Raw genomic sequence first — 57,671 nt, forward strand, 5'->3', positions numbered from 1 at the left:
GGTCAGACGGTAAACGTGACCGCAGACGGAACGGTCATTCAGGGGCTGTATGGCACCCTGACCATGAACCTCAACGGCACTTATACCTACAACCTGACCAACACCAGCGCAGCGGTCATTGGGCGCACGGAAAGCTTCACCTATACCATTGGCCATAACGGGGCCACCGCCTCCGCTAACCTGGTCATTTCTCTGGGTGAAAATACCACCACCAATAACCTGGTGGCAGTCGATGACACAGGATCTCTGACCTTTGATACCACCGTAAGCGCCATCAATAACGGGACCTCCTCGCAGGGTGGCTTCACCGTTGTCGGGATCAACCTGGGCAGTACGCTGGGGCTGAACCTGCTGGACGATCTGAGCAACCCTATCGTCTACAACGTGCAGGAAGGCACCACCCGAACCATGACAATTCAGGCCTCGGTGGGCGGTGTCGCGCTGGCATCGGTCTTCGACCTGTACGTCTATAAGTTCAACGAAGCCACGCAAACCTTCGAGCAGATGCGCGTCGTCTCTAACTGGCTGCGTGCCCCGCTGCTTGGCGGTACCTCGGCGGCACTGACGCTTAACCTGCCTGCGGGCGAATATCTGTTCCTGTTGAACACGGCTGCAGGTATCACCGCCCTCACCGCCTATACCCTCAACGTGCTGGAGGATCATGTTTACAGCGTCGCCAGCGTGGGGGCGAGCACCACCGGGGACGTGCTGGCGGATGATATTGCACCATCAGGCACGCTGGTTACCGAGGTCAACGGCGTCGCGGTTAATGGGACTGGCGTTACGACGATTCAGGGAGAATACGGTACGCTGACCATCAATGCGCAGGGTGGATATACCTATACCCTGAAGAGCGGTATTGGCGTCGATAGCATCAGCACACCGGATACCTTCGTCTATACCATAACGGCACCAAATGGCGCGAAAGATACCGCTTCACTGAACATTACGCCGACCGCCAGAGCAATGGATGCGGTAAACGATATCAGCGCCGTGATGGATGTCACCTCCGTTCACCACACGTCGGCCTACTCCGATACTACCGTCGGCACCGCCAGCTGGTCGGCGGCGCTGCTGGCACCGACAAGCGGTAACGGTAGCGGGACCTTTGTCGTGGATCCTAACACCGCCCTGCATGACGTGGTGCTGCACTTTAACGTGGCGTCACTGTTGACGCTGGGCGGTCTGACGGTGAACTGGACGCTGTCGCAGGGGGGCACCACGGTACGTTCTGGCTCCTTTGGCGGCGGCCTGCTGTTGGGCGGTACTGCGAACATCAGTCTGACCGGTCTTGATCTTAACGCGGGAACCTACACGCTGAGCTATACCGGCAGCATGCCTGCACTGGGTCTGGGTAACGTGACCATCACCCCGAGCGTGACAGGGACGAGCTACTCTCTGACCCAGTTCGACGCCACCAGCGGCCATACCGTCAACGGCAATATCTTTGACGGCACCGATTCCGCAGGGGCGATGGATCAGCTGCACTCCGTAGACACTCGTCTGAGCATCACCGGCTATACGGGGATCACCACCACGCTTGACCCGTACACCACCAGCGCCGCGACGGTGAATGTTCAGGGCCATTACGGCACGCTCTCCATTGGCGCAGACGGACATTATACCTATGCGCTGAATGCGGGTGTCTCACTCTCAAGCATCACATCGAAAGAGGTCTTTAACTACACGCTAACCGATCCAACGGGCAAAACTGATAACGCCTCGCTGACCATCAACATGGCACCGCAGTTCATCAGCTCCGAGCATAACGACGTCATCACTGGCACCGCGTATGCCGACACGCTGATTTACCAGGTGCTGAACAATACGGCCGGGAACGCCACGGCGGGCAACAGTACCGGGGATCACTGGACCAACTTCTCATTGGCCCAGGGCGATAAAATCGACATCGGCGATCTGCTGGTTGGCTGGAACGGAAGCGCCTCAACGCTTGGGAACTATGTCCATGTTAATCAGAGCGGTAGCAATACTGTGATCTCCATCGACCGTGATGGCGCAGGGAGTGCCTACACTAATACTGCGCTTGTCACTCTGGATAACGTTCAGACGACCTACGACGAACTGGTTAACCAGAACCACATTATTACCTGATAGCACGTGCACCAAATGACCCGGGCGTTTATCGCCCGGGCATAAACAATAAAGCAGTACGTTTTTAATAGGGATATGACATGGGAAAGAAGATGCCTTACTGGTGGCTTTCGTGCTGCCTGATATCTGTGCCCGTTCTCGCGGCGAATCCTGCTTCCGTCATAAACACCGGACAGCTCAGTGAAACCCAGGAACTCCCCTCGCTTAACGGTCGCGTGGCCCCTAACGCCAGCAAAGCGGCCCCCGGTACGCTGCAACTCGGCGAAGCGGTGAATCGGGCCGTCACCTGGCATCCTGCCATTAGCGAAGCCGTAGGCAAACTTTACGAACAAACCGAGCAGGTCGACGTCGCCAAATCCAAATATTACCCCCAGATCAACGCCGGCATGGATAATGGCTATACGCGTAACGGCGGAGACGATGGCTTTACGCCATCGCTGGTGCTGTCGCTGTCACAAATGCTGTATGACTTCGGCAAAGTGGCAAGTCAGGTCCGCGCTGAAAGCGCAGGGGTGGCCCAGCAGCAGGCCAATGTGCTGGTCAGCATTGATACCATCGCCCACGATACGGCTGTCGCCATGGTGCAGGTGCAAACCTGGCAACAACTGGTGGATACCGCCAAAGAACAGCTCGATGCCCTCTCGCAAATCGGCAGCCTCACCCGCCAGCGTAACGATGAAGGCGCGACTTCCTTATCAGACGTGGTCCAGACCGATGCGCGTATCGAAGGCGCACGCGCCCAGCTTATGCAGTACCAGGCCAGCCTGGACAGCGCCCGCGCCACGTTAATGAGCTTTCTTGGCTGGAATAACCTCAATAGCGTCAGTAACGACTTCCCGGAAAGCCTGAATCGCAGCTGTGATATCGCCGAGCCAGACGATCGGCTGGTGCCTGCCGTGCTCTCCGCATGGGCACAGGCCAACGTGGCGCAGGCCAACCTCGATTATGCCAATGCGCAAATGACGCCTACCGTCTCGCTCGAACCGGAAGTGCGCCACTATTTAAACGACAAATATGCCGGTCATGATTCGCTGGACCGCACGCAATATTCCGCGTGGGTTAAAGTGCAGATGCCTTTATACCAGGGGGGAGGTCTTACCGCCCGGCGCAACGCTGCCGGACACGCGGTCGAAGCGGCGCAATCCACCATACAACGTACCCGCCTCGACGTTCGGCAAAAACTGCTGGAAGCCCGCAGCCAGATCCTGAGCCTGATGAGCACCCTGCAAATCCAGGCGCGCCAGGAATCCCTGAGCGCCCGCACGCGTGAGCTTTATCAGCAACAGTATCTCGATCTGGGCACGCGCCCGCTGCTCGACGTGCTCAATGCTGAACAGGAGGTTTATCAGGCCCGCTTCACCCAGCAGCAGACCGCAGGACAGCTGCATCAACTCCAGCTCAACTGCCTTTACAACACCGGCCGGTTGCGTCATTCGTTCGATCTTGAAAATCGCACCATCCAGACTGTGGAGATCCAGCCATGAAGCGAACCGATATTCCGCAGGGCGAACCGATCGCCGATGATGAACTGGAACACTGGGCGCAGGCCTTTGGTTACGTAGCCAGCCGCTACCGCGTCTCATGCTCGCCCGGCGCGTTAATTGCCGGTGCGCCATGGCTTAAAGGCAAAGCGATGGTGCCCGCCCTCACCCAACTGGCGCGTGAAGCCGGGCTCTCTTTTCAGTTATTGACCGCCGATCAGCACGCCATTAACAGCTGGCGTCTGCCGGTGGTCGTGGCCCTGAGCGACGGTAAAGTCGGCGTCATCGAGCACTTTGACGGTGAAGATACGCTGGAGATCTGTTTTTTTGACAGCCACGTGCACACCAACCGCGTGTCGATGAGTGCCCTGCTGCCTGATATCCGGCACGTGGTGGCGCTGCGACCGCTGGCGGCATTGAAGGACAGCCGCGTAGATGCGTATATCTCAAAATACCGTCCGGACTGGCTTTACCGGCTGGTGATGCGCGATCTGCGTCCCTATAGCTGGGTCATGCTGGCCGCGCTATTTATCAACCTGCTTTCGCTTGCCGGGATCATTTTCTCAATGCAGGTCTACGACCGGGTGATCCCTGCTCAGTCCTACCCCACGCTCTATGTCCTCACCATAGGCGTGCTGATCGCCACGCTGTTCGGTTTTGTACTGCGCGTGGCGCGTGGGCATATTATGGACCTGCTGGGAAAACGCTCCGATCTGCGCGTTTCCGATCGGGTCTTCGGCCACGCGCTGCGCCTGCGTCATAGCGCAATCCCCCGCTCCACCGGCAGCTTTATTTCGCAGTTGCGAGAACTGGAGCAGATCCGCGAGATGGTGACCTCCTCGACCATTTCCACCATCGTCGATCTGCCGTTCTTTTTACTCTTCGTGGTGGTGCTTGCCATCATTGCCCCGCAGCTGGCGTGGATTGCGCCCGTCGCGGCGGTACTGATGGTGTTGCCCGGTTTACTGCTGCAAAAGAAACTCGCCGCGCTGGCAAAACAGTCGGCCCATGAGTCAACGCTGCGTAACGCCATCCTGGTGGAAAGCGTACAAGGGCTGGAAGATATCAAGCTGATGCAGGCGGAAAATCGCTTTTTGCAGCAATGGAACAGCTATATCCAGATCACCGCCGAATCGGGGCTGAAGACCCGCGAACTGACGCAAAACCTGATCAGCTGGGGCATCACTATCCAGAGCCTGGTCTACGCAGGCGTGATCGTCGTCGGTGCGCCCATGGTGATTGAAGGCACGCTGACCACCGGTTCCGTGGTGGCCGCCTCAATGCTGGCCTCGCGCATGATTGCCCCGATGGCCACGCTCTGCGGCGTGCTGGCGCGCTGGCAGCAGGTCAAAGCGGCGAAAGAGGGTCTGGACAGCATTATGCAGTTACCCACGGAGAACCAGCGGGAAGAGACGCCGATCCGTCAGGACGTGCTGCGTGGGCATTATCTTTTCGATCAGGCTCAGTTCCGTTATCACCCGGAAGATCCCCGCATGGCGCTGCGCATTAATCGTCTGGAGATTAAACCAGGCGAGAGAGTGGCGATCCTCGGGCGTAACGGTGCCGGCAAATCGACGCTGTTACAGGCGATGGCAGGCGGGATGGACGTTGCCAGCGGCGAACTGAGGCTGGACGATCTCAGTTTGCCCCACCTTGACGTGGCGGATCTGCGCCGCAATGTCGGCCTGATGACCCAGAACGCGCGGCTGTTTTACGGAACGTTGCGCGAAAACATCACCCTTGGCATGCCGCGCGCCACCGACGAAGAGATCTTCGCCGTGCTGGAGATGTGCGGTGCGGCCAGTTTTGTGCAGAAGCTGCCGAAAGGGCTCGACTATCCCATCATGGAAAACGGTGTCGGGCTGTCCGGCGGGCAGCGGCAGTCCATCCTGCTGGCCCGCATGTTCCTGCGCGACCCCAATATCGTTTTACTCGATGAACCCACCGCCTCGCTGGATGAGCACACCGAACGCGAGTTTATCCAGCGCCTTGGCGAATGGCTGGGCAATCGCACGCTGGTGGTCGCCACCCACCGCGTGCCCGTCCTGGAGCTGGTAGAACGCGTGGTCGTGCTGAAAGAGGGCATGCTGGTCATGGACGCGCCTAAAGCGCAGGCGCTAAACAACAGCCGTATGCAACAGCAACAGCAGGCAACCGGACGGGAGTGGAAAAATGAAAATCAGTCAGCGTGACGTCGCCGCAATGGACGATCTGGATAATGCGCTTGATTCGGAAAGCGGCTATACCGGCGCGCGAAACATTGTCATTTTTACGCTTTTGCTGTTTATCGTGGCCGGCGTCTGGGCGTGGTATGGCATTCTGGACGAGGTCTCCACCGGCACGGGCAAAGTAATTCCGAGCTCACGCGAGCAGGTTTTACAGTCACTCGACGGCGGTATACTGGCGGAGCTGAACGTCCGCGAAGGGGCACAGGTTCAGGCAGGTCAGGTGCTGGCGCGCCTCGACCCTACCCGTTCGGAGTCCAACGTGGGCGAAAGCGCAGCTCGCTATCGCGCCTCGCTCGCCTCCAGTATTCGCCTGACGGCGGAAGTAAACGACCAGCCGCTGAAGTTCCCCCCCTCTCTGCAAAAGTGGCCGGATCTGATTGCCGCCGAAACCCGGCTTTATACCTCGCGTCGGGCACAGCTTGAAGATACCCAAAGAGAGTTAAAAACGGCGCTGGCGCTGGCGAACAAAGAGCTGGCGATCACGCAACGGCTGATTAAAACCGGCGCGGCAAGCCATGTTGAAGAGCTGCGTCTACAGCGTCAGAAAAGCGATCTCGAACTGAAACTCACCGACGTGCGTTCACAATATTATGTGCAGGCGCGCGAGGCGCTGTCGAAGGCGAACGCCGACGTCGATATGGTGAGCGCCGTTCTGAAAGGCCGGGAAGATTCCGTTACGCGGCTGACGGTACGGTCCCCCGTTCGTGGGATCGTGAAGAATATCAAAGTCACCACCATTGGCGGCGTCATCCCTCCCAACGGCGAACTGATGGAGATCGTGCCGGTAGACGATCATTTGCTGATCGAGACCCGCCTGTCACCGCGTGACATTGCCTTTATCCATCCTAATCAGAAAGCGCTGGTGAAGATCACCGCTTACGATTACGCCATTTACGGCGGTTTGCATGGCATCGTCGAGACGATCTCGCCGGATACCATTCAGGATGAAGCCAAGCCGGAAGTGTTCTATTACCGCGTCTTTATTCGGACCAGCCAGGATTACCTGGTGAATAAAGCCGGGCGCCATTTTTCAATCGTCCCGGGGATGATCGCCACGGTCGATATCAAAACCGGCGAGAAATCGGTGATGGATTATCTGATTAAGCCGTTTAATCGGGCCAAGGAGGCGCTGAGGGAGCGATAAGCAGCGTGACGCTCAGGTAAGGCGCATGACGGGCTGGCAGCCGTCATGCGCAATCTGGATTACAGGGATGCTTTCAGACGTTTCACCGCCTCTTTGAGCTGATCGTCGGTGGCCGTCACGAACGACATGCGCAGCGTGGCGTAGTCCGGATCGTTGCAGTAGAAGAATTCACCGGGCACGTAAACCACGCCGTTGCTCAACGTTTTCTCCAGCCAGCGGGTGGTATTCAGGCCATTATTCATTTTCGCCCACAGGAACATCCCACCTTTCGGCTTATGGAAAGAGAGTACATCCCCTAATTCAGCTTCAAGCTCACTGGCAAAAAGCTGATATTTGTGACGATATGCATCGCGGATCATCGCTATTTGCCCCGGCAGTCGCCCGGTTTTTAAATACTCATACGTCATTAATTGCGACAGCGTGCTGGTGTGTAAATCGGTGGTCTGTTTCAGATTGACCACGGCTCTTTTTAACCACTCCGGCACAATGACCCAGCCGACACGGGTGCCCGGGGATAATATTTTTGAGAAGGTTGAGGTATAAACGATATTGTCTTGATTACCAATGGCTTTTGCGTGTGCCATTAAAGGACGAAAAACCTCGTCAGTATAATTTATTTCGCTATAAGGATCGTCTTCGATAATAACGAAATCATAACGTTTAGACAGCTCAACCAGCTTTTTACGACGCGCTTCCGATAATGTCACGCCGCCCGGATTGCCGAAGGTCGGCACGATATAGACCGCTTTCACCGGTTTATTCGCCACGCGCGCTTCAAGCTCGTCGACAATCATTCCTTCGCCGTCGGTGCCTACCGATTTAATATTCGCCTGAGCAAGGCTAAATACCTGCAACGCCGCAAGATAGGTGGGCCGTTCAACAATAACCGTATCACCGGGATTAATTAACGCACGCGCTAAAATATCCAGCGATTGTTGCGACCCGGACGTAATAACCACATCATCAGCGGCGCACTGAATGCCGCGGTCTGCGGATAATTGCTGGATCGCTTCCCGAAGCGCGGGATAACCCTCGCTTAATCCGTACTGAAATGCTTCACCAAAGTGGGTCGAGAGCACCGCGTCGGCGGCCATCTTGAGTCCCTCGTGGTCAAACAGCTCAGGATTAGGGATGCCGCCGCCCAGCGAGATAACGCCAGGCATTTTACTGTGTTTGAGGAGTTCACGGATGGCAGATGATTGCAGACCTTGCACGCTGCTGGCGAGTTTTTGAGTTGTCACGCGGTAGGTACCCTGTATTTTCTGTTTTTATGGTGTTCTCATTCTTAGTATCACATGTCTCCGGCTTTGATAACCCCTTTTGCAACTTCCCGCATTCGGGCGAGCGTAAACGGCACAAGAAGGACAAAATCGGCCCCCTTATAACGTAAAGTTATGTAAATACAGCCGCTTCGTTTAGGGATAAATAAAGGGCAAAAAGCGTCAGGTTTTTATCGTGTGCAGTTGACTAATTTCAATGGAATATATTCCGCTTAAGCGAAGCGATATATCCACGCACTTTATCGACAGAATCGATGCTGCGCCGGAAATTATTACCAAACCGTTTGCGAAATAAACGCTAACCTTAATTCCTGAACGACAACAGATACGCCTTTGTATCGAAATGAAGTCAACACAACATGATGAGGATTCATTTATGGCAGAGCAACGTGGTGGTTCCGGTAATTTCGCACAAGATCGTGAAAAAGCATCTGACGCTGGTAAAAAAGGTGGTCAGCACAGCGGTGGTAATTTCAAGAACGATCCGCAGCGTGCCTCTGAAGCAGGCAAAAAAGGTGGTCAAAACAGCCACAGCGGAAACAATAAGTCAGATAAATCTTAATTTATCCTGACAAATTGCTTCTCAATAAAATGTTATCTGCGAGTCATATGGCTCGCAGTATTTTTCTGACTTTAAGGATTACGTATGAATATGAAAACCATCGAAGATGTTTTTATTCATTTACTCTCAGATACCTATAGTGCAGAAAAACAGCTTACCCGTGCGCTGGCAAAACTGGCTCGCGAAGCCTCAAGCGAACAGCTAAGCGCCGCCTTTAAAGCGCACCTGGAAGAGACGCAGGGTCAAATAGAGCGTATTGACCAGATTGTCGAACAGGAGCAGGGCCTCAAAATCAAGCGTATGAAATGCGTGGCGATGGAAGGCCTGATTGAAGAAGCCAACGAAGTGATCGAAAGTACCCAGAAAGACGAGGTGCGCGATGCGGCCCTGATTGCGGCGGCACAAAAAGTCGAACACTACGAAATTGCCAGCTACGGCACCCTCGCGACACTGGCTCAGCAGTTAGGCTACAAAAACGCGGTGAAACTTTTAACCGCAACGCTGGAAGAAGAGAAAAGCACCGATCTGAAATTAACCGACCTGGCGGTAAGCAGCATTAACCAGAAAGCAAAAGCCTGATTCGACGAGACAGACAACATAAGAGGAATATGATGATGAATCCCGTAGAACATTACCATGACTGGCTACGCGATGCGCATGCGATGGAAAAGCAAGCCGAGTCCATGCTCGAATCGATGTCCAGCCGTATTGATAATTACCCGGATCTCCGCAGCCGTATTGAACTCCATCTGACTGAAACGAAAGGGCAGATTGCAGTGCTGGAGGAGATTCTTGACCGTAACGATATTTCGCGTTCGGTGATTAAAGACTCCATGAGCAAGATGGCAGCACTGGGGCAATCCATCGGCGGTATGTTCCCGTCCGATGAAATTGTGAAAGGCGCGATCAGCGGCTACGTCTTTGAACAGTTTGAAATCGCCTGCTACACCAGCCTGCTGGCTGCGGCCAAACGGGCCGGCGACACGGCGTCAGTTCCCGCGCTGGAGGGCATCCTTGCCGAGGAGCGCGAAATGGCAGACTGGCTGCTTCGTCATATTCCGCAAACAACGGAAGAGTTTCTCGTTCGCTCTGAAACCTCGGGCGTTGAAGCGAAAAAATAGCCCGTCACGTGACACTCTCCGCCTCAGCCCCGACGATTTCGGGGCTTTTGCTTTTTTAGAATCAATTATGCTGACTGGCTTTTTTTCCATTTTGAAAGTCTGTCCACCAGCCCTGCCAGAGCAAAGCTCACCGCTTTCGTCACCACATCCTGACAATCGCCGGTGAAGTGTTCGCGCTGCGCCTCCGCTTTGCCACGAAAATTCCAGGCAAACCACACGGTGCCCGCCGGCGTGCCGTCGTCTCCCCCATCGGGGCCGGCATAGCCGCTAATGGCAATGCTGATATCTGCACCGGCGCGCGCCAGAGCGCCTTCTGACATCTCTATCACCGTTTGCTCGCTGACGGCCGTGTATTTCTCAAGCGTTGAGGCTTTGACGCCGAGAAGCTTCTCTTTTGCGCTGTCGCTAAATACCACCAACCCGACGTCATAAAAAGCGGCCGTGTTCTCCTCGGCACAGAGCACAGTGGCAAGATTACCGCCAGTGCAGGACTCCGCGGTGGTCAGAAAGAGTGATTGCTCGATCAGCACGTTTGCGACCTGTTTCGTGAGCTCCCCTGGCGTTTTAGCTTCGTTATACGGATTTCGGCTCATGATGACCTCTTCTTAATTTTCAACGGGAATAATAGAAATATGCCCGTTACGTTCCAGAATGGCATATTTGATTTTGCTGAGTTCAGTGATGCCCTGATTTTGCCGGGCAGCGACTAAAATATCGTCACAGGAGACGTCCACTTTTTCCATTTTGTCCGCAAGCGGAATGCCGTTCTCCACCAGAATGACCGGAGAGCCATCGAGAACCGACTCCGCACCTGAGATGAATTTCTTCATATAGCCAAACAGCATATCGACCACCACCAGCGTAATGATGGTCAGCATGGCACCGGTCACGGAAAAGTCGTCACCCAGCAGGGCCTGCTGGGTCGCTTCACTGATTATTAATAATAATATCAGGTCAAAGCTGGTCATTTGTAATAATGCACGGCGTCCGGCGACCTTAAACACCACCAGCAAAATGAGGTAGATCGCTATTGCCCGTAAGACCATTTCCATATTTGCCCCTTAAGGATAAATAAATTGCCAGAAAGAGAGCGCAGGTTCGCCATTGACGCCCGCAGTAATGGTGGTTTTTCCAGGCACCGTCGGCGTAACATACATCCACACGGAAAAATCGCCTTCCGTTTTTACATTGTTATAGACCAGATAAAGGGTATTTCCCCGGCTGTACATGCTGTCCGGCTGTGGAGAAATGACGCCAGGCTGGAAATGATCGGTAAAATCCCCGCCCAGGCTGAATACATATTTATCTGCCACGTTATTTTTCACGGTGAAATGAAGCGGAAATTCCGTTTGCAGACGGCCGAAACGATCGTAATTAACGCTCAGCGCGCGGGTATGATTTAATTTCTCTGTCGAACTGAAATAACCATTAGAGAAAATACCCGCAAGCGCACCTGATAAAATGGCCAATAAAACAAAAAAGCCGATCTTTTGAAAGCCGGCTTCAAAATTTAGCGCAAAATGATCCTCTTTAACGCCGGGTAAGGGTTCATCTTTTTCTGTCAACTTTGCCATTTTCCACCTCAACCGCCTCGCTTGTCTGCATCACAGCCAGCTGATTTGTAAGAACAAAATGCTTTAGGAGTGTTCCAGTTTGTCAGAATAAGGAATAGCAACCAGGCTTAATAAGTCAAGTTGTTAACTCATGGAGGTCAGTATGAAATTACCGATTGCCGCGCTGGTGTGCAGTTTAATGATTCCCGCCGCCTGGGCCGACGATAACGGTGGACTGCAAAAAGGCGAAGCCCCTCCGCCGCCACATGCCCTGGATGACGGCTATCGTGGCACCGACGACGCAAGAATTATGACCGTTGAGCAGGCGAAAGGCATGCATGATGGTGCGACCATCTCGCTGCGCGGAAATCTGATTGATGGGTCGGGCGGGGATAAATTTACCTTCCGGGATAAAACGGGAAATATTGCGGTGATTATACCGCAGGCAGTATTTGATGGGCGTACGGTTAAACCCGATCACATGATCAGTATTAACGGTAGCCTGGACAAGAAAATGACGCCCCCGGTGGTGCGGGTCAATCACATTCAGAAATAACCATTCAAATTTAGCTTAAGTATAACGCGGATATTCTCGCTTTATCCGCGTTAACAACGCTTATATCCCCTTCTCATTGCGCACCTACCAGAATTAAGGAGTACCGAACTCGGAATTCTCTTAGCTTTAGGATTAATCCCCCTTTTATTCCCCCTCTGATATTTAAACAATCTTACACAAATTCACACTGCACTCTTTTTGCTTACACAGCACGGAACGTCTGATGATAGCCCGACACCCTTTTGCGATATTTATATCGACAGCCGCAGGCATGTCTTTGATGCTGCCTGCGCATGCCGCTGAGCCTGATAATCAATTTATTATTCAACAACAACGCCAGCGCGCCATTGAGCAACAGCTGACCCCACCGGTGCCAGACGTGCGCCTTTCTGAGCCGTCTTCCGGCTCCGGGCGCATTGATTTTCCTGCTGAAACACCCTGCTTTCCCCTTCAACGCGTTGAGTTAAGCGGCCAGGACGCCCTGCCCCATTGGCTTCCCTTGCAGCGGATTGCACAGCAGGCTGAAGGACGCTGCCTGGGTGGCAAAGGGATTAACCTGCTGATGAGCACCCTGCAAAACCGCATTGTCGATCACGGCTGGGTGACGACCCGCGTCCTGGCCCCCTCCCAGGATTTGAAAAGCGGCACGCTGAAACTCACGATTTTGCCCGGCACGCTGCGCCACGTCATGCTGACGAAAGAGAGCGACGACTATATCCAGCTTTACAGCGCTTTTCCGGCACATGAGGGCAATCTGCTGGACCTGCGGGATATTGAACAGGGGCTGGAAAATTTACAGCGGCTGCCCACGGTGGAAGCCAGCATGGAAATTGTACCCGGGGAAAAGCCTGGCGAGAGCGATGTGGTGATTACCCGTAAACAGCGCAAGATGTGGCGTCTTGGCCTGTCGCTGGATGATGCCGGTACCGAAACAACCGGCCGTTATCAGGGCGGCGTCACCTTCTCGCTGGATAATCCCTTCTCTCTGAGCGATCTGCTCTATTTTTCTGCCAGCCACGACCTGAATGACAAAAATGGCAAAGGCAGCAAAAACTACACCGCCCATTACTCCGTGCCGTTTGGCTACTGGATGCTGGGCATGACCGGCAGTGATTACGACTATCACCAGACCGTGGCAGGGCTGAACGGGGATTACCGCTACAGCGGCAAGAGCAAGAATCTCAGCATTCAGTTAAGTCGCGTACTGCACCGCAGCGGCACGCAAAAAACCGCCTTCACCTACGATGTGCTGGCGCGCGAAACACGTAACTATATCGACGACACCGAAGTAGGTGTGCAGCGACGTCAAACCGCAGCCTGGCGCGTGGGCCTGCAGCATACGCACTACATTGGTCAGGCCACGCTGGACGCGGGCGTTAGCTATCAGCGCGGTACCCGCTGGTTTGGCGCGCAACCGGCCCCGGAGGAATATACCGGCTATGCGACCGCGCTCAGCAAAATCACCCAGCTGAATGCACAACTCGATCTGCCGTTTGAGATTGGCACGCAAAACTTCCGCTACAACGTGCAGTACCTTCGCCAGATCAGCAATACCCCTTTGACCCCTCAGGATCAGTTTGCCATTGGCAACCGCTGGACCGTGCGCGGTTTTGATGGCGAGCGCACCCTGAATGCCAGCCATGGCTGGTTCGTGCGGAACGATATCGCGTGGCGTACCCCGCTGCCGAATCAGGAGCTTTACCTGGGCGCCGACTACGGCGAAGTGGGTGGCTACAGTTCCGACTATCTGATAGGCAAGCACCTGGCGGGCGGCGTGGTGGGCCTGCGCGGAAGCGCCTTCAACACCGCATACGACCTGTTCGCCGGTACGCCGTTCTCTAAACCAGACGGATTTGAGACCAGTTCTCTGACCCTGGGCTTTAACCTGAACTGGAGCTGGTAATGCGCGTGGGAAACTGGGATATCAAGGCCCCGCTGATCCTTGGCGGCGACGAGAGCGAAGCGGAAATTCTGGGGGCCACGGTCTGGCTCTGGATGCACTCCCCGCTGCATCGCGATGCACCACTTCACGCCCTGCCGACGCTGCTGCTGCCCATTATCAAATGCCAGCAGTACGTTCTGGTGTCAGAAAACAGCCGTCCGGTCTTTTTCCTGAGCTGGGCGTGGCTTAACGACGCCGCAGAAGCGCGCTTTCTGACCCGGCCGTCCATTGAGATGAAAGAGGAAGACTGGACCTGCGGCGATCGCATGTGGTTGTGCGACTGGATTGCCCCCTTCGGCCATACGGCCGCGATGAGTACGCTGATTCGCCAGGATATCTTCCCCGACCAGTGCTGGCGTGCCCTCCACCACCGGGGCGCTGAACGCGGCAAGCGTGTCGTCAATTTCCACGGCAAACACGTCAGCCGAAATGAAGCACATGCATGGCAACTGAAACACCCGCTCGCCGTCAACCTTCCGGAAGCGCTGAAAGGAACGCACCATGAATAAGAACCTGTATCGAATTGTCTTCAACAAAGCGCGCGGCATGCTGATGGTGGTCGCCGATATTGCCCGTTCAGGCCGCGCCGGTTCGTCTCGTTCTTCCGGCATCGGTCATACCCACAGCCGCCTTATTGGTAAAATCAGCGCCCTGAGCTTCAGCCTGTGGCTGGCGACCGGCGTGATACAGACCGCGCAGGCGAACATTGTCGCTGATGCCGGCGCGCCTAAAAATCAGCAGCCGACGGTGCTGAAAAGCGCCAACGGCACGCCGCAGGTCAATATTCAGACGCCGTCCGGCGCGGGAGTTTCGCGCAATAATTACACCCAGTTCGACGTGGACAATAAAGGGGTCATTCTTAATAACTCCGCTAAGAATGTGCAAACGCATCTCGGCGGGATGGTTGCGGGAAATCCGTGGCTTGCCAGAGGGGAAGCCAAAGTTATCCTGAACGAAGTGAGCTCCCGCGATCCCAGCAAGCTGAACGGCATGATCGAAGTGGGCGGGAAAAAGGCGCAGGTGGTGATCGCCAACCCGGCGGGTATTACCTGTAGCGGCTGCGGCTTTATTAACGCTAACCGCGCCACGCTCACGACCGGACAGGCGCAGATGAAAGACGGCCAGCTGACCGGCTATAAAGTCGATCGCGGCGAAGTGGTGGTAGACGGTGCCGGAATGGATACGTCCGGCGCGGACTACACCGATATCATCGCCCGTTCCGTAAAGGTCAACGCGGGCCTGTGGGCCAGGGATCTTAAGGTCACCACCGGCCAGAATACGGTCGATGCGGCGCATGAACAGATCGCCAAAGAGGGAGAAGATGCCACCACACGTCCTCAGCTTGCTGTGGATGTTTCCAGCCTTGGCGGCATGTACGCGGGTAAAATTCGCATGGTGGGCACCGAGCAAGGCGTCGGCGTGCGAAACGCCGGAGCGATCGGGGCTCAGGCGGGCAACGTCACGATTTCGGCCGACGGACGCATTGAAAACAGCGGCACGGTGCGCGCCAGTGAAAATGTCCACCTGCAGACCGCTGGCGCGATGAACCATAGCGGGGCGATCACTGCGGGTCAAAATGTGCAGGTTAGCGCCGCCACCCTGACAAGCGACAAAAACAGCGTGCTGGCGGCCGGGGTAAAAAATGATGGAAAATTCGCCGATGCAGGGGATTTGCAGCTCACGACCCGTGGGCAGTTAAACGCTCACGGCCAGACGCTGGCCGCCGGGGATCTTGATCTCAACGGCCAGGGTGTTGATCTGAGCGACAGTCAGACGCAGGGCAAAACGGTCACCCTGGAGGCCGGTGCTGGCTCTCTCTCCACCGCCAACGCACGGGTGAGCGCCACCACGCTGAACGCGCGCACCGGACAACAGCTCAATAACAACGGTGGGGCGCTGAACGCGGACGCCCTTTCCCTGCAGGCGAACACCCTGTCGAATCAGAAAGGGTCGATTATTCAGACCGGCAATACGGCGCTGACGGTGGATCTGCCGGGGGCGATTGATAATCAGCAGGGGCAAATTGCGGCGACCCACGGCGTGCAGCTAAAAGCCGATTCGCTGAATAACGATCGGGGCCAGGTCCTGGCCCTTGAGGGCAGTAACCGCCTGCAGGCGAACGCGATAACAAATAGCCAGGGGCTGATTTCATCCGCTGCGGGTGACGGGGATATCCAGAGCACTCAGGCGATCAATAATGCCAAAGGCCGTATTGAAGCAGCGAAAACGCAGCGCATCACCGCTGGCGGTATGGATAACCAGCAAGGGGTGATCCTGGCCGACGGCGCAACGCTGGCCCTGAATGACGGCGCGCTTAACAACCAGTCCGGCTCGGTGCTTTCTCATGGCACGCTGACTCTCGACAGCGCTTCGCTTAATAACCAGAAGGGTTTCCTGGCAAGCACGGGGGCGCTTACCCTCAACAGCGGCGATGTGGATAACCGCAGCGGTCAATTGGGTTCTGAGGGGGCCCTTAACGCCAGCGTCGACACGCTGTTAAACCAGGGCGGCGCGCTAAAATCTGCCGGGCCTATGACTCTGAACGGCGGCCTGCTGGATAACACCGACGGGGTGACCTTCTCCGGTAAAAGTCTGAGCATTCACGGCGACACCCTGAACAACAGCCGTGGACAACTGGTGGCTGGCGACAGCCTGGCGCTCTCACCGGTGAATCAGATCAACAACCAGGCGGGCCTGATGCAGGGCGACGGCATCGCCGTGACCACCGAACAGCTCATCAACACCTCCGGTACGCTGAACAGTCTGGGGGCGCTTCGCCTCTCAGCCGACACCGTCGACAATCAGGCGGGCACGCTCGCGGCCATAGCGGACGCCGACCTGGCGGCGCGGGACATGGATAACCGCGAGGGCGGCCGCATCATTGGCGCGTCCACCACCGCGCTGCATACCGATTCTTTGCAAAACAGCGGCGGTCAGATTCAGTCCGTCGGCGATCTGCTGCTCGACAGCGCCCAGGGCGTCGTGAATAACGTCTCCGGGCTTATCCGCGGCGGCCAGGCGGTGACGCTGAATGCCGTGGCGTTCGTGAACCAGAATACGCTCGGTGAGAACCAGGGGCTGGAAGGCCAGCGCGTCGCGATGACCACCCTTTCACTGGATAATCAGAACGGCAGTCTGCTCGCCAGTGATGCCCTTACGCTGCATAACAGCGGCACGCTGAACAATAGCGGCGGTGCGCTGGCCTCTTCGGGTCTGCTGGAGATTGACGGCGCCGGCCTGAATGTCATCAACCAGAACGGGACGCTCAAGGCCGGCGAAAAGCTGCATGTCAATGCGGACAGGCTCGACGGCAGCGGTCAGATTTTATCTCTGGGCGATATGGATCTGCACAGCGCGCAAAGCCTGATCAACAGCGGGGCCATGATCGCCAACGGTGATTTCACCCTTTCCACCCCGGCAGACATCACCAACAGCGGTAAACTGCTGGCCGGGTCCGCACTCGCCGTGCAGAGCGCTAATCTGACCAACGTGGCAAGCGGCGAAATTAACGCCGGAAGCAATACGCTGAACACCACCGGCACACTGCTGAACACCGGCCTGATTGACGGAATTCGCACCCGCATCAATGCCGGTACGCTAAACAACGTCGGCACCGGGCGCATTTACGGTGACGCGGTGGGCATTAACGCGATGACGTTTAACAACCTGGAAGAAAACGGCACCGCCGCCACGGTCGCCGGACGCGAACGGGTGGACCTGGGCGTTCAGACGCTGAACAACGTCGGGCATGGGCTGATCTCCAGCGCGGGCGATATGCTGATTGGCGGCGCGCTTGACGACAACGGCAGCGCCACCGGTCGCGCCGGGGCGATCAACAACCACAGCTCGACGATTGAATCGGCTGGCAATATGGCCATCAACGCCGCGCAAATCAACAATATCAACGATCGTTTCTCGACTGAAATTGTCACCGTTTCACAAGATCCGTTGACCGAATACCAGCATTCCGGTTCAACCAATCGCTGGAAAGCAGGCGATGAAGGCGTCTGGGTTGACGGTAACTCCTCCGATGGCCTGCGTAACCTGAGTACGCCGGAGCTGCCCGGCGGCGGACATGACGATTTTAACCAGTACAACTACACGCGTACGGTTGAAGAGACGCGCATCAAAGAGAGCGATCCGGCGAAGATCCTCGCCGGCGGTAACCTGAGCATCTCGGGTGACAGGCTGTTCAATGACAAGAGTCAGATCGTGGCGGGCGGCACGCTCTCCACAGAGGCGATGGGGACAGTACTGAACGAGGATGTACCCGGCGAACGTCACACTACCGACGTGGGCACCGTGACGCATTACTATCGAATTCGCCACAAAGGAGACGATGAACAGGGAAGGAGGACCACGGCCTACACGCCGCCTACCGCGATCCAGAGTATCGCCCTGAAGCCAGGCCAGCTGGTGAGTCACGGCAGCGTGGAGGGCAGTAATCTGAGCATCAGCCCGCGGGTCGTGCAGGGAACGGACGTCACCATCGGCCAGTCATCCGGCGTGACGGCGCCGTGGCAGCAAACCGTGGACCCCAACCAGCCGGTAACGCCGCCTGCCGGTCAACAGTTTGAAGTGACGCCAACGGACGGTGCGATTCGCATTATCGGGCCCAATACGACCCTGCCCGATAACAGCCTGTTTACGGTGAACCCGTCGGCGGACGTGCCGTATCTGGTGGAAACCGATCCCCGCTTTACCAATGAACGGCAGTGGCTCGGCAGCGACTACATGCAAAAAGCCTTCACTGAGGATGGCGATAACACCCTCAAACGTCTGGGCGATGGCTATTACGAGCAACGTCTGGTGCGTGAGCAGGTGATCGGGATTACCGGTCAGCGTTATCTTGACGGCTACAGCAACGACGAAGATCAGTTTAAATCGCTGATGGACAAAGGCATCACCTTCGGCAAGCAGTACAACCTGAAGCTCGGCGTGGCGCTCACGCCGGAACAGATGGCGCTGCTGACGGGCGATATCGTCTGGCTGGTGAATACTCGAGTGAAAATGCAGGACGGCTCAACGCAGTCGGTGCTCGTCCCGCAGGTGTACGCCAAAGTGAAAGCGGGAGACATTGATGGGTCCGGCGCACTGATCGCCGGGAATAACGTGTCGATGAAGCTCAACGGCGATCTGTTCAATACCGGCACCATCGCCGGTCGTCGGGTGTTGCAGCTGGATGCGAATAACATCACCAACCAGACGGGTATTATCCAGGGGGCAGATGTCCGCCTGAACGCGAAAAATGATATCAATAACATCGGCGGCGCCCTCGTCGGCAACGAGAGCCTGCTGGCGAACGCCGGACGCGATATCAACGTCACCAGTACGGTCACCCACGCAGAAAGCGTCAACGGGGAAAATAGCTTTAGCCGGACCACGATCGACAGCGTCTCGGGCATCTACGTTCAGGGTACCGATGGCAAACTGGCGCTGCAGTCCGGTCGTGACATCACCCTCACCGGGGCGCAGGTCATTGCCAGCGGGGAAAACGGTAAAGCGCAACTGGTGGCCGGACGGGATGTGAATCTCAACACCGTCACCACTGCACAAGGCGATAACCTGATCTGGGATGCGGACAACACGCTCAAACAAAGCCGCCAGGATCAGATGGGCAGCACCGTCAGCGGGACGGGCAGCGTCACCTTAGCCGCAGGACATGATATCCAGGCGCGCGGCGCGCAGATGAACTCCGACGGGGCGCTGACGCTGGGGGCCAATCATGATGTCAATATTGAAGGGGTACTGAACGAAAGCCAGCTCGACGAACGTCATAAGGTGGTCGGCGGCAACGGCTGGCTGTCGAAAACCACCCGCACCACGCGCGATACGGTAGACAGGCAAACCGTTCAGGGCAGTGAACTGAGTGCCGGTTCAGTGAAAATTGTCGCTGGCAATGACCTGACCGTGGCGGGCAGTAGCGTCGTGGGCACGGGCAACGTGGCGCTGAAAGCAGGAAACGATCTGACGCTCACCAGCATGGGCGGGCGCAACGACGAATCGCACCTCAAACAGGAGAAAAAGTCTGGCCTGCTCAGTTCCGGCGGCATTGGCTTTACCGTGGGGTCCCGGAATGAAACCACCGAGCGGGCCAGTCAGGCGCTCGCCGGGCAAGGCGCCCTGGTGGGCAGCCTTCAGGGAGATGCGCTGCTGATGGCCGGCAATGATTACCGCCAAACCGGCAGCACCGTCTCCTCACCTAATGGCAATGTGGGCATTCAGGGGAAAAACGTCACGATTGACGCAGCTGAAAACACCTACGCTTCACAGTATAAGCACACCGTTGAGCAGAAAGGCTTTACCCTGGCGGTGAACGTCCCGGTGGTGCAGGCTCTGCAAAGCGCGCTTAACGCCACGCAAAAGGTAGGCCAGAGCAACGACGATCGTATCAACATGCTGGCCACCGCGAACGCCGCGTGGGACAGCGCGCGCGCAGCAAGCGCCATGATGAATACGGCGCAAGGCTTGATGGCGAACGGCGCGCAGGCGGTTGCCCAGAACGTCAGCGTCTCTTTAACCTATGGTCAAAGCCGACAAACCAACAGTGAAACCACCGAGAGCACCAGCGCGCTCGCCAGCAAAGTTAACGCCGGTAAGCAGGCGGTGGTGGTCGCAACGGGCGGCGAGCGCTCAGACATCAATATCATCGGCTCTGACGTTAGCGGAAAACAAGGCACCACGCTGTTTGCCGATAACGACGTCAATATCGTTGCCGCCGAGCAGCAGCGTCACGAGCGCAGCGATAACCACTCCAGCGGCTGGAACGCGGGTGTGGCGGTGAGCTACGGCCAGGGCGGTGCTTCCTTTGGCGTGACCGCTGGCGCGAACACGGGCAAAGGATATGGCAACGGCGATGAGGTCTCCTGGCGTAACAGCCATGTCGGCGACATGGACAGCCAGACCCGCATCACCAGCGGCGGGACCACTACGCTCCGTGGCGGCCAGCTTTTAGGCCAGGGGGTTGATATCACCGCCGACAATCTGAACATCGAAAGCCTGCAGGACACCATGAAGTATAAAGGCAAGCAGATGAATGTTGGCGGACAGGTCACCGTGGGCTTTGGTTTTGCCGCGTCGGGAAATTATGGCCAGTCTAAGGTCGATGCCGACTACGCCTCCGTACAGGAGCAGTCCGGCGTATTTGCCGGTGCTGATGGCTATCATATTAACGTGAAAGACCATACTGATTTGAAGGGCGGGCTTATCACCTCCAGCGAAAGCGCGGAACAGGCGGGCAACAACCAGTTCAGCACAGGCACGCTAAGCTGGCGCGATCTGAATAACCATTCGGATTACGAAGGCAACGGGTTTGGTATTGGCGGCTCCATGAGCATGAACACCGACATGGGGCTGGGGGACAACGCCACGCCGCAGAGCAGTAAAACCGTCACCGATAACGATGGAAACACCCACCTTGCCACCGGCTACGCCTCGCTGGATAAAAACGTGACCTTTGGACTGGGCCATGACAGCGGCAGCGATAGCTCAACCACGCGCAGCGGGATCAACACCGGTAATATCACCCTCACCCGTCCTGACGCGCAGCAGCAGGCAATCGAAGGGGTGAAGACGGATATCACCACGGAAACCGCGGCCGCGCATTCGGGCCGCCTGGACAACAACTTTGATAAAGACGAGGTGTTCAAAGAGCTCAATCTTCAGGTGCAGGTGACGCGCGATTTCAAACAGAATGCCAATCGTCAGATTGATACGTTGCTGGATGACAAACAGGCGAAAGCGCGGGCGGCACTGAAGCAAGCGATCGATTCCGGGGATAAGGCCAAACGTGAAGAGGCGCTGGCGGAAGTCTATAAGTTGCAATATCAGCGTCGATTCTTGCAAACGCTGGTCGGCGTCGTCGCGGGATCGCCGGATGCCGCCGTTACGCAAGGCACGCTGGCGCTGGCTGCCACCAAACTGCGTGAAGAGACCATTAAAAACTCGCTTATTTTTGATGGTATCAAAGATTCCCAAACCTCTTACAGCAACGTCTCCGGCGACAGCAACGGCTTGTACGACGGGATTAAAGCAGGCGGAGTCAGGGTCGGACTGGATGTGATTTGCGGCGGAAATAATGAGCGTTGCTACACCGTGGATGATGCCGGAAAAGTGCTTAAACGCGACGAAAACGGCATGGTTATCTATAAAGGAACCGACATATACCCAACCATTGATGATTTCCTGAAAAAAAGCCCGGATGCTGCAAGCCTGTATGGGCCTACCGGCGGTTTCCAGGGGACCGGTGGATTACTGGTGCCGTTCGGAGAGTATAAACCGGGTACCTTCTGGGGGGATATTGGCGACACCATCGTTGAATCCTACGCGGGGACGCACGATTATATCGGCGGACAGCTGCCGGGCTTCTATGACAGTGAAGGGAATACCTCCCGCAACCGCGGACCGTTCACCGAAGCGGCAGCAAATACCTGGACCGTCGTCGCCATTCCGCTGGCCACACCGTTTGCAATGAGCGAAATGGTATCGCCTGAATTACTCGACTTTATCTTTACTACGTCCAAATAAGGCAAAAATATGACGTTACGAAAAAGCATGGTTCTTCTTTGTGCGCTGAATTTAACGGGCTGCGTAGTAGCAGATATGGATTCAACAAACTATGAATTCGTCCCCTATGTGCAGACGATTCAAAAAGAGGGGCAGTTTGGGCAGACCAATACGGCGCAGCGTAAACAGGATCTCTATCAGTGCGGGCTGGATAAAAATATCGATCCAGACCATCAGCCCTTTAATCGTAACCAGCTGGTGGGCGGTGAAAGTATGGCGCAACACGACAAACGGATCGCCCATCTTGAAAGCTGTATGAAAAGTAAAGGCTATGTGCTGCTGGATTTCAGCCAGTGCGGTCCGCTTAAAGCCCCCACGGGCATGTGTAACTGACGCTAAATACCCTATTTTACGTTAATCTCGCCTTCCCCTACCAATATAGGGGAGGCGTTTACCAGGACAATTCCGACCTTTAGGATTATTCCCCATTTTTTCCACAGATAAAAAAACCAACAATTCCATCCGATTATTCGCAGTGACTTTTAAGGCATAAATAAAACAAAGGACGACGGAAAATGAAAAAAATCTCTCTGGCGGTATTCGTGGCGGCAAGCCTCGCGAGCGGCGCGGCTCTGGCAGATAATCAGACAGTTTCTGTGGGTTATGCGCAGAGCAAAGTTGAGAACTTCAAAAATATTCGCGGCGTGAACGTTCAATATCGCTATGAGTGGGATTCTCCGCTTAGCGTCATCGGTTCTTTTACCTATATGAGCGGCGATGAAGATCAGCACTATTATGTTGCGTCGGATTCGGTAAAAAACAGCATCGACGTGAAATATTATTCACTGATGGCCGGTCCGGCTTACCGTATCAATGACTATGTTTCTCTGTATGCGCTGGGCGGCGTGGCTCACACCAAAGCGGATGTGGACACAAAATGGGTTAATGCGGGCGATAACTATACCCAGAAAGACAGCCTTTCTGAGAAATCGACCTCCTTTGCCTACGGTGCCGGCGTGCAGTTCAACCCAACCGCCGATCTGGCATTTAACGTCGGTTACGAAGGCACGAATGCCGATCTGGATGGCAACCACTCCATTAACGGCTGGAACGTCAGCGTCGGTTACCGTTTCTGATAACAATTCCCCCTCTCCCGCTGAAGGGAGAGGGGGAAATTCTCGCGCATCCCTTAGTGCTGAGCGGCAACGAGATGGGCGATAAACTGCGTCAGTTTAGGCAACGGGCGTAAATCTTGTCGCCACAGAAGATGTATTGGTCGCGGTCTCGGCGTGTGCTGCTCCAGGACGCGAATCAACCTGCCGTTCACCAGTTCTTCGACCACCAGCACTTCAGGCTGTAACAAGAGTCCCGCCCCGGCGATTGCCGCCATACGTAACCCATATCCATCGTTACAGCGCAGGATCGCATCGCGTTTCCAGCGAACCTCCCCTTCCATTCCCGGTAACCGCCACTCGTTGCGCGCGGTCCAGACCGTATGGGATAAACATAAATGGTCAATCAAATCGGCGGGCGTTTGCGGCGTCCCGTGGCGCGCCAGATATTCCGGCGAGGCGCAGATGACCATCCGGTAAGGACAGAGATACTTCGCCACCAGATCGTCCTGGTGGATATCGCCGATCCGAATCGCCAGATCGACCCCTTCGTCCACCAGATCGACGCGCCGGTTGGTGAGATCCAGCTCGACGCGCACGTCGGGAAAGCGCTGTAAAAATGTGGCGGTCAGCGGGGCAATGACACACCCGCCAAAGGACGTGGGCGCGCTGACGCGCAAGGTGCCTGCGGGTGCAGCACGCAATCGCTCCACCGCGTTTTCTGCAATCGCCACCTGTTCCAGCACGCGCTTCGCCTCGTCGTAATAGACGCGGCCTGCGTCGGTCAGGCTTTGTCGACGCGTGTTTCGCTCCAGTAAACGCGTGCCCAGCTGAGCCTCCAGTGTGGCAATGTATTTGCCCACCATCACCGCGGACATCTCCAGTCGCGAGGCAGCAACGGTAAAACTGCCCCCTTCCACGACGGCCATAAAGGTTTCCATGCTGCGAAGCTTATCCATATTACAAACCCCTGGTTAGTAATCTTCTAACTTTAGCCCAGTTTATCTTACTTTCACTTCGATAAAGAATGGAGGCTCACAACATAAGGAGTTGGCTATGAAAATCGTTATTATTGGTGCGAGCGGCACGGTAGGTCAGGCAGTGACGGCAGAATTGAGTCGTCGCCATGAGGTCATTCGCGTGGGGCGTACGCGGGGGGATGAGCAGGTCGATATCACCTCGCAGGCCAGCGTCCAGGCGCTGTTTGAAAAAACAGGCCCTGTGGATGCCATCGTCTCTGCCAGCGGCAGCCTGCATTTCGGCCCGCTGGAGACGATGAAAGACAGCGATTTTAACCAGGGCCTGCAGGATAAATTGCTGGGTCAGGTGCGTCTTGCGCTGACCGGGCAGCACTATCTGAATGAGGGCGGTTCGATAACCTTAATCAGCGGCATTGTGGCCCATGAGCCTATTGCGCAGGGGGTAAACGCCACCACGGTAAACCTTGCGCTGGAAGGTTTTGTTCGCGCCGCGGCGTGTGAACTGCCGCGGGGCATTCGCATCAACCTGGTTAGCCCAACGGTGCTGACGGAATCCGCCGAAGCCTATGACGGTTTCTTCCCGGGCTTTATCAGCGTACCCGCAGCAACGGTGGCCCAGGCGTATCGCCGCAGCGTGGAAGGCGTGCAGAGTGGACGCGTCTATAAAGTGGGTTACTAAGGCTTACGGGCCGAGATCAGCACCAGCATCGGGCGCTCGGCCTCTTCCGCCAGCGCGGGCCAGGCAGCGATTTGCGCCCGCGTGGGTCCCCACTCGTTAACCTCGCCTACCGTCAGCCCGGCGTTAATAATGGCGTTGAGGGTTGTGCCGAGGGTGCGGTGATATTTGATGACGCCGTCCGCCAGCCAGCTGCTGACGCGCTTGCCTTCATCCTGATAATGATTGACGCCCCAGAACCGCTCGCCGTTGTCATCGGTGAGCCAGCCCTGACGCGTGGCGCAGGTGTAAATCGGGTGTTCCATTGAAAACACCAGACTGCCGCCGGGCTTCAGCGCCTTTTGCACCTTGCCGAAGAGCGTGTTTAGCTCAGGCAGATAGTGCAGTGCCAGTGAGCTGTAGACCAGATCGAGGCTATTTTCTTCAAGCGCAATGGACTCCAGATCGCTGCGCTGATAGCAAATATGCGCGTCGTTGGTCAGCTCTGCCGCCCGGGCGAGCATCTTCTCAGAGAGATCAATACCGGTAACCTCTAACGCCCCCAGCTCGCGCGCCGCGCGGCAGAACCAGCCATAGCCACACCCCAGATCGATAACCGATTTACCGGATAAATCCGGCAGCATGCCCTTCAGCGCGGGCCACTCCGGCGCACCGTCCAGCCCCTGCACCGAGCGCGGAAGCTGGGCGTAGCCTTCGAAAAACGCCGGGTTATCGTAAATGTTTTGCGCCATGGCAGATCCCTCTTTGAGAATAAGGCGACCAGTATAAAGCATTCCCTGTGGCCTGATGCACTCACCCCAGCCCTCTCCCACTGGGAGAGGGAGAAATGCACGTCACCCCACCGTACCCCAGACGAGATTACCCTTGTGGAAGGTGGCGGTGCGGGGTGAAATGCGCGCCACGGCCTCGGCGGAACAGGAAGCGTCCACCAGGACGAAGCTGGCTGCATCCTGCGCTTTAGGCCACACGCGTTCGCCTTTATCGTTCAGGGGCAGAACGTCGCCGGTCGCAATGCCCAGCGCGCGGGAGAGCGTCTGCTCGTTGGGGCGGATATAGAGCTGGGCATAGAGATTGGCCTTTTCCAGCATGTCGCCCAGCCCATACGGCGACCAGTGGTCAATCACGCTGTCGGTCCCCGTCATCACAAACACGCCTTTCTCACGAAGCTGCTTTAGCGGCATCTGCAGGGTGCCAATCGGCACGGTAGAGGCAATGGTCACCTGCTGCGCCGCCATGCGGGTGGCGATTTCATCGACCTGCTGTTCGTTGAGCGTGGCCAGCGCAAAGGCGTGGCTGATGGTCAGCTTACCCTTCAGCGCGGGCGTTTTTTCCACGGTCTCGACCATGTAGTTGACCGCCGCTACGCCCGCCGGGCTGGTTTCATGCAGGTGGATGTCCACGCCTTTGTCATAATCAAGCGCAATCTGGAACATGGTGTCGAGTGATTTTTCCATCGCGCCGTCCACGTTCGTCGGATCCAGCCCGCCCACGTAGTGCGCGCCCGCCTGCATCGCCTCGCGCATCAGTTTTTCTGATTTCGATAACAGCAGGCCGTGCTGCGGGAAGGCCACAATTTCACAGTCAAACCCCGGCTTGCGACGCGCTAAGACTGCCTGAAGATTTTCCAGATTCTTCAGGCCGGAGGTCGGCTCAATATTGCAATGGCTGCGGGCGATAGTGGAGCCTTTCGACTGGATCAGATCGATAAGCTTTTCCGCACGCGCCTGGGTATAGGGCTGTAACTCGGGCAGCAGTTTTTGCTCAAGGCGGATCATATCCTGAATGGTCGTGCCTGCCGGACGGTTCAGCGAACGCCAGGGGCCGCCATAAAAGGTCTTATCCAGGTGAATATGCATGTCGCGCATGGCAGGAAGCATGAGCTTGCCGCCCGCATCGTAATGGGGCAGTGCAGGGTCGGCGTGACGGTTGTTCTCATGCAGGGCGACGATGTTGCCACCGTTAATTTCCAGGGTTTTCAGCTCGGTGCGGGTGCTTATTGCCACCCCGCCCTCAAATTCGAAACCTGCTTCCAGCAGAACGTTGTCCAGGTAGTAGTGTTTTGCGTTGATGTTCATTGGCTTGCCGACCTCACCCGTTTGTGGCGCTGAGTCGGCAGCATACGCGACGGAACCGGTCGCGCCAAATAGCGCGCAGGCGGTGACCATTTTGCCGCTCTGGCTGATAAATTCACGGCGGCTTTTATTCTCGTTCATGCTCTTTTTCCTTTTTACGTAATGACAATATGGGTGCCGGTTTCACCGCGCAGCGCCGCAGGCAGGCAGTCCGGTGAGGTGATGATCACGCGCTTGCCGCCGTGGTGTAAGAACGCCAGCGAGGCGACGATTTTGGGCAGCATACTGCCCGCCGGGAAGTGGCCCTCCTCCATGTAGCGCGTCATCTGCGCCACGTTCACCGTTTCCAGCGCCTGCTGGTTCGGCTGACCAAAATTGATGCAGACTTTCTCCACTCCGGTGGTGATCACCAGCACGTCGGCATGGATCTCGCGGGCCAGCAGCGCGGTCGAGAGATCTTTATCAATCACCGCATCGACGCTCTGGTAATCCCCCTGTTCTGTACGTACGACCGGAATACCGCCCCCGCCCGCACCTATCACCACAAAGCCTTTCTGGGTGAGCGTTTTGATCGCGTCCGCTTCAACGATGCGCAGCGGCTGCGGTGAGGCCACGACCCGGCGATAGCCGCGTCCGGCATCCTCCACAAAATGCCAGTCAGGATGGGCACGCTGAAGTTCATCCCGCTGCGTCTCGCTGAAAAACGCGCCGATAGGTTTGGTGGGATGGGTAAAGCCCGGATCGTCTTTATCCACTTCCACCTGAGTGACGACGGTGACCGCTTTTTGCACACCGCGCGCGGCAAGGCGATTATTTAGCGCCTGCTGGATCAGATAGCCGATGCCGCCCTGGGTATCCGCCACGCAGTTTGCCAGCGGCGTCAGGGGGAGCCCTTCGCGCTCGTGGGCAATTTCTGCCCGGCGCAGATCCAGCCCCACCTGCGGGCCGTTGCCGTGTGTCAGCACAATGTCGTAGTCGGATGCCAGCATCTCCAGTACGGACTCTGCGACCGCTTTGACCGCCTGAGACTGATGTTCAATGGACTGGCTGGCGTTATCTTTGATAATGCTGTTGCCGCCGATAGCGACGACCATGAGCTCTTTCATCTTTTTTCCTTTAAAAAAGTGCGTTCTGGTGCCCTCACCCCGGCCCTCTCCCACAGGGAGAGGGGGAATAACGTTCCTTCTCTCACACGGGGAGGAGTCACGTTCCCTCTCAAGCATGGGGAGGAATAACGCTCTCTCTCCCCGTGGGAGGAATTCACGTTCCCTCTCTCACACGGGGAGGAGTCACGTTCCCTCTCAAGCATGGGGAGGAATAACGCTCTCTCTTCCCGTGGGAGGAATTCACGTTCCCTCTCTCACATGGGGAGGAGTTACGTTCCCTCTCCCTGTGGGAGAGGGTTAGGGTGAGGGCAACAGGCATTATCAGGACTCAGAAACCGGTGCCGCCGCGCTTGCCGCTTCCCGGCTATCCAGCACATGCTTCACTACAAACATGCCGCCCATCATCAGATAGGCCGTGACAAACATCAGCGAACTGCCTTCGGCAAAGCCAACCACGGGGGCGTGGATCACGCCGAACAGCGCCAGCAGCGCCCCCACGGCGGCGGCCACGGCTCCGCGCAGCGGTTTGTTGATGATGGCGAAGATAGCGATGCAGCCCCACAGCATGCTGGCGAGCGGTGCGCCGTTACCCAGATGCACCAGCCCTTCGTAGTAAATGCCTTTGCTGTGCAGCACGTCGGTGCCAATTTTCGCCGCGCTGGTTCCCGCCGCGCCCATCACGCTGTTCATCATGGTCAGCGCCCAGTTGGCAATCCACGGGAACAGGCAGATGAAGATGACGGGGACCTCCACTTTGGGCGTTTCCCTGACAACCTGGTTGGCGGTCACCACCCCGATAAACACCAGAATCGGCACGATAGCGGTCATCGGTATGATGGCGAGCATAAACGCCCCCAGCCCGAACAGCGGCACGATAAACATGGTCACCCCGGAGGCCAGCGTATAGCCAATGCTGGCCCCCATCGCTTTCCAGCCCGCGTGGCCGACGTAAACCGTCACCGGGAACGGGTTACCCATCAGACACCCGAGCATGGAGGCCAGCCCGTTTGCCAGCATCACCTTGCGGGTGGGGTACTCATCCCCCGCCGCGTGGGCGCTTTCGATATTTTCCAGGTCAAAAATGTAGTTCGCCAGACCCAGCGGGACGGCAGAAGCCAGGTACGGTAATGCGTGCGGCAGCCCCTGCATAAAGCTGTCGATGTGTACGGATGGCGGGTTAAAGCCAAACGACGACATCGAGGTTTTAATGGCCTCCGGGCTTTGCAGGCCGGAGATCCACGCCAGTGCAGTACCAGCAATCAGCAGCAACAGGCCGGTCGGGATTTTGGCGAAGATCGGCTTTTTGCCAAACCAGTTGATAAAGATCAGCAGCAGCACGATGAACGACACGGTAGGCGCCTCAAACGCCTGCAGCATCGGGTTCATCGCCAGCAGCAGTAGGCCCAGCCCGGACAGGCACGACAGCAGCACGGTACGGGGGATCATCTTGCGGATGGTCTCCCCCAGGAATGAACCGCCCGCCAGAATCATTGCCTCCACAAAGCACCACACCAGGCCAATCTGGATGGCAAAATCCGCATCACCGGTTTGCTGGTAGACCGGCATCAGCACCAGAAAGGTCACGGTGAAAATCGACGGCGCGCTCGGGCCAGACGGCAGCGCGGTAACATCCGTCCGCCCGGTCTGGCGCGCCATTTGCAGGCCAAACCACGTATAGCAGACGCTTGCTACCAGCACCGCCAGCCCGAAGGCCGGGGCAATGCGTCCATAAACAATCTCCTTCGGGATGCCGACGACAAAAATGAGCAGCCCCATCATGGTCAGCAAATTGGTCAGGTTGTTGGTCATCAACCCGAAATAAGCCGCCCAGTCACCTCTTTTCCACTCCAGTTTCATGCTTTTCATGGATGCTTACCTTATAGGACGTAGCGATCGCGGAAGGTCAACAGCGCCTTTTCAAAACAGCTAAACGGCGGGTGAACGATGCCCGCCCCAATCATGCCAATGCCTGCGTCTTTGTGGGCAATGGCGGTGTTAATGACCGGCAGGATGCCGCTGCCCGCAACTCTGGTGATGTCGATGGCGGTTGGAATGCCCATAAACGAGAGCAGCGGAATGGTGACGTTCGGGTTTTCGCCGAGGGTGATCTCGCGCATCTGACGGGAGAAATCGATGGCTTCATCCACCGTGCCGCCCACCAGCGCCACGATTGCCGGGGCCGTAGCCATCGCAAAACCGCCGATACCGTAGGTTTCGGTAATGGCGCTGTCGCCAATATCCAGCCCTGAATCTTCCGGCCTGTAGCCCGCAAACATGGGCCCTATCACCTGCTGCGCCGGGCCGGTGAACCACTGCCCCGGCAACCCGGAGATGCGCAGGCCGAACTCGTAGCCGTTGCGCGCCATGGTCGTGACCACGGTGCTGTACTCAATACCGTGGGCAGCATCCATGGCGGCTTTACACATCGCCATCCACGTCGGGCCGGAGAAGTAGTCGCTGCTTGCGACGAACTCAAACACCTCGCGCTGCTGCGCCACCGGATACCCGGCCTGAATCAGCCCCGGCGTCAGCGCCTGGATCAGCAACGTCGTCCCCGCGTTGTTGCGGTTGTGGCACTCGTCGCCCATGTGCAGCGCCTGGGCCAGCATCAGGCGCAGGTCGATTTCACCGAGGATTTTCATGGCATCACGCAGCATCGGGCCGAGCACGTCACGCATCCAGTTCAGGCGGTCGATAACGCTCTGGTCGTTGGCGCCCATGCGCAGGATCTTCGCCATCTGCTCGCTGAGGTTGGTGAACGCCCGGTTGCCGTAGGTTTTATTCTCGACGATGTGCATAAACATCGAGGCCGACGTGACGCCCGCCATGGAGCCTACACAGTCGTGCTCGTGGCAGGGCGAGAAGGTAATGGCCCCTGACGCCGCTACGCGCTGTGCGTCGTCGATATCCTTCGCCAGCCCTTCAAACACCAGCGCCCCGGTCACGGCCCCTTTCATTGCGCCACACATGTTTTCCCAGCTGACGGGCGGACCGGCGTGCAGAATGGTGGTACGGGTCATGCCCGGCACGACGTTAATCGCCTGGTCGTAGCCCACCAGCACCGGATGGGACTGAATAATGCGCTCAAGGGCAATCTTATTGGCGGCGGCGATTTTGTCGGCCAGGGGCGCAAGGGCAAGCTGGTCCAGCGCCTCTACAACCTGCAAATTCCCCTGCCCCGGCGGCGTCCAGTCGAGCTGGGTCACGGGGACGTGCTGCTTTTTGAGATCCTCACTGAACATCGCGATACCGACGTTAATCACGTTCAACGGCTGGTTAAACAAGGTGCTCATCAGGCGGTCTCCCCTTTAAAAACAAATTCACGTGCCAGTAATCCGGTATTGGTGCTGCTGCTGGCCCAAATCACGCCCGCCTCGGTCAGAAGCTGACACTGCTGCGCCAGAGACGGTGAGTCCTGGTCGGTACCCAGCACGTAGCCGAGAATTTCCAGCGGACGGTTGTCGGCTTTTGCAATGGCCTGCGCCTCTTTAATGGCCTCAAGCATCACGCCGACCGGATCCTCGTGCGCGCCAAAGCCCAGCACGAAGTCCATCACGATCACCCCCACTTCCGGATCGCGCGCTTCCTGTAACAGGCGGCTGATGCGGTTGGTCGGGTCGATCATCGGATGCGGTTTACCGTGGGTGAAATCGTCATCACCAAAATCGAGGAAGGTGTGGGCTTTACTGACGTTGATATCGTCCAGCCGTTTTGCCGGATCGGGTTGAATGTTGCTGTAGACGTCGTCGTATTTTTCCAGCGCGGCAAACATCGCCTCATCGCACAGGGTGCCGCCGCAGAACAGGCCGCGGATGTATTTCTGCTGGGGCGTCAGCCGGGCGCGCACCTCTTCGATCAGGGGCCAGTTCAGGGGATGCAGATCCAGTGACTCTTTTTTCACCCCCGTTAACAGCACGGCCTTCAGCGCCGCCTCTTTGGTGCCACGGGCAAAGTGCAGATTGCCTTCATCAGCCGGCGGCTGTTGACGCCCAAGGAAACAGACCACCACCGGCTTGCGGCAGTTGCGAGCGCGGGCCAGCACTTTTTCGGCCACCGACGGGGCAGGCGGTTTTGAGATGAGGGTAATCACCTGGGTGGCGTCGTCAGCGTCCAGCATTGCGATGGCATCCAGCATCATCAGGCCGCCTATTTTTTCGCTCAGATCGCGCCCGCCGGTGCCAATCAGCTGCGATACGCCGCCGCCGAACTCATGGACTCGCACGCTCAGCTCCTGGCTGCCGGTCCCGGACGCCCCGATAATACCAATCGGCCCACGACGCACCGCATTGGCAAAGCACAGCCCGGTACCGTTGATAATGGCGGTACCGCAGTCCGGCCCCATCATCAGCAGCCCTTTCTGGTGTGCCTGCTGCTTCAGCGCCAGCTCGTCATCAAGGCTGACGTTATCGGAGAAAAGCATGACGTTAAGATCGTTTTCCAGCGCCTGACGCGCTTCGCGGGCGGCAAAGGTGCCGTTCACCGAAATCACCGCCAGGTTGCTCTCGGGACGATGGGTTTTCGCACTGGCAAGGGTGGCATAACGCGCTTCATGGCTCCCGCCGCTCTCCTTGCGGGTGAAAAGCGCTTCGATGGCCGCCAGCGTTTCGTCATTCGCCGCCTCGCCTTTTATCACAATAAGCAGGTCGCCGTTTTTGGCATCCGCTAATTCCGGCGTTAACAGCCCGAGATTTTTTAATACGCCTTTATTCATTTCTGTCGCCATAGCCACAAAAGCCTGCTCAACGCCCGGCAATTTATTGGCTTTGGTGGAAACCGACATCAATGACACCGAGTCAAAATAGGTATTCTTTTTTATGACGATTTTAGTGGGCATTATTTTTCTCCTGAAAAAGGATAAAAGGGGGCCGCCATCGTGCTAATTGCACGATGGGTGAATGCGTAATGTTTTGATGACCTGCCGGTTAAAGCAGGTCGTGTGAATCAGGCGCCAGCCGACAGCAGCAGGTCTGCTATTTCGTGGAAGCCTTTTTCCCGCGCCAGTTCAAGCGGCGATTTCCCGTATTTATCGGTCATGTGCGGATTCGCGCCGTTATCCAGTAACAGCTTCACGATTTCCTGCTGTCTGGCGCCGCCATCGTTTAAGACAATCGCTTCCAGCAGCGGGGTCCAGCCCACGAAGTTGGTGTGATTAACGTTGATATCGGTTTTTGCCAGCAGTTCCCGCACGATCTCCACGTGCCCTTTCTCACTGGCTGGCGTAATGCCGACGCCGCCGAAACGGGTCAGACGGTCAAGATCCGGGTTAGCGGGTAAGACTATCCGCAGCAGGGTAATATCATTGGTCAGGCAGCTAATCAGAAAAGGGTTAAAACAAGTTTGATCCTGCTTATCAACGTCCGCCCCGGCAGCAATCAGGTATTCAACACAAGGATAATGTTTATTCAGGCTGGCAATAATCAGCGCGGTTCGTTTCTGACGGTTTGTGGCATTAATATCCACGCCTTTTTCCAGACAGGCTTTCAACGCATCCACGTTGCACTGCTCAGCCGCCAGCAGAAATTCCGTAACGAGTTCAGTTGCAGACATATTCAGACTCCAGTGATTTCATTTCTGATGACCTGAGAATAGCAACAGCGTTCGGATAAAAGAATCCGCTTAAATTTCATTCATCGTAAGCAGATTCATTATTGAATATATTTTCACAATCCGGTCAAAATGTGCGTCGGTGCAATCTTTTTCTTATGGTTAAGCTCATTCTGAAGCGTTAAATCGCATTATGCTTATATCTCGAGACGCCTTGCGCGGCGCGGCCCGCAACAAATTACGCGAAGTGTGATATTGTTCAAATCAGTTGTGAAGGCAGTGTTAAAAACTGTTCAAAACTGATTGCCGTGAAGTCCTGATTTCCACGTTGTTATGACCCCGACAGGAGCCTGAAGATGAATTCTATTTTTACCGAAGAGAACCTTCTGGCGTTCACCACCGCCGCGCGCTATCGCAGCTTTAGCAAAGCCGCCGAAGAGTTGGGCCTGACGACATCAGCGATAAGCTATACGATAAAACGCATGGAGACCGGGCTGGATGTGGTGTTATTTGTGCGTAATACCCGCAGCATTGAGCTGACCGAGTCCGGCGCGTACTTTTACCGTAAAGCCACTGATTTACTGAATGATTTCTACGCCATTAAGCGGAGCATAGACACTATCGCTCAGGGGATCGAAGCGCGGGTTCGCATCTGTATCAATCAGCTTTTATATACGCCGCGCCATACCGCCCGGCTGTTGCAGGTGCTGAAGAAACAGTTTCCGACCTGTCAGATCACCGTCACGACCGAGGTTTATAACGGCGTCTGGGATTCCATTATTAATAACCAGGCCAACATTGCGATTGGCGCCCCCGATACGCTGCTCGACGGCGGCGGAATTGATTACACCGAAATTGGGGCTATTCGCTGGGTATTCGCGATCTCACCGGACCACCCTCTGGCGCTGGCACCAGAACCGCTGGCGGAAAGCCAGCTGCGTCTTTATCCCAACATTATGGTTGAAGACACCGCACACACCATTAATAAAAAAGTCGGCTGGTTATTACACGGGCAGGAGGCGATTCTGGTTCCCGACTTTAATACCAAGTGTCAGTGCCAGATATTGGGTGAGGGGATTGGATTTTTACCGGAGCACATGGCGCGAGACGCCATGGAACAGGGATTATTAATTACACGTCGAATCAACAATCCGCGGCAGGACTCCCGCATGCTGCTGGCGACGCAACATGCGGCAACCGGTCAGGTCACCCGATGGATAAAACAGCAGTTTGGCCCACAGGGCGTGCTGACCGGCATATACAGTGATTTGCTCTGGCGAACTTAGCTACGGCTCTGCACCCAGAACGCGTGGATGAGTCCGGGGATATAGCCCAGTAACGTCAAAATGATGTTAAGAATAAACGCCCAGCCAAACCCTTTTCCGAGCAGCACGCCCAGCGGTGGCAGAATGATTGTAATGACGATGCGCCAAAAACCCATAAATACTCCATACAAGCTAAATAATTGAAAGTTAAAAAGAGACTCATCTCTAAGCATAGTCAATTTAGCCGCTTGCCGCTGCCCCCGCTTCGCTTTTTACCCTCCTTTACGCTTTTGACACTGGCTTAATCCGGCCCCTTAGTTTAGCATTTACTTAATTAAGTAAATACTAAACTAAATATGACTGAACTTGAACAACTCCAGGCCAGCGCTGAGCAGGCCGCAGCCCTTCTTAAGGCCATGAGCAATGCGCGTCGGCTGCTGATCCTTTGCACGCTCTGCGGCGCCCCCGGTACCAGCGCGGGCGAACTGGCGCGTGCTACCGGGCTGAGCGCCTCTGCCACCTCGCAACATCTGGCGCGCATGCGTGACGAGGGGCTTATCGACAGCACCCGCGACGCACAGCGTATTCTCTATTTCATTAAAAATGATGCGGTGAATCAGGTCATCAGCACCCTGAAAACCCTTTATTGTCCGTAAGGAGTCACCATGTCCCTTCCTCTTATTTCGCCCCGGCAAGCCACTACCCGTATTGCTGAGGGCGCAAAACTTATTGATATTCGCGATGCCGATGAATATGCCCGCGAACATATTTCCGGGGCACACTCCGTCCCGCTGGACACTTTGCCCGGCGGGCTTCAGGCTCATGCCGGTGAAACGGTGATTTTTCACTGCCAGTCCGGCACGCGCACGTCGAATAATGCAACACGTCTGGCGCAGGCAGCGTCACCGGCGCAGGCCTTGCTGCTCGAAGGCGGTATCCAGGGCTGGAAGCAGGCGGGATTCGAGACCCTTGAAGATAAGGCGCAGCCGCTTCCTCTGATGCGCCAGGTACAGATTGCGGCCGGGCTCTTGATCCTGTGCGGCGTCGTGCTGGGCTATAGCGTCTCCAGCGGCTTTTTCCTGCTGAGCGGATTTGTCGGCGCCGGGCTACTCTTCGCGGGGGTAAGCGGCTACTGCGGCATGGCGCGTCTGCTGAAGGTGATGCCGTGGAACAGACCTACCTCGTAAGCAGTAGCTGGCAGAATAGACTGTACCCGGAATCGCCCCTGGGCTAAGGTGAGGAATACAACAATGATGAGGAGGTACTATGTTTTCTGTCGGCGATTTTGTGCAACCCCGTATGGGCGGTCCAAAACTGAAAGTGGTTGAGATTCATGACGATCAGGTTGTCGTCGTGCAGGCGAGTCAGGAGCAGGGCGAGAAATTTACGCTGAAAGCAGCGGATGTCACGCTGTATAAAGAAGACGGCGATTTCGGCGTCTGCTAATGGCTCCGGGCGGGATAAACCCGCCCGGCAGTATCACGTTACATCTTAAATCAGGAAATCTTCCAGCTTTTTGCCGTCTGCCAGCGCGGCAGCGATAGGTTTTGGTGTGCGCCCCTGACCTGTCCAGGTTTTGGTTTCACCATTGGCATCAGTGAAACGGTATTTTGCTTCACGGGCCTGACGTTTTTGCGGCTGGCTTGAGCCTTTCAGCGCATCTTTACCCAGCAAATCTTCCGGGGAAATACCGTCCGCTCTCATTTGCTCCAGCAGCGCATTAATTTTTTGCTTCTGCTCAGCCTGTTGTTGCTGCAATTCATCCTGTTCATTACGTTTTTCTTCAGTAACAATTCTGAATTTTTCCAGCATTTCTTCCAGCACTTCAATTGAGAATTCACGCGCCATAGCACGGAGTGTGCGGATATTATTAAGATTTTGTAACGTAGCAGACATATTGCTGAAGACCTTTTATGAGTGGATGCAATAAGCATTAAGTGAATAGGGTAATCGACTTTAGTTTAAATATCCAGTTTCATTCTCCCCCAACCATTATTGGGGCATTAATAAAATATTTATTTATATAATGTTTACTTTATTTACTTATCCTGCAAAGTGCGCCCTGCACTTTCAAACTGGCATGCTCTTCTAAGAGGTCATTTATTGCCGAAGGTTCCCTATTTTTATCCAAAAATCAACAAATCACCTCATCTTTAGCTACAAACTCACAACTAGTTGATTTAATTGAATAACATGACAAGCGAAACACAAAATAGTGAAGCGAACAAAAAGCATACGCCAACAGAGGATTTTGTGGACAAAACGCCATTAAATAAAAATATTTAACTCATTGTGAGTTTCAAAGCAGAGATATACCCTATGCACATTAATTTAGCCAACCTAATGCACTACCTGAAACGGGTGTGACATCGATTTTTGTCTTCTCAAGGAGTCCGGACATGTTCTCACCGCAGTCTCGCCTGCGTCACGCTGTGGCAGACACCTTCGCGATGGTGGTTTACTGTTCCGTTGTGAACATGGTGATTGAGATATTCTTGTCCGGAATGTCGTTTGAGCAGTCACTCTCTTCACGCCTGGTGGCGATTCCGGTCAATATTCTGATTGCCTGGCCCTATGGACTCTATCGTGATGCGGCAATGCGCCTGGCCCGTCGCATCAGCCCTGCCGGGTGGGCGAAAAATCTGGCAGATGTCCTGGCCTATGTCACCTTTCAGTCCCCGGTTTATGTTGCCATCCTGCTCACCGTAGGGGCCGACTGGTCACAAATTTTCGCTGCGGTCAGTTCAAATATCGTGGTGTCTATGCTGATGGGCGCCGCCTACGGCTATTTCCTGGATTATTGTCGCCGCCTGTTCAAGGTCGACGCGTACCAGCAATCCAGGGCGTAAGAAGAAGCGACTGGCCCGTGCCAGTCGCCGTTTTATTGCGGTTCGCCAAACAGCCCGGCCAGAAAGCGCTCAAGCGCCATACGGGAGCTAAAACCATGCGGAATACCATAATGCTCATGCGTTTCGCCTCCTAAATAGAGAGGAAACTCCTGATAATGATCGCAGGTTTTGATATCCGAGGCTGGCTCAGCAAAAGACTGACTTCTGTCTTTCAGCGTAGGGTGAATAATTAGCGCAGTGCGTCCCATGCGGGCTTCGCGGTTGACGTAAACATAATTATCGCCACGGCGATAACCATACGTTCTCTGGGTCACTACATCCATGATGAAACCCGCTTTTTCAAGAACGCGTGCCACCTCATCGGGTCGTAAATACATATTTTATCCTCGTTATCTTTTCCTGCCGCGCAACCTTACATTATTCAGCATTAGCAACGCTTTCAGAATATTCCATAAACCGTCTAATTAGTCGTGACTCACTTCAGATATTAAAATTCTGGACTAGACTGAATGTGAACACCAAATTATGGAGGATCGTATGTTTAACAGACCGAACCGAAACGATATTAATGACGACACTCAGGACATTCGTAATGATGTCAGCCAATTAGCCGACACGCTGGAAGATGTGCTGAAATCCTGGGGATCGGATGCTAAGGACGAAGCAGATACCGCAAAACGTAAGGCTCAGTCTTTGCTGCGTGAAACCCGCGCCCGCATGAACGGTCGCTCTCGTACTACGCAAGCGGCCTGCGCTGCGATGGGCTGCGCGAACACCTTCATTCGTGAAAAACCCATGTGCGCGATTGGGACCATCGCGGCGGTAGGCATTTTTATCGGTGCCCTGCTCACACTACGTAAATAAGCTTTTTTGTGCCAACTGGCCCCCGTTCGCTGACGTGAACGGGGGCAAATTTTTTTCTGTTGTCTAAAAATCCCGCACAGCAAGGCCCTCCGCACTCCTGGACGTACTGACGAACCGCAATGCTGAAATTCCCATATCTTGTATGGTTGAAACTTAATCCAACTACATCTAGTATTCCTTTTAAAGAAGTCCAGCTACCCGACGCGTTCATTCGCGCCTTAACTTTATTATAAATGGGAATGCGAATCATGATAATTACTATTTACACTCGTAACGACTGTGTACAGTGCCACGCCACCAAACGCGCAATGGAAAGTCGTGGCGTAGCCTTCGAAATGGTGAACGTGGACAGCGTACCCGATGCAGCCGAAACCCTGCGGGCAAAAGGTTTTCGTCAGCTTCCCGTCGTGATCGCCGGCGAGACGAGCTGGTCAGGGTTTCGACCCGATATGATTAACCGCCTTCAGACCCAGGCCGCCAGCGCATGAGTCTCCTCGTCTACTTTTCCAGCAGTTCGGAAAACACGCTTCGTTTTATTGAACGGGTCGGACTTCCTTCAGTTCGTATTCCCCTCAACGAGCGTGAACGTATTCAGATAGACGAACCTTATATTCTGGTGGTCCCCAGCTATGGCGGCGGCGGAACCGCGGGTGCGGTGCCGCGCCAGGTGATCCGCTTTCTTAACGATCCCGTTAACCGGACGCTGATTCGCGGCGTGATCGCGGCAGGCAACCGTAATTTTGGCGAAGCATTTTGTCGCGCCGGGGATGTTATCTCTCAGAAATGCGCCGTGCCGTATCTCTATCGGTTCGAACTGATGGGGACCCCGCAGGACGTAGAAAACGTGCGTAAAGGAGTAAACGAATTTTGGCAACGACAACCGCAGAACGCGTGATGCAGGGATCGATGGATTACCACGCGCTAAATGCCATGCTGAACCTCTACGATCGTGAGGGGCGTATTCAGTTTGAAAAAGACGGTGAAGCGGTAGAGGCTTTTTTTGCCGCGCATGTCCGTCCGAATACCGTGACGTTTTCCACCACCACGGAACGCCTCGACTACCTGGTGAGCGAAGGCTATTACGAACAAGCGGTGCTGGCGCGTTATGACCACGCCTTTGTGGTGGCGCTGTTTGCACATGCGCACCAGAGCGGTTTTCGATTCAGCACGTTTCTGGGGGCCTGGAAATACTACACCAGCTATACGCTGAAAACGTTCGACGGCAAACGTTATCTTGAAAGCTTTGAAGACCGCGTTGTGATGGTGGCGCTGACGCTGGCGCAGGGCGATGAGGTTCTGGCACAAAAGCTCACAGACGACATTCTGGCAGGACGGTTTCAGCCCGCGACGCCCACCTTCCTCAACTGCGGCAAAGCCCAGCGCGGTGAACTGGTCTCCTGCTTCCTGCTGCGCATTGAAGACAATATGGAGTCGATTGGGCGCGCGGTGAATTCTGCGCTGCAGCTTTCTAAACGCGGCGGCGGCGTGGCATTTTTGCTCTCTAATTTGCGTGAGGCCGGCGCGCCGATAAAGCGCATCGAAAATCAATCCTCCGGCGTTATTCCGGTGATGAAGATGCTGGAAGATGCCTTTTCCTACGCAAATCAGCTAGGAGCACGCCAGGGTGCAGGCGCGGTCTATCTACACGCCCATCATCCGGATATCCTGCGCTTTCTTGATACCAAACGTGAAAACGCCGACGAAAAAATTCGCATCAAAACGCTTTCGCTGGGGGTCGTGATCCCGGACATCACGTTCCAGCTGGCGAAAGAGAATGCCGAAATGGCCCTTTTCTCACCCTATGATATTGAACGACTGTACGGAAAACCCTTTGGCGATATCGCCATCAGCGAGCATTACGATGAACTGGTCGCCGACGATCGCGTGCGCAAAAAATACATCAACGCCCGCGACTTCTTCCAGACCCTTGCAGAAATCCAGTTTGAATCTGGTTATCCGTACATGATGTACGAGGATACGGTGAACCGCGCCAACCCCATTGCCGGGCGCATTAATATGAGCAACCTCTGCTCGGAAATTTTACAGGTCAACAGCGCGTCCACCTATGACGAAAACCTGGACTATGCGCAAACCGGAAAAGATATCTCCTGCAACCTGGGTTCGCTGAATATTGCCCACACGATGGATTCACCCGATTTCGGCAGTACGGTGGAAACCGCTATCCGCGGCCTGACGGCCGTGTCGGACATGAGCCACATCCGCAGCGTACCGTCGATTGACGCGGGCAATGCGGCCTCGCACGCCATTGGGCTTGGCCAGATGAACCTGCATGGTTATCTGGCGCGGGAAGGTATTGCCTATGGCAGCCCGGAGGGGCTCGATTTCACTAATCTTTATTTCTATACCGTGACCTGGCATGCGCTTCATACCTCGATGATGCTGGCCCGGGAGCGCCACCAGCGTTTCCGGGGCTTTGAACGCTCGCGTTACGCCAGCGGGGAATATTTTAAACAGTACCTGGAAGAGGAATGGCAGCCCAAAACCGAGAAAGTCCGTAGCCTGTTCGCTGAAGCCGGTATTACGCTTCCCACGTATGAAATGTGGCGGCAGTTGCGCGATGACGTGATGCAATACGGTCTTTACAACCAGAATCTTCAGGCCGTGCCGCCAACCGGGTCGATTTCTTATATTAATCATGCGACATCGAGTATCCATCCGATCGTTTCGAAAATCGAAATTCGTAAGGAAGGGAAAACCGGACGCGTCTACTACCCGGCTCCGTTTATGACCAACGAGAATCTGGCGCTCTACCAGGATGCCTATGAAATTGGGCCAGAGAAAATTATTGATACCTATGCCGAGGCGACCCGGCATGTCGATCAGGGCCTGTCGCTAACGCTCTTTTTCCCCGATACCGCCACGACACGCGACATCAATAAGGCGCAAATTTACGCGTGGAAAAAAGGGATTAAGACGCTCTATTACATTCGCCTGCGCCAGCTCGCGCTGGAAGGTACCGAAATCGAAGGCTGCGTATCCTGCGCGCTGTAAGGAGAAAGGATGAAACTGTCACGCGTAAACGCCGTTAACTGGAATAAAATTCAGGATGATAAAGACCTTGAGGTCTGGAATCGCCTGACCAGTAACTTCTGGCTGCCGGAGAAAGTGCCGTTGTCGAATGATATTCCGGCCTGGCAAACCCTGAGCCACGCCGAGCAACAGCTGACTATCCGCGTTTTTACGGGATTAACGCTGCTGGACACCATTCAGAATACGATTGGCGCACCGGCATTAATGGCCGATGCGCTGACGCCACATGAAGAGGCGGTGATGTCGAATATCAGCTTTATGGAGGCGGTACATGCCCGCTCCTACAGCTCGATCTTTTCAACGCTTTGTCAGACCAAAGACGTTGATGCCGCCTATGCCTGGAGCGAAGCAAGCGAATCATTACAGCGTAAAGCCCAACGGGTACTGGAGCATTACCATGCCGATGATCCCTTGAAGAAAAAGATCGCCAGCGTGTTTCTGGAATCTTTCCTTTTCTATTCAGGTTTCTGGCTGCCCATGTACTGGTCGAGCCGGGGCAAGCTCACCAACACCGCGGACCTGATACGGTTAATCATTCGCGATGAAGCCGTGCACGGCTATTACATCGGTTATAAGTACCAGAAAGGGCTGGAAAAGGTCAGCGAAGAGAAGCGTGGGGCCTTAAAGGGTTTCGCCCTCGATCTGCTGATGGATTTGTACGATAACGAACTGGCCTATACTGCGGAACTGTACGCCGACACGGGCTGGGAAGAGGATGTCCAGGCGTTCCTCTGCTACAACGCCAATAAGGCGCTGATGAATTTGGGTTACGACGCGCTTTTCCCGCCTGAGATGGCAGAAGTCAATCCGGCCATTCTGGCAGCCTTATCCCCCAATGCCGATGAAAACCACGACTTTTTCTCAGGGTCGGGATCGTCATATGTTATGGGGAAAGCGGTGGAAACAGAAGATGAAGACTGGGACTTTTAATCGTTCGTATGCGTTCACTAATTTAATTTAAAGGGAGATAAATCTCTCATATATTTTCACATACTCTACACTGTCATTAGCCCTTCATATTCACCTGAATTCCTCCGGTTCAGGTGAAATTCTGCTGCACATTGACAAAAATTTCAGAAAAATTCGACCATCGCGCAGCCCTTATCTCATGGGAAATTCAGCCGTTTCGCTTATGGCAGAATTCATGCCACCCGCGGAGTGAGGGTTGTCTCAGATTCTGAGTATGTTAGGGTATGGCCTGGTAATTATTTCCATTGGTAATCATATTGACACTATTTAATAACGGGAAATATTCTATTGCATGGCAATTAAATTAGAAGTTAAGAATCTATACAAAGTATTTGGCGAGCATCCACAGCGCGCGTTCAAATATATCGAGAAAGGACTTTCGAAAGAACAAATTCTGGAAAAAACAGGGCTATCGCTTGGCGTTAAGAACGCCAGTCTGGCCATTGAAGAAGGCGAGATCTTCGTCATCATGGGGTTATCCGGCTCGGGTAAATCGACCATGGTTCGCCTTCTCAATCGCCTGATTGAACCCACCCGCGGACAGGTACTGATTGATGGTGAAGATATTGCCAAAATATCAGACGCTGAGCTTCGTGAGGTGCGCAGGAAAAAGATTGCGATGGTCTTTCAGTCATTCGCGCTAATGCCACATATGACGGTACTGGAAAATACCGCCTTCGGTATGGAATTAGCGGGTGTTGCTGCTCAGGAACGCCAGGAAAAGGCGCTTGATGCATTACGTCAGGTGGGCCTTGAAAATTATGCACACGGTTATCCGGACGAACTCTCTGGCGGTATGCGTCAGCGCGTTGGACTTGCCCGCGCATTAGCGATCAATCCTGACATATTATTAATGGATGAAGCGTTCTCTGCACTCGATCCATTAATTCGTACTGAGATGCAGGATGAGCTGGTAAAACTCCAGGCGAAGCATCAGCGTACCGTGGTCTTTATTTCCCACGATCTGGACGAAGCAATGCGCATTGGCGATCGAATTGCCATTATGCAAAATGGCGAAGTGGTCCAGGTCGGCACGCCGGATGAAATTCTTAATAATCCGGCAAATGATTATGTCCGCACCTTCTTCCGTGGCGTGGATATCAGCCAGGTATTCAGCGCGAAAGATATTGCCCGTCGCGCCCTGAACGGCATTATTCGCCGCACGCCCGGATTTGGCCCACGCTCCGCACTAAAGCTGTTGCAGGATGAAGACCGTGAATATGGTTATGTCATTGAGCGCGGCAATAAATATGTTGGCATTGTCTCCATTGATTCACTGAAGGCGGCACTCAGCGCCAATCAGGGAATTGATGCGGCGCTGATCGACGCTCCGCTTGCCGTGGACGCCGAAACGCCGCTCAGCGAGTTGCTCTCCCATGTTGGACAGGCACCCTGTGCCGTGCCGGTTATTGGTGAAGAACAACAGTACGTCGGCATCATTTCAAAACGCATGTTGCTGCAGGCTTTAGATCGCGAGGGGGCAAACAATGGCTGATCAATCTAATCCGTGGGGAACCACAGACGCGGCGGACAGCGCCGCACAATCCGCAGATGCCTGGGGTACCCCGGCACCGGCTGACGGCGGCGGAACGGCTGACTGGCTCAACAGCGCACCAGCCCCGGCACCTGAACATTTCAATATTATGGACCCGTTCCATAAAACGCTGATCCCGCTCGATAGCTGGGTTACCGAAGGCATCGACTGGGTAGTGACGCATTTCCGTCCGGTATTCCAGGGTATTCGTGTACCGGTGGATTACATCCTCAACGGGTTCCAGCAACTGATGCTGGGCATGCCCGCGCCAGTGGCGATCGTGCTGTTTGCCTTGATTGCCTGGCAGTTTGGCAGCGCAGGAATGGGTATTGCAACGCTGATTTCCCTGATCGCTATCGGTGCCATCGGCGCATGGTCCCAGGCGATGATCACCCTGGCGCTGGTTCTTACCGCCCTGCTGTTCTGCGTGATTATCGGACTGCCGACGGGAATATGGCTGGCGCGCAGTCCGCGTGCCGCCAAAATAATCCGCCCTCTGCTTGATGCGATGCAAACCACGCCGGCGTTCGTCTATCTGGTGCCTATCGTGATGCTGTTCGGCATCGGTAACGTGCCAGGCGTGGTGGTCACCATTATCTTCGCCCTGCCGCCGGTTATTCGCCTGACCATCCTGGGGATTAATCAGGTGCCTGCGGATCTGATCGAAGCCTCACGCTCGTTTGGCGCAAGCCCGCGCCAGATGTTGTTTAAAGTGCAGCTGCCGCTGGCGATGCCCACCATTATGGCGGGGGTAAATCAGACGCTGATGCTTGCGCTCTCCATGGTGGTGATCGCCTCCATGATCGCCGTTGGCGGTCTGGGTCAGATGGTGCTTCGCGGGATTGGCCGTCTTGATATGGGGCTTGCCACCGTGGGCGGCGTGGGGATCGTGATCCTCGCCATTATTCTTGACCGCCTGACGCAGGCTGTCGGTCGCGATTCACGCAGTCGCGGCAATCGTCGCTGGTACACCACCGGCCCAGTCGGGTTGATCCTCCGCCCTTTCACAAAATAAGGAATAACGATGCGACATACCGTACTTTTTGCCACAGCGTTTGCCACCCTCGTTTCGACCAGCACGTTCGCAGCAGAACTGCCGGGCAAAGGCGTGACCGTTCAACCCATTCAGAGCACCATTTCTGAAGAGTCTTTCCAGACGCTGATCGTCAGCCGTGCCCTGGAAAAACTGGGCTATACGGTGAATAAGCCAAGCGAAGTCGATTACAACGTTGCCTATACCTCGATTGCATCTGGCGATGCGACCTTCACCGCGGTCAACTGGCAGCCACTGCACGATGACATGTACAGTGCTGCCGGCGGCGACAAAAAATTCTATCGTGAAGGGACCTACGTCACCGGTGCTGCCCAGGGCTATCTGATTGACAAGAAAACCGCTGAAAAATATCACATTACCAATATTGAACAGCTGAAGGATCCGAAGATTGCCAAACTGTTCGACACCAATGGTGACGGCAAAGCCGATATGATGGGTTGCTCACCGGGCTGGGGTTGTGAAGCGGTGATTAACCACCAGAATAAAGCCTTTGATCTGGCCAAAACCGTCGACGTGAGCCACGGAAACTACTCCGCCATGATGGCTGACACCATTGCGCGCTTTAAAGAAGGTAAGCCGATTATCTATTACACCTGGACACCGTACTGGGTGAGCGATGTGATGAAACCCGGTAAAGACGTGGTATGGCTGCAGGTGCCCTTCTCCTCCCTGCCGGGCGAGCAGAAAGATATCGACACCAAACTGCCTAACGGCATGAACTATGGTTTCCCGGTGAATACCATGCACATCGTGGCAAATAAAGCCTGGGCCGAGAAAAACCCGGCGGCGGCAAAACTGTTCTCGGTGATGAAATTGCCTCTGGCAGATATCAACGCCCAGAATGCGATGATGCATGAAGGTAAATCATCAGAAGCGGATGTTCAGGGTCACGTTGACGGCTGGATTAAAGCCCACCAGCAGCAGTTCGACGGCTGGGTAAAAGAGGCGCTGGCCGCACAGAAGTCATGACAGCGGGTTCCCCTCTCTCACTGGGGAAGGGAACCGAACACTGCTTTTCCCCTCTCCCTGGGGGGAGGGTAATAGACGCTGCCTTTCCCCCTCTCCCTGGAGAAGGGAACTGAACACTCCTTTCCCCTCTCCCTGTGGAAGGGAACTGAACACTCCTTTCCCCTCTCCCTGTGGAAGGGAACTGAACACTCCTTTCCCCCTCTCCCTGTGGGAGAGGGCCGGGGTGAGGGCATCACACCGCACTTCTCCAGCGCTAAACCGCACAAACCAACACGCAACAAATCCCCTATATTCATTTACATCCGTTATGATTGGTTTCCGGAAAAATAATCACTTAATGAATGATTCCAGACCCTCATGACCAAAAATTCACACGATCTTAGCCCGGCGTTAATTCTGCTGATGTCAGTTGCTACTGGCCTGGCCGTCGCCAGTAATTACTATGCCCAACCGTTGCTCGATACCATCGCGCGCGCTTTCTCCCTCTCCGCCAGTTCCGCTGGGTTTATCGTCACTGCCGCTCAGCTAGGTTACGCGGTGGGGCTGCTGTTTCTGGTGCCGTTAGGCGACATGTTCGAACGACGTCGGCTTATCGTCTGCATGACGCTGCTGGCCGCCGGCGGGATGCTTATCACCGCCTCCAGTCAGTCGCTGGCGATGATGATTCTGGGTACGGCGCTGACCGGACTCTTCTCCGTCGTCGCGCAGATTCTGGTTCCACTCGCCGCCACGCTCGCCGCCCCGGAGAAGCGTGGCAAAGTGGTCGGCACCATTATGAGCGGCTTACTGCTGGGCATCCTGCTGGCAAGAACCGTTGCCGGACTGCTGGCAAGTCTTGGCGGCTGGCGCACCGTTTACTGGGTCGCCAGCGTACTCATGGTTATTATGGCCCTGGCGCTCTGGCGTGGACTGCCCAAAGTGAAGCAGGAGAACCACCTGAACTATCCGCAGCTTCTCGGGTCGGTTTTCGCGCTCTTCACACAGGATAAACTGCTGCGTACCCGCGCATTGCTTGGCTGTTTCACCTTTGCCAACTTCAGTATCCTCTGGACGTCGATGGCGTTTCTTCTGGCCTCTCCGCCGTTTAACTATTCCGAAGGTGTAATCGGTCTCTTTGGCCTGGCGGGTGCAGCCGGCGCGCTGGGGGCACGTCCTGCGGGCGGGCTTGCCGATAAAGGGAAGTCGCACCTGACCACCACCGCAGGCCTGGTATTATTGCTGCTCTCCTGGGCCGCCATCTGGTATGGGCATATTTCTGTTCTGGCGCTGATTGTCGGTATTCTGGTGCTCGACCTCACCGTGCAGGGCGTCCACATCACCAACCAGACCGTGATTTATCGCGTCAATCCCGACGCACGTAATCGCCTGACGGCAGGTTACATGACCAGCTACTTTATTGGCGGGGCTGCAGGCTCGCTGATTTCAGCGTCGGCATGGCAGCATGCAGGCTGGAGCGGCGTTTGCCTGGTGGGCACGGTGGTTGCTGCGCTTAATTTACTGGTGTGGTGGCGCGGATATCACCGCCAGGAAGCAATACACTAACGTTTACAATGCCGTGGGGCGACTTAGGGTGTTAAGCCGCTCCACAGTCTGTTAAGGTTAGCGTAATCATTTATGCCAGAAATTTTAATGTGAGTGACATATTTACATTCAGTATGAATAGCTCAGACCTGAACGCTGCTCCTCGTCACCCCATCCCGTCTTTTCCGGGCGTACGCCCCACCGTTTCTGTGCTTACCGGGTCACGGATTTGCCCGGCGCTTTCTGACAGTAATATTCGCTCCACGGATATAACCGCACAAATAATTCATTTACATTATTTGTCACTGTCGTTACTATATCGACTGTAATTAATGAGGTCATGCCCAAATGGATAGTTCGTTTACGCCCATTGAACAAATGCTTAAATTTCGCGCCAGTCGTCACGAAGATTTCCCGTATCAGGAGATTTTGCTGACGCGTCTTTGCATGCATATGCAAGGTAAGTTACTGGAAAACCGCAATAAAATGCTGAAAGCTCAAGGGATTAACGAGACGTTGTTTATGGCGTTGATTACGCTTGAGTCTCAGGAAGATCACAGCATTCAGCCTTCAGAACTGAGTTGCGCCCTGGGGTCATCCCGTACCAACGCGACCCGTATTGCCGATGAGCTGGAGAAGCGTGGCTGGATTGAACGCCGCGAAAGCGACAACGACCGCCGCTGTCTGCATCTGCAACTGACCGACAAAGGTCACGAATTCCTGCGTGGAGTACTTCCTCCTCAGCACAACTGTCTGCATCAACTCTGGTCTGCGCTGAGTACGTCTGAGCGCGATCAACTCGAGCATATCACGCGCAAGCTGCTCACCCGTCTGGATCAGATGGATGAAGAGGGTGTCATTCTTGAGGCACTGAGCTAACGCGACGATCCGCTCAACCATCCAGATTTAATAAGAATTGATAGGCCAGCACGTCACACTGCTGGCCTTTCTGACAACAGGTCGGCTCAGCCGATGTGAAAATAAGAAGATCGTGGAGAACAACAATGAGCGCAAATGCGGAGATGACTCCCCCGCAGCAACCAGCAAATAAGAAAGGCAAACGTAAGAGCGCCCTTCTTGTGCTGACCTTGCTCTTTATTATTATTGCCGTGGCATATGGGATTTATTGGTTTTTAGTATTGCGTCATGTCGAAGAGACAGACGATGCATACGTGGCAGGGAACCAGGTTCAGATTATGGCGCAGGTGTCGGGCAGCGTGACGAAAGTCTGGGCTGACAATACCGACTATGTGCAAAAAGGCGACGTGCTGGTCACGCTTGATCCCACCGATGCTCAGCAGGCGTTTGAAAAAGCACAGACCGAGCTTGCCTCAAGCGTGCGTCAAACCCGTCAGTCGATGATCAACAGTAAGCAGTTACAGGCGAGCATCGATGTGCAGAAAACGGCGCTGGCCCAGGCGCAAAGCGATCTTAACCGTCGTATTCCGCTGGGCACCGCTAACCTGATTGGTCGTGAAGAGCTGCAACATGCGCGTGATGCGGTTGCCAGCGCTCAGGCCCAGCTTGACGTGGCGATCCAACAGTACAACGCCAATCAGGCGATGATTCTTGGCACCAGCCTGGAAAATCAGCCTGCCGTGAAACAGGCGGCGACTGAAGTCCGTAATGCCTGGCTTGCCCTGCAGCGAACCAAAATCGTCAGCCCAATGACGGGCTATGTCTCCCGTCGCGCCGTACAGCCGGGCGCGCAAATTAGCCCGACAACGCCGCTGATGGCGGTGGTTCCGGCCAGCAATTTGTGGGTTGATGCGAACTTCAAAGAGACGCAGCTTGCCCATATGCGTATTGGCCAGACCGCGACCATCGTCAGTGATATTTACGGCGACGACGTGAAGTACACCGGTAAAGTGGTCGGCCTGGATATGGGGACCGGCAGCGCGTTCTCTCTGCTGCCTGCACAAAACGCTACGGGTAACTGGATCAAAGTGGTTCAGCGTCTGCCTGTGCGTATTGAGCTGGACGAGAAGCAACTGGCTGACCATCCGCTGCGTATTGGCCTGTCCACTCTGGTCACCGTGGACACCGCCGTGCGTGACGGTCAGATGCTGGCAAATCAGGTCCGCACTGATCCGGCTTATGAAAGCAACGCTCGTGAAATCAGCCTTGATCCGGTTAACAAGCTGATCGATGAAATCGTGAAAGCGAACGCCGGTTAATCCGAGGGTGAGCGTTATGCAACAGCAAAAACCGCAAAAACCGTTGGAAGGCGCGCAGCTGGTCATCATGACCATTGCGCTGTCGCTGGCGACCTTCATGCAGGTGCTGGACTCCACTATCGCCAACGTGGCGATCCCGACCATTGCCGGGAACCTTGGCTCGTCACTGAGCCAGGGGACGTGGGTCATTACCTCGTTCGGGGTGGCGAATGCGATTTCGATTCCGATTACCGGCTGGTTGGCAAAACGCGTCGGGGAAGTGAAGTTATTCCTGTGGTCTACGGTCCTGTTTGTCCTCGCCTCCTGGGCGTGCGGCATGTCCAACAGCCTGACGATGCTGATCTTCTTCCGCGTCATTCAGGGGATTGTTGCCGGGCCACTGATTCCGCTTTCTCAGAGCCTGTTGCTGAACAACTATCCGCCCGCCAAACGCTCTATCGCGCTGGCGCTGTGGTCGATGACGGTGATTGTGGCGCCTATTTGTGGCCCTATCCTGGGTGGTTTTATCAGTGATAACTACCACTGGGGCTGGATCTTCTTTATCAACGTGCCTATCGGTGCGCTGGTGGTCCTGCTGACGCTGCAGTCGCTGCGTGGACGCGAGACGCGAACCGAACAGCGGCGTATTGATGGCGTGGGCCTGGCCCTGCTGGTGCTTGGTATTGGTAGTCTGCAGATCATGCTGGACCGCGGGAAAGAGCTGGACTGGTTCGCCTCGCAGGAGATCATCGTGTTAACGGTGGTGGCGGTGGTGGCGATAAGCTTCCTGATTGTCTGGGAGCTGACGGACGATAATCCGATAGTCGATCTCTCGCTGTTTAAGTCGCGGAACTTTACCATCGGCTGCCTGTGTATCAGTCTCGCCTATATGCTCTACTTTGGCGCGATTGTTCTGCTGCCGCAGCTTTTGCAGGAGGTCTATGGCTACACGGCAACGTGGGCCGGACTGGCCTCGGCGCCGGTTGGCCTGATTCCGGTGCTGCTGTCACCGATAATTGGCAGGTTCGCCCATAAGCTCGACATGCGCCGGCTGGTGACATTCAGCTTTATTATGTATGCAGTGTGCTTCTACTGGCGTGCGTATACGTTCGAGCCCGGAATGGACTTTGGCGCCTCCGCGTGGCCGCAGTTTATCCAGGGCTTTGCCGTGGCGTGCTTCTTTATGCCGCTGACCACCATTACGTTATCCGGCTTACCGCCTGAGCGTCTGGCGGCGGCATCGAGTCTGTCGAACTTTACCCGAACGCTGGCGGGATCTATCGGGACGTCTATCACTACCACGTTGTGGACGAACCGCGAGTCGCTACACCATGCCCAGTTGACCGAATCGGTGAACGCGTTCAACCCGAACGCCCAGCAGATGTACAACCAGCTGGAAGGGTTGGGGATGACAGAGCAGCAGGCGTCCGGCTGGATTGCCCAACAAATCACTAACCAGGGTCTGATTATCTCAGCGAATGAGATTTTCTGGATTTCAGCCGGGATCTTTATTCTGTTGCTGGGTCTGGTGTGGTTTGCAAAACCCCCGTTTGGTGCGGGCGGCGGAGGCGGCGGCGCGCACTGATCCTGTGTAAAGGGTGCCACGCTGCTTCTCCTGGCCCCCTTCACGGACACGGTTGTCCAGAACGCGACAGCAATTGTCAATTCCGATAAAGCTGCGCTCCTGAAATCGATTCACGATAGTGAAAAGACAACAGGAGCGCATCATGCTGAAAAACCCCGAACAAAAATACCAGCCCTATCCCCCTCTCTCCCTGCCCGATCGTCACTGGCCGAACCGGACCATTACTCAGGCGCCGCGCTGGCTCTCTACCGATCTTCGGGATGGTAACCAGGCGCTGGCCGAACCGATGGACAGCGACCGTAAGCTCCAGTTCTGGGCATTACTGCTGAGCTGTGGTTTTAAAGAGATTGAGGTCGCTTTTCCGTCCGCTTCGCAAACTGATTTTAATTTTGTGCGCCAGCTTATCGACGAAAATCGTATTCCTGATGATGTCACGATTCAGGTACTGACCCAGGCGCGAGAGGATTTAATTCATCGCACTTTCGACGCTTTGCGTGGCGCAAAGCGCGCCACGGTACATTTGTATAACGCTACCGCGCCGCTTTTTCGCCGCCTGGTCTTTGGCATGGAAAAAGCGCAAATCATTGAGCTGGCGACGCGCTCCACCCGCCTGATTCGTCAGCTTTGCGAAGATAACCCGCAAACCGACTGGCAGTATGAATATTCGCCGGAAACGTTCTGCTTTACCGAACCTGAGTTCGCTCTGGAGATTTGCGAGGCGGTCGCCGATATCTGGCAGCCCTGTGCAGAGCGCCCGATGATTATTAACCTGCCGGCCACCGTTGAGGTGAGCACCCCTAACGTGTACGCCGATCAGATTGAGTATTTTTGTCGTCACTTTAGTCGCCGTAATGATGTCTGCATTAGCGTGCATCCGCATAACGATCGCGGAACGGGGGTGGCCTGTGCGGAGCTGGCCGTCATGGCGGGCGCAGACCGGGTGGAAGGCTGCCTGTTTGGCAACGGGGAGCGCACGGGCAACGTTTGCCTGGTGACCCTGGCGATGAATTTGTACAGCCAGGGAGTGCGCCCTCATCTGGATTTCAGCGAAATGAACCGGGTAGTGGAAGTGGTGGAAAGCTGTAACCAGTTGCCGGTACATCCGCGTCATCCCTGGGCGGGACGTCTGGCCTATACCGCTTTTTCCGGCTCGCATCAGGATGCCATCAAGAAAGGGTTCGATGCCCGTAAGGCGGACGAACGCTGGGAAATGCCTTACCTGCCAGTCGATCCGCAGGACATTGGCTGCACTTACGAAGCGGTGATCCGGGTTAACAGCCAGTCAGGCAAAAGCGGCAGCGCGTGGCTCATCGAGCAAAATCACGGCCTCAAGCTTCCACGTGCGTTGCAGCAGGATTTTAGCCAGCACGTACAGCAGGAAGCCGACGCTCAGGGCAAAGAGATGACGCAAAACGCGCTGTGGCAGTTGTTCCGTGAGCGGTACGGCCTGGTGCCTGCTCCCCGCTTTGCTCTGCACGCTTACCGCAGTGAGAGCCAGGAGGATGGACAGTTACGCTTAACGGCCACTGTGGCAACCGGTGGGGGAACCCGGCAGCTGGAGGGCCAGGGCAACGGGCTTTTATCCGCCGCCGCCCACGGAATGCGTCGTTGGGTTGAGACGCCGTTCGTCATCAAGGATTACCATGAGCATTCGTTGGGTGAGCGCAGTGACAGTCGGTCTGTCACCTACATTCGTTGCGTGTTCCAGAATGGCACCAGCCGATGGGGAGTGGGAATTGACAGCGATGTCGCACGCGCCTCGCTTCAGGCGCTGTTTAACGCGCTTGGCTAAGCCTCTTTGAAATAGTCGCTGGGTGAGACCCCCATCACCCGGCGAAACATCGCCGTAAAAGCGCTATGGCTGCCGTAGCCCAGATCCAGCGCGACGCGTAAGACCGGTTGCCCCTGCGCCAGGCGCAGTAAGGCTTCCATGAGCCGCGCCCTTCTCACCCACTCTCCGTAGCTTAAACCGGTTTGCTGCTGGAAATGTCGATTGAGCGTTCGTTCACTCATACTGGTGAGCGTGGCGGCCTGCTGGCTGCTCCAGCTTTCACCCGGTGCCTGGCTAATTTGCTCGCAAAGCTGACGTAGCGGCGCGCTCATCGGCTCCGGCAGATGGAAAGGCAATATCGGCATCGCCCGAATTTCATCCAGAATCAGCTCATAGATGCGCTCTTCACGGCTGCCTGGCGCATAGGATTCAGGGAGAGCGAATGAGGCCACGATCAGCTCCCGCAATAATGACGAGATCTGAACGATCTGGCAGGACGCAGGCAGATCGGCGCGGGCAAGGGGATCGATAAAGAGCGTTCTTGCCGCCACGCTGCCGGTTATACGGATCGCGTGACGTGTCCCCGCCGGTAACCAGACGCCGCGTCCGGGCGGTACGACCCAGCACCCCGCGGCGGTATCAACGCGCACCACGCCGCTGAGGCTGTGCAGAAGCTGCGCGCAGTTGTGCTGATGCCACGGTTCGCTGTCTCCGTGAACGTAATCATGGGCGAACGGCACGAGAGGACGATGGGTAAAGGAAAAGGTTGAAGTTGTGGTCATGGTGGCCACCGCGGTAGTTTCGCCGGAAGTGAACTGCGCCTTATCCGGCCGATGATTGCACGCCCGGTAAGCAACGCGCCACCGGGCACCAGCAGACAATTCCCGCAGGCCCGGTAAGCAAGGCGCCACCGGGCCTGCGGAGAGGCTGCTAGATATGCAATTCTTTCAGCTTTTCTTTTGGCAGCGCCAGCTCTTCGTTGCTGTTCACGCGGACATCTCGCTCGATGATGTGACGCGCGATTTCCTGCGCTTCTTCCAGAGAGTGCATGTGGTAAGTCCCGCACTGATAGACGTTCAACTCTGGGATCTGATTCTGCTCTTTGACTTTCAGCACATCGCCCATCGCCGCTTTCCAGGCGTCGGCAACACGCGTTTCATCCGGTACGCCGATCAAGCTCATATAGAAACCGGTACGGCAACCCATCGGGGAGATATCGATAATCTCAACACCGTTACCGTTGAGGTGATCGCGCATAAAGCCCGCGAAAAGGTGCTCCAGGGTATGAATGCCTTTTTCAGGCATCACTTCTTTATTGGGTACGCAAAAACGCAGGTCGAACACGGTGATGGTATCGCCGTGCGGAGTATGCATTGTCTTTGCGACACGGACTGCAGGCGCTTCCATACGGGTATGGTCGACGGTAAAGCTATCTAATAACGGCATACGTCACCTCCGGGAGTGATTTTTTTTAAAATAAACTGAACTCTTCTGCCTCATGCGCGTCTGAGTATATGAAAGACGCGCATTTGTTATCATCATCCCTGAATTCAGAGATGTTATTTTGGCCACAGCAATGTGGCCTTTTTCTTTTCTGTCAGCCGTGTTTCGCCAAAAAGGCGTCAAACGACTCGGTTTCCGATGCTTCGATTTCGCGCTGGCGCTGAACGGAGGCTTCGCGTTCTGCCACGAAATCTTCTTCACTGAGCACTTCCAGCGGTTCCTGCTGCAGCATATCGCGATACTGTGCCGCCAGGGAACGACCGGTTCCACCAATACCTTCGTCAATCATCGATCGCAGTATGCGGGCCGAGAACGTAAGCTCCGGATTATCAAAGCCTTCTACCAGCTGATCGCATACCTTCTGGTATTCATCGCCGCCATACACGCTGTCCATCGTCTGAGCAACACGCTTAAGATCGTGGAACAGATCTTTGCCCACTTTCGCCAGCGGGAACTGTGCTGTTTCACAGCCAATGCCCAGCGTCAGGCCCGGCTTGCGTCCTTCCAGAATGACACGATTCCAGTTTGTGCGCGTGCAGAGCAGCTCGTCTGAGCTCATTTCAGGCGCATCGGCCAGCACGCACCAGACCATAAACAGATCGAGGAAGCGTACCTGCTGCTCGTCCACGCCAACTGGCGAGAACGGGTTTATATCCAGCGAACGCACTTCAATATACTCGATACCGCCGCGCTCCAGCGCATCTGACGGCGCTTCCCCGCTGCGGGTCACGCGTTTAGGACGAATCGGCGCATACAGCTCGTTTTCGATCTGCAAGACATTACTGTTAATCTGCAAACGCTTACCGTCTTTTTCGAGGCCGATTTTCTCGTACTCTTCCGACGGCGTTTTGATCGCCCGCTTCAATCCTGCCACATATTCATGCAATTCGTTAAACGTAATACCGAGATTGCTTTGCGACTTATTGGTATAACCCAGATCGCTGAGGCGCAGAGAGGTGGCATACGGCAGGTAGTACATGCCACAGTCCGTCTTCTCAAACGGCAGCGTCGTCGGTTTGCCCTGCAAGAAGGAGGAGCAAATCGCCGGAGAGGCACCAAACAGGTACGGAATCACCCAGCCGAAACGGTAATAGTTGCGAATCAGGCGTAAGTAACCCGCGGAGATTGCCTCTTTATCCGTTTCGCCGCATTTCGCCTGCCAGAATGCCATTGGCAGCGAGAAGTTGTAATGCACGCCTGAAATGGTTTGCATCAACGCGCCATAGCGATTCTTTAAGCCTTCGCGGTATAACGTTTTCAACCGACCCACATTCGAGGTGCCGTACTGGGCGAGCTCAATATCCTGCCCCTGCTCTATGTAGCAAGGCATACTGAGCGGCCACATACGCTCATCGCCCAACTGACGCGCGGTAAAACGATGCACGTCACGCATCAGCTTCAGCATGTGATCAATATCGCCGTCCACGGGCGTAATGAACTCCAGCAGCGCTTCGGCAAAATCAGTCGTGATCCATTTATGGGTTAAAGCCGCGCCTAACGCCTCTGGATGACCGGTCGTTGCCAGACTTCCATCTGCATTTACGCGCAGCGTTTCGCGTTCCAGCCCACGCTGAATACCCTTCAGAGCCTGAGGGTGGTTTTCCAGCCAGGCTAGCGCCTGTGATACGTCCGGGATCAAATTGACCTCCCGCCTGTCAAAGTATTGTTACCCAGCATAATTGTAATGGTTGACGATTGAAGGTCGCTTATATTTTCCACCAATTAGTGCCACCACGTCATGCCCTGCAGGGTTACGAACGCCACGAGAACGTAACGTAACGCCTTGCCCAGGCATAAAAAAAAGAGCACTGGTCCCCAGGAGATGCGCATCCATCCCGCCAGTAGACACAGTAAATCGCCTGTTACAGGCATCCAGCTTAGTAAAAGCGTGACAGCACCATAGCGCTTAAGCCAGCCTGCTGCCTTTTCCTGCCAGCGTGATTTTTCACGCAGCGGAAAGAATCGACCAAGAATAACGTTAGTCAGCCCTCCAAGGCTATTACCCATTGTTGCTATTAATACCAACAACCAGGGCTGACTGACGCCTGACAGCAGCATGGCGACCAGCACAACTTCGGAGTTACCCAGTAAAAGTGTGGCACTTAAAAAACTGCTGGCAAATAAAGACGCGAGCGACAGCGTGTCACTCACAGTAAGCGTACATCCACAGCATCCATTCCTGCCTTATGCGCTGCCTGAATACCGAAATCGGCATCCTCAAATACAACGCACCGGGAAGCAGGCACACCCATCAATTCCGCACAGAGCAGAAAGGTATCGGGAGCAGGTTTGTGATTTTTGACATGATCGGCGGCGACAACCGCAGAGAAGTAATGACGAAGACCGAGATGATCCAGCAATGCTTCGGCCACTGCGCTTTCGCTGCCTGTTCCCACGGACATTGGCCGGCGGCCGTGCCACTCTTTTACCACCTCAACCAGCGGCAGCGGACGAACGGTGTCTAACAGCATTGCTTTAACGGCATCCGTTTTTTCACGAGCAAGAAGATGGGGATCCAGATCGGCCTGATTCAGTTCAATCACCGCCTGCGCGATGCGCCAGGTTGGCGAACCATTGAGTGCGACCATGGCCTGCAAATCGAAACG

52 protein-coding genes (2 of these 52 cut by a window edge) are annotated in these 57,671 nt (G+C 55.4%); 32 read left to right on the top strand and 20 right to left on the bottom strand.

Annotated features, from left to right (window positions below; translation table 11 throughout):
* The 4 genes from LZP96_RS18650 to LZP96_RS18665 all read left to right on the top strand — a co-directional run.
* Nucleotides 1–2,112, top strand: partial view of a BapA/Bap/LapF family large adhesin gene (locus LZP96_RS18650; RefSeq protein ID WP_064327086.1) — the 3' end only. Its footprint begins 9,069 nt before the window's first position; the window shows 2,112 of its 11,181 coding nt (coding positions 9,070–11,181); its start codon lies off the left edge, out of view; its stop codon occupies nt 2,110–2,112.
* An 80-nt stretch (nt 2,113–2,192) separates the two neighbouring features.
* Nucleotides 2,193–3,596: a TolC family outer membrane protein gene (locus LZP96_RS18655; protein ID WP_064327087.1), complete on the top strand. Its 1,404-nt coding sequence runs from the start codon at nt 2,193–2,195 to the stop codon at nt 3,594–3,596.
* Nucleotides 3,593–5,785 carry a type I secretion system permease/ATPase gene (locus tag LZP96_RS18660; RefSeq protein ID WP_064327088.1) on the top strand — a complete coding sequence of 731 codons (2,193 nt, stop codon included), beginning with the start codon at nt 3,593–3,595 and terminating at the stop codon, nt 5,783–5,785. Before LZP96_RS18655 ends, LZP96_RS18660 begins: the two co-directional genes overlap by 4 nt.
* Nucleotides 5,786–5,795: 10 nt before the next feature.
* Nucleotides 5,796–6,965: an HlyD family type I secretion periplasmic adaptor subunit gene (locus tag LZP96_RS18665; RefSeq protein WP_087892697.1), complete on the top strand. Its 1,170-nt coding sequence runs from the start codon at nt 5,796–5,798 to the stop codon at nt 6,963–6,965.
* Between the two features lie 59 nt (nt 6,966–7,024).
* Here the strand turns inward: LZP96_RS18665 and LZP96_RS18670 are convergent, their stop codons facing one another.
* Nucleotides 7,025–8,206, bottom strand: a complete 1,182-nt coding sequence (locus LZP96_RS18670) for an aminotransferase-like domain-containing protein (RefSeq protein WP_258926221.1) — start codon at nt 8,204–8,206, stop codon at nt 7,025–7,027.
* A gap of 415 nt (nt 8,207–8,621) precedes the next feature.
* Here LZP96_RS18670 and LZP96_RS18675 point away from each other — a divergent pair, with 415 nt between their 5' ends.
* From LZP96_RS18675 to LZP96_RS18685, 3 genes are all read left to right on the top strand, one after another.
* The gene (locus tag LZP96_RS18675; RefSeq protein WP_064327091.1) at nt 8,622–8,807 is read left to right on the top strand and encodes a con-10 family general stress protein; all 186 of its coding nucleotides are present in this window, start codon (nt 8,622–8,624) and stop codon (nt 8,805–8,807) included.
* Between the two features lie 84 nt (nt 8,808–8,891).
* On the top strand, nt 8,892–9,386 hold the full coding sequence (locus tag LZP96_RS18680) for a YciE/YciF ferroxidase family protein (protein WP_064327092.1): 495 nt from the start codon (nt 8,892–8,894) through the stop codon (nt 9,384–9,386).
* Between the two features lie 35 nt (nt 9,387–9,421).
* Nucleotides 9,422–9,928: a ferritin-like domain-containing protein gene (locus LZP96_RS18685; RefSeq protein ID WP_064327093.1), complete on the top strand. Its 507-nt coding sequence runs from the start codon at nt 9,422–9,424 to the stop codon at nt 9,926–9,928.
* A 65-nt stretch (nt 9,929–9,993) separates the two neighbouring features.
* On the opposite strand, the gene LZP96_RS18690 is transcribed toward LZP96_RS18685, so the two are convergent.
* From LZP96_RS18690 to LZP96_RS18700, 3 genes are read right to left on the bottom strand one after another with little or no spacing between them, the layout of a single operon-like run.
* Nucleotides 9,994–10,521 (bottom strand): 2-oxo-tetronate isomerase, encoded by a 528-nt coding sequence (locus LZP96_RS18690; RefSeq protein WP_064327094.1) that lies wholly within the window; start codon nt 10,519–10,521, stop codon nt 9,994–9,996.
* A gap of 12 nt (nt 10,522–10,533) precedes the next feature.
* A complete protein-coding gene (locus LZP96_RS18695; protein ID WP_064327095.1) occupies nt 10,534–10,980 on the bottom strand; it encodes a DUF421 domain-containing protein in 447 nt (148 codons plus the stop codon).
* 9 nt (nt 10,981–10,989) lie between these two features.
* Nucleotides 10,990–11,502: a hypothetical protein gene (locus LZP96_RS18700; RefSeq protein ID WP_064327096.1), complete on the bottom strand. Its 513-nt coding sequence runs from the start codon at nt 11,500–11,502 to the stop codon at nt 10,990–10,992.
* A gap of 142 nt (nt 11,503–11,644) precedes the next feature.
* Here LZP96_RS18700 and LZP96_RS18705 point away from each other — a divergent pair, with 142 nt between their 5' ends.
* The 6 genes from LZP96_RS18705 to LZP96_RS18730 all read left to right on the top strand — a co-directional run bounded on the left by LZP96_RS18705 (nt 11,645) and on the right by LZP96_RS18730 (nt 23,620).
* Nucleotides 11,645–12,037: a YdeI family stress tolerance OB fold protein gene (locus LZP96_RS18705; protein ID WP_064327097.1), complete on the top strand. Its 393-nt coding sequence runs from the start codon at nt 11,645–11,647 to the stop codon at nt 12,035–12,037.
* A 271-nt stretch (nt 12,038–12,308) separates the two neighbouring features.
* Nucleotides 12,309–13,940 carry a ShlB/FhaC/HecB family hemolysin secretion/activation protein gene (locus tag LZP96_RS18710; RefSeq protein WP_087892633.1) on the top strand — a complete coding sequence of 544 codons (1,632 nt, stop codon included), beginning with the start codon at nt 12,309–12,311 and terminating at the stop codon, nt 13,938–13,940.
* Complete coding sequence (locus LZP96_RS18715) at nt 13,940–14,488, top strand: toxin-activating lysine-acyltransferase (protein ID WP_064327098.1); 549 nt, start codon at nt 13,940–13,942, stop codon at nt 14,486–14,488. Before LZP96_RS18710 ends, LZP96_RS18715 begins: the two co-directional genes overlap by 1 nt.
* Nucleotides 14,481–22,505, top strand: a complete 8,025-nt coding sequence (locus tag LZP96_RS18720; RefSeq protein ID WP_064327099.1) for a two-partner secretion domain-containing protein — start codon at nt 14,481–14,483, stop codon at nt 22,503–22,505. The genes LZP96_RS18715 and LZP96_RS18720 overlap by 8 nt, the downstream gene beginning before the upstream one ends.
* A gap of 9 nt (nt 22,506–22,514) precedes the next feature.
* A complete protein-coding gene (locus tag LZP96_RS18725; RefSeq protein ID WP_064327100.1) occupies nt 22,515–22,877 on the top strand; it encodes a hypothetical protein in 363 nt (120 codons plus the stop codon).
* Between the two features lie 182 nt (nt 22,878–23,059).
* Nucleotides 23,060–23,620 (top strand): Ail/Lom family outer membrane beta-barrel protein, encoded by a 561-nt coding sequence (locus LZP96_RS18730; protein WP_064327101.1) that lies wholly within the window; start codon nt 23,060–23,062, stop codon nt 23,618–23,620.
* 53 nt (nt 23,621–23,673) lie between these two features.
* On the opposite strand, the gene LZP96_RS18735 is transcribed toward LZP96_RS18730, so the two are convergent.
* Nucleotides 23,674–24,555, bottom strand: a complete 882-nt coding sequence (locus LZP96_RS18735) for a LysR substrate-binding domain-containing protein (RefSeq protein ID WP_064327102.1) — start codon at nt 24,553–24,555, stop codon at nt 23,674–23,676.
* A 97-nt stretch (nt 24,556–24,652) separates the two neighbouring features.
* Here LZP96_RS18735 and LZP96_RS18740 point away from each other — a divergent pair, with 97 nt between their 5' ends.
* The gene (locus LZP96_RS18740; protein ID WP_064327103.1) at nt 24,653–25,255 is read left to right on the top strand and encodes a short chain dehydrogenase; all 603 of its coding nucleotides are present in this window, start codon (nt 24,653–24,655) and stop codon (nt 25,253–25,255) included.
* On the opposite strand, the gene LZP96_RS18745 is transcribed toward LZP96_RS18740, so the two are convergent.
* The 7 genes from LZP96_RS18745 to LZP96_RS18775 form a co-directional block, all read right to left on the bottom strand.
* Entirely contained in the window at nt 25,252–25,983 is a 732-nt protein-coding gene (locus LZP96_RS18745) for a class I SAM-dependent methyltransferase (protein WP_064327104.1), read from the bottom strand. The genes LZP96_RS18740 and LZP96_RS18745 overlap by 4 nt on opposite strands.
* Before the next feature lie 102 nt (nt 25,984–26,085).
* Nucleotides 26,086–27,465 (bottom strand): amidohydrolase family protein, encoded by a 1,380-nt coding sequence (locus LZP96_RS18750; RefSeq protein ID WP_064327105.1) that lies wholly within the window; start codon nt 27,463–27,465, stop codon nt 26,086–26,088.
* A 14-nt stretch (nt 27,466–27,479) separates the two neighbouring features.
* Nucleotides 27,480–28,430: a carbamate kinase family protein gene (locus LZP96_RS18755; protein WP_064327106.1), complete on the bottom strand. Its 951-nt coding sequence runs from the start codon at nt 28,428–28,430 to the stop codon at nt 27,480–27,482.
* 321 nt (nt 28,431–28,751) lie between these two features.
* Entirely contained in the window at nt 28,752–30,296 is a 1,545-nt protein-coding gene (locus LZP96_RS18760; protein WP_258926222.1) for a xanthine permease, read from the bottom strand.
* Nucleotides 30,297–30,307: 11 nt separating this feature from the next.
* Nucleotides 30,308–31,723: a YlbE family protein gene (locus LZP96_RS18765; protein ID WP_064327108.1), complete on the bottom strand. Its 1,416-nt coding sequence runs from the start codon at nt 31,721–31,723 to the stop codon at nt 30,308–30,310.
* Nucleotides 31,723–33,264 carry an acyl-CoA synthetase FdrA gene (gene fdrA / locus LZP96_RS18770; RefSeq protein ID WP_064327109.1) on the bottom strand — a complete coding sequence of 514 codons (1,542 nt, stop codon included), beginning with the start codon at nt 33,262–33,264 and terminating at the stop codon, nt 31,723–31,725. Before fdrA ends, LZP96_RS18765 begins: the two co-directional genes overlap by 1 nt.
* 107 nt (nt 33,265–33,371) lie before the next feature.
* The gene (locus LZP96_RS18775) at nt 33,372–33,977 is read right to left on the bottom strand and encodes an ankyrin repeat domain-containing protein (protein WP_064327110.1); all 606 of its coding nucleotides are present in this window, start codon (nt 33,975–33,977) and stop codon (nt 33,372–33,374) included.
* 353 nt (nt 33,978–34,330) lie between these two features.
* Between LZP96_RS18775 and LZP96_RS18780 the strand changes: the two genes are divergently transcribed.
* On the top strand, nt 34,331–35,260 hold the full coding sequence (locus LZP96_RS18780) for a LysR substrate-binding domain-containing protein (protein ID WP_064327111.1): 930 nt from the start codon (nt 34,331–34,333) through the stop codon (nt 35,258–35,260).
* Here LZP96_RS18780 and LZP96_RS18785 read toward each other — a convergent pair.
* Entirely contained in the window at nt 35,257–35,415 is a 159-nt protein-coding gene (locus tag LZP96_RS18785) for a YqaE/Pmp3 family membrane protein (protein WP_032613478.1), read from the bottom strand. The genes LZP96_RS18780 and LZP96_RS18785 overlap by 4 nt on opposite strands.
* Nucleotides 35,416–35,595: 180 nt before the next feature.
* Between LZP96_RS18785 and LZP96_RS18790 the strand changes: the two genes are divergently transcribed.
* The 3 genes from LZP96_RS18790 (at nt 35,596) to LZP96_RS18800 (ending at nt 36,685) form a co-directional block, all read left to right on the top strand.
* Nucleotides 35,596–35,895 carry an ArsR/SmtB family transcription factor gene (locus tag LZP96_RS18790; protein WP_064327112.1) on the top strand — a complete coding sequence of 100 codons (300 nt, stop codon included), beginning with the start codon at nt 35,596–35,598 and terminating at the stop codon, nt 35,893–35,895.
* 9 nt (nt 35,896–35,904) lie between these two features.
* Nucleotides 35,905–36,426, top strand: coding sequence for a rhodanese family protein (locus LZP96_RS18795; protein WP_064327113.1), 522 nt, complete (start codon nt 35,905–35,907; stop codon nt 36,424–36,426).
* Between the two features lie 79 nt (nt 36,427–36,505).
* Nucleotides 36,506–36,685 carry a GDFGVC terminal motif YodC-like protein gene (locus tag LZP96_RS18800; protein ID WP_064327114.1) on the top strand — a complete coding sequence of 60 codons (180 nt, stop codon included), beginning with the start codon at nt 36,506–36,508 and terminating at the stop codon, nt 36,683–36,685.
* A gap of 45 nt (nt 36,686–36,730) precedes the next feature.
* On the opposite strand, the gene stpA is transcribed toward LZP96_RS18800, so the two are convergent.
* Nucleotides 36,731–37,135, bottom strand: a complete 405-nt coding sequence (gene stpA / locus LZP96_RS18805; RefSeq protein WP_064327115.1) for a DNA-binding protein StpA — start codon at nt 37,133–37,135, stop codon at nt 36,731–36,733.
* A gap of 503 nt (nt 37,136–37,638) precedes the next feature.
* On the opposite strand from stpA, the gene alaE reads away from it, so the two are divergent.
* On the top strand, nt 37,639–38,088 hold the full coding sequence (gene alaE, locus LZP96_RS18810) for an L-alanine exporter AlaE (RefSeq protein ID WP_064327116.1): 450 nt from the start codon (nt 37,639–37,641) through the stop codon (nt 38,086–38,088).
* A 32-nt stretch (nt 38,089–38,120) separates the two neighbouring features.
* Here the strand turns inward: alaE and LZP96_RS18815 are convergent, their stop codons facing one another.
* Entirely contained in the window at nt 38,121–38,465 is a 345-nt protein-coding gene (locus LZP96_RS18815; protein WP_064327117.1) for a DUF2002 family protein, read from the bottom strand.
* Between the two features lie 160 nt (nt 38,466–38,625).
* Here LZP96_RS18815 and LZP96_RS18820 point away from each other — a divergent pair, with 160 nt between their 5' ends.
* The 13 genes from LZP96_RS18820 to leuA all read left to right on the top strand — a co-directional run bounded on the left by LZP96_RS18820 (nt 38,626) and on the right by leuA (nt 53,583).
* Nucleotides 38,626–38,952: an ElaB/YgaM/YqjD family protein gene (locus LZP96_RS18820; protein WP_258926223.1), complete on the top strand. Its 327-nt coding sequence runs from the start codon at nt 38,626–38,628 to the stop codon at nt 38,950–38,952.
* A gap of 248 nt (nt 38,953–39,200) precedes the next feature.
* Nucleotides 39,201–39,440 (top strand): glutaredoxin-like protein NrdH, encoded by a 240-nt coding sequence (gene nrdH, locus LZP96_RS18825; RefSeq protein WP_064327119.1) that lies wholly within the window; start codon nt 39,201–39,203, stop codon nt 39,438–39,440.
* Nucleotides 39,437–39,847, top strand: a complete 411-nt coding sequence (gene nrdI / locus LZP96_RS18830; RefSeq protein WP_064327120.1) for a class Ib ribonucleoside-diphosphate reductase assembly flavoprotein NrdI — start codon at nt 39,437–39,439, stop codon at nt 39,845–39,847. Before nrdH ends, nrdI begins: the two co-directional genes overlap by 4 nt.
* A complete protein-coding gene (gene nrdE / locus LZP96_RS18835; RefSeq protein ID WP_064327121.1) occupies nt 39,820–41,964 on the top strand; it encodes a class 1b ribonucleoside-diphosphate reductase subunit alpha in 2,145 nt (714 codons plus the stop codon). Before nrdI ends, nrdE begins: the two co-directional genes overlap by 28 nt.
* A 9-nt stretch (nt 41,965–41,973) precedes the next feature.
* On the top strand, nt 41,974–42,933 hold the full coding sequence (gene nrdF / locus LZP96_RS18840; RefSeq protein WP_064327122.1) for a class 1b ribonucleoside-diphosphate reductase subunit beta: 960 nt from the start codon (nt 41,974–41,976) through the stop codon (nt 42,931–42,933).
* A 331-nt stretch (nt 42,934–43,264) separates the two neighbouring features.
* Nucleotides 43,265–44,467: a glycine betaine/L-proline ABC transporter ATP-binding protein ProV gene (proV, locus tag LZP96_RS18845; protein ID WP_064327123.1), complete on the top strand. Its 1,203-nt coding sequence runs from the start codon at nt 43,265–43,267 to the stop codon at nt 44,465–44,467.
* On the top strand, nt 44,460–45,521 hold the full coding sequence (proW, locus tag LZP96_RS18850) for a glycine betaine/L-proline ABC transporter permease ProW (protein WP_064327124.1): 1,062 nt from the start codon (nt 44,460–44,462) through the stop codon (nt 45,519–45,521). Before proV ends, proW begins: the two co-directional genes overlap by 8 nt.
* Before the next feature lie 9 nt (nt 45,522–45,530).
* On the top strand, nt 45,531–46,529 hold the full coding sequence (gene proX, locus LZP96_RS18855) for a glycine betaine/L-proline ABC transporter substrate-binding protein ProX (RefSeq protein ID WP_064327125.1): 999 nt from the start codon (nt 45,531–45,533) through the stop codon (nt 46,527–46,529).
* A gap of 357 nt (nt 46,530–46,886) precedes the next feature.
* Entirely contained in the window at nt 46,887–48,071 is a 1,185-nt protein-coding gene (locus LZP96_RS18860) for an MFS transporter (RefSeq protein ID WP_258926224.1), read from the top strand.
* Between the two features lie 327 nt (nt 48,072–48,398).
* Nucleotides 48,399–48,929 (top strand): transcriptional repressor MprA, encoded by a 531-nt coding sequence (mprA, locus tag LZP96_RS18865; RefSeq protein WP_064327127.1) that lies wholly within the window; start codon nt 48,399–48,401, stop codon nt 48,927–48,929.
* Nucleotides 48,930–49,054: 125 nt separating this feature from the next.
* On the top strand, nt 49,055–50,227 hold the full coding sequence (gene emrA / locus LZP96_RS18870; protein WP_258926225.1) for a multidrug efflux MFS transporter periplasmic adaptor subunit EmrA: 1,173 nt from the start codon (nt 49,055–49,057) through the stop codon (nt 50,225–50,227).
* A 16-nt stretch (nt 50,228–50,243) separates the two neighbouring features.
* Nucleotides 50,244–51,791: a multidrug efflux MFS transporter permease subunit EmrB gene (gene emrB, locus LZP96_RS18875; RefSeq protein WP_064327129.1), complete on the top strand. Its 1,548-nt coding sequence runs from the start codon at nt 50,244–50,246 to the stop codon at nt 51,789–51,791.
* 142 nt (nt 51,792–51,933) lie between these two features.
* Nucleotides 51,934–53,583: a 2-isopropylmalate synthase gene (gene leuA / locus LZP96_RS18880; RefSeq protein ID WP_064327130.1), complete on the top strand. Its 1,650-nt coding sequence runs from the start codon at nt 51,934–51,936 to the stop codon at nt 53,581–53,583.
* Here leuA and LZP96_RS18885 read toward each other — a convergent pair.
* From LZP96_RS18885 to yqaB, 5 genes are all read right to left on the bottom strand, one after another.
* Entirely contained in the window at nt 53,580–54,344 is a 765-nt protein-coding gene (locus LZP96_RS18885; protein ID WP_258926226.1) for an AraC family transcriptional regulator, read from the bottom strand. The two genes, leuA and LZP96_RS18885, sit on opposite strands and share 4 nt — an antisense overlap.
* Before the next feature lie 148 nt (nt 54,345–54,492).
* Entirely contained in the window at nt 54,493–55,008 is a 516-nt protein-coding gene (gene luxS / locus LZP96_RS18890) for an S-ribosylhomocysteine lyase (RefSeq protein ID WP_258926228.1), read from the bottom strand.
* Nucleotides 55,009–55,159: 151 nt separating this feature from the next.
* Nucleotides 55,160–56,704 (bottom strand): glutamate--cysteine ligase, encoded by a 1,545-nt coding sequence (gene gshA, locus LZP96_RS18895; RefSeq protein ID WP_064327133.1) that lies wholly within the window; start codon nt 56,702–56,704, stop codon nt 55,160–55,162.
* Nucleotides 56,705–56,787: 83 nt separating this feature from the next.
* Complete coding sequence (locus LZP96_RS18900; protein ID WP_258926230.1) at nt 56,788–57,216, bottom strand: YqaA family protein; 429 nt, start codon at nt 57,214–57,216, stop codon at nt 56,788–56,790.
* Nucleotides 57,213–57,671: the 3' portion of a fructose-1-phosphate/6-phosphogluconate phosphatase gene (yqaB, locus tag LZP96_RS18905; protein WP_064327135.1), read on the bottom strand. It continues 108 nt past the right edge of the window; only the last 459 of its 567 coding nucleotides appear in the window; its start codon lies off the right edge, out of view — the gene reads right to left on this strand; its stop codon occupies nt 57,213–57,215. Before yqaB ends, LZP96_RS18900 begins: the two co-directional genes overlap by 4 nt.

Source organism: Huaxiibacter chinensis (assembly GCF_022171985.1).
Taxonomy (GTDB): Bacteria; Pseudomonadota; Gammaproteobacteria; order Enterobacterales; family Enterobacteriaceae; genus Enterobacter; species Enterobacter chinensis_A.

Coding starts and splice junctions, on each gene's coding strand:
- LZP96_RS18680 (WP_064327092.1), top strand. CDS start 8,892: ATGAATATGAAAACCATCGAAGATGTTTTTATTCATTTACTCTCAGAT.
- nrdH (WP_064327119.1), top strand. CDS start 39,201: ATGATAATTACTATTTACACTCGTAACGACTGTGTACAGTGCCACGCC.
- fdrA (WP_064327109.1), bottom strand. CDS start 33,264: ATGCCCACTAAAATCGTCATAAAAAAGAATACCTATTTTGACTCGGTG.
- LZP96_RS18795 (WP_064327113.1), top strand. CDS start 35,905: ATGTCCCTTCCTCTTATTTCGCCCCGGCAAGCCACTACCCGTATTGCT.
- LZP96_RS18700 (WP_064327096.1), bottom strand. CDS start 11,502: ATGGCAAAGTTGACAGAAAAAGATGAACCCTTACCCGGCGTTAAAGAG.
- LZP96_RS18885 (WP_258926226.1), bottom strand. CDS start 54,344: ATGACCACAACTTCAACCTTTTCCTTTACCCATCGTCCTCTCGTGCCG.
- LZP96_RS18685 (WP_064327093.1), top strand. CDS start 9,422: ATGAATCCCGTAGAACATTACCATGACTGGCTACGCGATGCGCATGCG.
- LZP96_RS18760 (WP_258926222.1), bottom strand. CDS start 30,296: ATGAAAAGCATGAAACTGGAGTGGAAAAGAGGTGACTGGGCGGCTTAT.
- luxS (WP_258926228.1), bottom strand. CDS start 55,008: ATGCCGTTATTAGATAGCTTTACCGTCGACCATACCCGTATGGAAGCG.
- LZP96_RS18765 (WP_064327108.1), bottom strand. CDS start 31,723: ATGAGCACCTTGTTTAACCAGCCGTTGAACGTGATTAACGTCGGTATC.
- stpA (WP_064327115.1), bottom strand. CDS start 37,135: ATGTCTGCTACGTTACAAAATCTTAATAATATCCGCACACTCCGTGCT.
- LZP96_RS18710 (WP_087892633.1), top strand. CDS start 12,309: ATGTCTTTGATGCTGCCTGCGCATGCCGCTGAGCCTGATAATCAATTT.
- LZP96_RS18820 (WP_258926223.1), top strand. CDS start 38,626: ATGTTTAACAGACCGAACCGAAACGATATTAATGACGACACTCAGGAC.
- LZP96_RS18735 (WP_064327102.1), bottom strand. CDS start 24,555: ATGGATAAGCTTCGCAGCATGGAAACCTTTATGGCCGTCGTGGAAGGG.
- LZP96_RS18745 (WP_064327104.1), bottom strand. CDS start 25,983: ATGGCGCAAAACATTTACGATAACCCGGCGTTTTTCGAAGGCTACGCC.
- LZP96_RS18740 (WP_064327103.1), top strand. CDS start 24,653: ATGAAAATCGTTATTATTGGTGCGAGCGGCACGGTAGGTCAGGCAGTG.
- LZP96_RS18785 (WP_032613478.1), bottom strand. CDS start 35,415: ATGGGTTTTTGGCGCATCGTCATTACAATCATTCTGCCACCGCTGGGC.
- LZP96_RS18755 (WP_064327106.1), bottom strand. CDS start 28,430: ATGAAAGAGCTCATGGTCGTCGCTATCGGCGGCAACAGCATTATCAAA.
- LZP96_RS18780 (WP_064327111.1), top strand. CDS start 34,331: ATGAATTCTATTTTTACCGAAGAGAACCTTCTGGCGTTCACCACCGCC.
- mprA (WP_064327127.1), top strand. CDS start 48,399: ATGGATAGTTCGTTTACGCCCATTGAACAAATGCTTAAATTTCGCGCC.
- LZP96_RS18660 (WP_064327088.1), top strand. CDS start 3,593: ATGAAGCGAACCGATATTCCGCAGGGCGAACCGATCGCCGATGATGAA.
- emrA (WP_258926225.1), top strand. CDS start 49,055: ATGAGCGCAAATGCGGAGATGACTCCCCCGCAGCAACCAGCAAATAAG.
- LZP96_RS18675 (WP_064327091.1), top strand. CDS start 8,622: ATGGCAGAGCAACGTGGTGGTTCCGGTAATTTCGCACAAGATCGTGAA.
- leuA (WP_064327130.1), top strand. CDS start 51,934: ATGCTGAAAAACCCCGAACAAAAATACCAGCCCTATCCCCCTCTCTCC.
- LZP96_RS18775 (WP_064327110.1), bottom strand. CDS start 33,977: ATGTCTGCAACTGAACTCGTTACGGAATTTCTGCTGGCGGCTGAGCAG.
- LZP96_RS18750 (WP_064327105.1), bottom strand. CDS start 27,465: ATGAACGAGAATAAAAGCCGCCGTGAATTTATCAGCCAGAGCGGCAAA.
- LZP96_RS18665 (WP_087892697.1), top strand. CDS start 5,796: ATGGACGATCTGGATAATGCGCTTGATTCGGAAAGCGGCTATACCGGC.
- LZP96_RS18800 (WP_064327114.1), top strand. CDS start 36,506: ATGTTTTCTGTCGGCGATTTTGTGCAACCCCGTATGGGCGGTCCAAAA.
- LZP96_RS18655 (WP_064327087.1), top strand. CDS start 2,193: ATGGGAAAGAAGATGCCTTACTGGTGGCTTTCGTGCTGCCTGATATCT.
- LZP96_RS18790 (WP_064327112.1), top strand. CDS start 35,596: ATGACTGAACTTGAACAACTCCAGGCCAGCGCTGAGCAGGCCGCAGCC.
- LZP96_RS18705 (WP_064327097.1), top strand. CDS start 11,645: ATGAAATTACCGATTGCCGCGCTGGTGTGCAGTTTAATGATTCCCGCC.
- LZP96_RS18715 (WP_064327098.1), top strand. CDS start 13,940: ATGCGCGTGGGAAACTGGGATATCAAGGCCCCGCTGATCCTTGGCGGC.
- proV (WP_064327123.1), top strand. CDS start 43,265: ATGGCAATTAAATTAGAAGTTAAGAATCTATACAAAGTATTTGGCGAG.
- nrdI (WP_064327120.1), top strand. CDS start 39,437: ATGAGTCTCCTCGTCTACTTTTCCAGCAGTTCGGAAAACACGCTTCGT.
- LZP96_RS18720 (WP_064327099.1), top strand. CDS start 14,481: ATGAATAAGAACCTGTATCGAATTGTCTTCAACAAAGCGCGCGGCATG.
- nrdF (WP_064327122.1), top strand. CDS start 41,974: ATGAAACTGTCACGCGTAAACGCCGTTAACTGGAATAAAATTCAGGAT.
- alaE (WP_064327116.1), top strand. CDS start 37,639: ATGTTCTCACCGCAGTCTCGCCTGCGTCACGCTGTGGCAGACACCTTC.
- LZP96_RS18730 (WP_064327101.1), top strand. CDS start 23,060: ATGAAAAAAATCTCTCTGGCGGTATTCGTGGCGGCAAGCCTCGCGAGC.
- LZP96_RS18695 (WP_064327095.1), bottom strand. CDS start 10,980: ATGGAAATGGTCTTACGGGCAATAGCGATCTACCTCATTTTGCTGGTG.
- emrB (WP_064327129.1), top strand. CDS start 50,244: ATGCAACAGCAAAAACCGCAAAAACCGTTGGAAGGCGCGCAGCTGGTC.
- proX (WP_064327125.1), top strand. CDS start 45,531: ATGCGACATACCGTACTTTTTGCCACAGCGTTTGCCACCCTCGTTTCG.
- LZP96_RS18690 (WP_064327094.1), bottom strand. CDS start 10,521: ATGAGCCGAAATCCGTATAACGAAGCTAAAACGCCAGGGGAGCTCACG.
- LZP96_RS18860 (WP_258926224.1), top strand. CDS start 46,887: ATGACCAAAAATTCACACGATCTTAGCCCGGCGTTAATTCTGCTGATG.
- LZP96_RS18815 (WP_064327117.1), bottom strand. CDS start 38,465: ATGTATTTACGACCCGATGAGGTGGCACGCGTTCTTGAAAAAGCGGGT.
- proW (WP_064327124.1), top strand. CDS start 44,460: ATGGCTGATCAATCTAATCCGTGGGGAACCACAGACGCGGCGGACAGC.
- LZP96_RS18725 (WP_064327100.1), top strand. CDS start 22,515: ATGACGTTACGAAAAAGCATGGTTCTTCTTTGTGCGCTGAATTTAACG.